This window comes from Epibacterium sp. MM17-32, assembly GCF_022348205.1.
Classification (GTDB): Bacteria; Pseudomonadota; Alphaproteobacteria; order Rhodobacterales; family Rhodobacteraceae; genus Epibacterium.
Window position 1 is genome coordinate 113,791 of sequence record NZ_JAKRFC010000004.1, and the last position, 55,251, is coordinate 169,041.

Consider the following 55,251-nt stretch of genomic DNA (forward strand, 5'->3'; position numbering starts at 1 on the left):
GGCTGGAAATGGTGCAGCTCGATCCGTTCAACTGGGCCGGGGTCGACACCACCCCCGATTGCATCGAGTCCGTCGAAGAGGTCAATCCGGTCACCACCTTCATCAACGGCGACTCCAACGACCTGATGTTCCTGCGCGCCTGCATGAGCTTCTCGCCGCTGTTTCCCTATTGGGGGCTGGGCGACAAGTTGCAGAAAGACGGTGACGGGCGCATCCGCCTCTATGCCGCCAGCGCCTTTGTACAGGAGCCAAAGTAGATCATGTTTCAGCGTATTCTCCCTGCCCTGCGCCGGTTCCGGCATCGCGAAGACGGTCTTGTCTCTGTCGAGGCGGCGCTGTCGCTGCCGCTGCTGCTGATCGTCTTTGCCGTCTCCTACACGCTGTTTGACCTGTTCCGGCAGGAGGCGGTGAACAGCAAGGCGACCTATACGATCGCCGACCTGATCTCGCGCGAGACGACGGCGCTGAACGACGACTATATCGACAGTATCTATGCGCTGTCGCAGGCGATGATCCGCTCCGACACCGAGATCTCGATGCGGGTGTCGGTGGTGCGCTGGGACGAGGACACCGATGCCTATTACGTCGACTGGTCGGTGGAACGCGGCGACGAGATGGACGTCTGGACCGACGACACCGTCAGCGGCATCGCCGACAAGCTGCCGATCATGCCGGACGAGGAACGGGTGATCGTGGTGGAAACCTGGAACGTGGTGGAGCCGGTCTTTGCGGTCAATATCGGCACGCAGAACATGTACAACCTCGTGTTCACCCGCCCGCGCTTTGCCTCTCAGGTGGCTTATGAGGGCTCGGTCATCAGCGATGGCCCGGCCCATGATGACGAAGTGGATGACGCGATCCTGTAATGCCGCCCCCGCAGCGGGATCGCCCCACATCACAGAGGTGCTGTCTGGACATGGCACATCGGACCGCCGCGCAGAATGCCGGCGGTCCATTTGGTTTGTGCCCCCAGACACGCGCTAGCTGTCGCCGTCGGGGGCAAGCGGGTCGATCACCAGATGCGGCTGCCCGTCCGAGGTCCGTTCGCGGCTGTGGCCGTCGGGGCCGATGACACCGCTGATGCGCCGGCGCAGGTTGGAAAACCGCGTCGAGGTGACAACATCCACGGGCTGATCCAGATCCAGTTCCAGCCGGACCCAGCCGGGCCGTCCCGCCGCCGGGGTGGCGCGGATGATCCGCGCGGTGAAGGGCTGCGACAGGTAACGGCCCGCCACCCGGGCGCCGGCGGCAAGGCGCTGCGCCCGCTGCCGGCCCAGCATCGCCGCGCAGGCGTTCCAGTCCCGAAAGCCAAGCGCATGCGCCACATGCTCCAGCGCCGCGCTGTGGGTCACCGGGGTGCCGGCGTCGGCCTGCTGGCGACGCCAGTCGCGGGCGCGGGCCTTCGCCTCGGCGAGGGAGGGGAGAGCGGGTTTCATGCGCGTCCCTCCATCCCGGCGCGGGGCGCGGTGGCGCCCCTGTGTGACCGGCGCCGCTGCCACAGCACCGCAAGGGTCAACAGCAGCAACAACGCCTCTGCCGCCGGGGCCGCCAGCCAGATGCCCCCCTCGCCGATCCGCGCCGCCAGCACAAAGGTCAGCGGGATCGAGAACAGATAGGGTTTGGACAGCCCCAGCAGCGCCGCCCGCACCGCATCCCCGATGGCCTGGAAATGCATCGCCACCATCATCAGCGGTCCCGCCAGCACGAACAATGCGCCCAGCACCGGCAGGATGCGCGCCACCTCGGCAATCACCCCCGGATCGGAGACGAACCAGCCCGCGATCCACCCGGCCCCGAGGCTGAGGGTCGCCTGCGTCACCGCGCAGTAGATCAGCGCGATCCAGATCGCGAGCCGGAGGCTCTGACGCACCCGCGGCCCGTCGCCGGCGCCAAAGAGATTGCCGGTGATGCTCTGCATCGCGTGCGACAGTCCCAAGAGCGGCAGGAAGGTGAAGGTCAGAAGCCGGGTGATCACCCCATAGGCCGCGACGGTCTGGGCATACTCCGGCGTGCGCAGCCATTGCAGCGCCACCATGATCGCCGCCGATCCCAGCGCGATGCCGATGAAGTTGAGGCTCTGCGGTGCGCCCAGCGCCAGCATCCGCCCCCAGCCCGCCAGCAGGCTCTGTTGCCACAGCACGGCCGGGCGCAGCACCGTCTCGCCGCGCAGCCGGAACCCGAGGATCAGCGCCAGCGCCAGGGCCTGCGCCAGGGCGGTGCCCAGCGCCGAGCCTGCCACGCCCATCCCCGCCTCGGCAATCAGCAGGTAGTTGAAGGCGATGTTGGAGAGCGAGACCACAAGGCTCATCAGCGCCATCAGCCCGGCGCGGCCCTCGTTGCGCAGCGCATCGGAGTTGACCGACAGCACAAACAGCAGCGGCGTACAGCCTACGGTGATGCGCAGGTAGGTGTGGCCCATGGCGGCCAGTGTGGCATCGCCCCCGGCAGCGGCCTGCGTCACCGCATCGCCCCAGAGCACAAAGGCCACCATCAGCGCCACCGCAACCGCCAGCGCCAACCCGTGCGCGCCGGCATAATCCGCCTGCGCCGCTGGTGTGTCGCCCGCCCCGAGGTGTCGGGCAAGGCGGCTCGACATGCCGCTGGCCACCAGCGTCGCCAGTGCCACCACCAGCATATAGGCGGGAAACATCAGGGTGACGGCGGCCAGCGCCTCCGGCCCGACGAAGTGGCCCAGAAACAGCGCATCGGCCACCGTGAGACACCCGTTCATCCCCATCACAAAGATGATGGGCAAGGCGGTCTTGGCATAGATCGGACCAAATCGTCCGGTCAGAAAGTGATTGGTAGGGGAAGATGTCATATCCCCGATCTCCTCTTGCAGGTATCGCGCAAGAACAGGATGGAGCCCGCATTCCCATCCGCGCGATATGCGTGGAGGATGATCGATAGACAGAGATGTCCGCAGAACTTCACCAAGGCCAAGGGCCCGCAGGCGGCGGGGGTCTGCGCCCCTGCCCCAGCGCTTAGCCCCTGCCCGGGCCTGCGTCAAGCCTGTCGTTTAGAGCGGTGCAGATGCGCGACACGCGCCAGAAGGGAGCTGACGGCGCCTGAACAGCGAATTTTCGAAATCTGCCAGAGTTCCGATTAGGCTGGGCGCATTCATTTCGGAGGAGGAAAAAGAATCATGGATGATTTTGAAGAAGTTCTTGTCGATTTTGACGACACCGGCGCCGAGCCTCTGTTTGAGGTTCCTGCGGAAAATGACGCCAAGGGCATTCAGTACAACGCTTATTGCCTACACCACAAACGATCCATCACGGGCTGGACCACGAGCAATTCGCAGATCCACTACGCAATCTACTATCATATGCGCAGCAATCCGGGCCACAGCATCCGGGTCTATCAACGCGTCACCTGAGCGAGACATGCAGAGGTCCGACGCCCCGGGGATGTGGCGCGTCGGGCCAATGCCTCAGCCCGCGTCGCGTTCGACCATCATGGCGGCGAGGATTTCGGTCATCGTCTTGGTCTGCGAGCCCGGCGTCACGCCGCCGATGCCGATGCGGCGGCCCATGCGCCACCAGAGGCCGGGATACCAGCAGCGCGTGCCCGGGGTCTTGCTGCGCATCAGAAAGCCGTTGGAGGGCTTGAAGGCAAAGAACCCGCGATCCAGCACTTCAAGATCGGCGATGCGGATGATCTCGGTCCCGTCGGAGCAGCGCAGCCCCTTGGCCGTCAGCTCGATATGATGGGCGGTGGCCTGCCACATGCGATGGCCCATCCAGAGCGCACCACCCGAGACCAGCAGCAGAAACCCCTGCCAGGCCAGCCCCGGCGCGCTGGCCATCGCCACATAGAGCGTCAGCAGCCCCAGCCCCACCAGCATGGAGACCCCCATCACCCGGCGTGCGGGCGAGGCCGCAACGGTGGCAAAGACCTCGTCAGTGTCATGCGGGCTGGTCATGGATCGCGTCTCCCTCAGATCGTCGTGGCAGGGGTAGCGAAAAACATCCGCCGCGAACAGCCCTATTGCGCGTCCCGACGGCGGGCGCTGACCTCATAGCCGCGCTCTTCGGGTTCGTCGTCGACCAGCGCGGTGGGAAAGCCGTCGGCCAGCACGCTGACACCCGCGACCTCCTCCAGCCGCTCGATGATCTGGTCGGACTGCGCCCGTTCGCCAAACCGCGCCTGCCCGTCCGCCATGATGCGGATGATCTCGGGCGACAGCTCCAGCGGCACGTTGTGACGATCCGCGATGTCCTGGAACAGGCCGATGTCCTTCATCACCAGATCCATGGTGAAATTCACGTCGCGCGCGCCGGAGAGGATCAGCTGGCTTTCGGTCTCATGCACAAAGCTGTTGCCGGAGGAGACCCGGATCGCCTCATAGGTGGTGGCCATGTCCATGCCGGCGGCCTTCATCGTCACCATCGCCTCGCAGAGCGTCAGCAGATTGGCGGTGGCCAGGTAGTTGGTCATCACCTTGAGGGTGCTGGCGGTGCCGAGGTCGCCGGTGTGCAGCACCCGCCGCCCGAGGATGGTCATCAAGGGCAGCACCCGGTCGAAGCCCGCGCGCGGACCACCCACAAAGATGGAGATATTGCCGGTGTCGGCCCGGTGGCAGCCGCCCGAGACCGGACATTCCATCGCCAGCCCGCCGCGGGTCTCCACCAGCTCGGCGAGCCGGGCCACCTCGGCGGCGTCGGTGGTGGACATCTCGATCCAGATCTTGCCGGCGCGCACCTCCGGCAGCATCTGGCGCAGCACCGCGTCGCAGGCGGCGGGCGACGGCAGACAGGTGATCACCACCTCGCAGGTCGCCATCAGATGCGCCGGGCTTTCGGCCAGCGTGGCGCCCCGGGCGACAAAATCGGCGCATTTCTCCGCGTCGAGATCATGCACCCGCAGGTCGATCCCGTTGCGCAGCAGGCTGCCTGCCAGCTTGCCCCCGACATTGCCCAGGCCGACAAATCCGACCTTCATTGCATCGCTCATGATCCGCGCTCCCTGCCGCCCTGTTTGCCCCAGCCTGACCCGCCGCACCGCCGCTGGCGCGTGTGAAAACGACATCGGCGCAGCGCCCGGTGCCGGGAATGGAGCAGACGCCCCTCCTCTGCACCCATGCACAGCCCCGGTGAGCCTGTGCAGATTTTACCGGGCACAAGATCCGCCTATCTTTGGCTCAGCAACCTCTCATCAGGAGAACCCCCATGTCCCTGCGTCCGATACTGGAAACACGCGCCGCCCAACCGACGATGGAGGGCGCCGGCGTGCATCTGCACCGCGCCTTCGGGTTTCAGGACCCCAGCGAGCTGGATCCCTTCCTGCTGTTTGACGATTTCCGCAACGACCACCCGGAGCTCTACCAACAAGGGTTTCCCTGGCACCCCCACCGCGGCATCGAGACCATCACCTATGTGCTGGAAGGCTCTGTCGAGCATGGTGACAGCCTCGGCAACACCGGCACCCTGGGTGCGGGCGATGTGCAGTGGATGACCGCCGGATCCGGCATCTTGCATCAGGAGATGCCCAGCGGCAACCAGAAGGGCCAGATGCACGGGTTCCAACTCTGGGGCAACCTGCCCGGCAGCCAGAAGATGTGCGCGCCGCGCTATCAGGACGTGCAGGGCAAGGACATCCCCGAGGTAATCGATGACGACGGCACCCGTGTGAAGGTGATCGTGGGCGAATTCTGGGGCAAGCGCGGCCCGGTCGACGGTATTGCAGCCGATCCGCAATATCTCGATGTCTATGTGCCTGCGGGCGTGAAGAAAACGTTCAAGATCGACACCTACCGCCGCGCCTTCGCCTATGTCTTTGATGGTCAGGCGGCCTTTGCCGATGCCTCGCGTCCCACCGGCGTGCTGCTGGAAAAGGAGGTCGCGGGACAGGAGGTCAACATCCGCGACATGTCCGGCGACCGCACGCTGGTGCGCTTTGGCACCGGCGACGAGATCACCGTGCAGGCCGGCCCCAAGGGCGTGCGCTTCCTGCTGATCTCCGGCGCGCCGATCGAGGAGCCCGTGGCCTGGCACGGCCCCATCGTGATGAACACCCAGGCCGAGCTGCAAAAAGCCTTTGCCGAGCTGCGCAACGGGACTTTTATTAGGCCCGCTCACTGAACGGGAAAACCGGTGCCCACTTTTCCCTGCGAGCGGCGTCGGCCCGCCCCCTGATCGGGAAACCGGTATCCACTTTTCCCTGCGAGCGGCGTCGGCCCGCCCCCTTGATCGGGAAACCGGTATCGACTTTTCTCCGTGAGCGGCGCTCCCGCGCTGCTCACTCTTCATGTTGCAATGGCCCGCAACAGGCGCGGATCGGGTCAAGGGGGCCAACGGCCCCGCCCGGCACGGGCGGCGTGCCCTTGACGCGCCCAACCTCATCACACTTGAACGCGGCTCCTGAGGGCAGACCTGCCCCTCAGGACCGTCTCAGCAGCCTTGTTTTAAAACACCAGCGCCAAACACTCTGGCCTGCAAACAGCCATCACCTCGCCCCCAGCAGAATAAAAGCGCGCGGAAGCGCTCCGCTTGGCACCCTCAGCCGCGTTCCGCATCCCAGATATAGGTGACCTCACCTGCCTCGCTCGCCCCCTCCGGCACGAAGCCATGCTTTTGCAGAACCCGGGCAGAGGCGGCGTTGCCCGCCATTACACCACCGGACAGGACCACCGGCTGGCCACGATACAAGTCCTGAAGCGCGCGCAACATCTCGCTGGCATATCCCTTCCCCCAGGCCGCCCGGACAAAGAGATAGCCGAGATGGCGCAGGCGCTCTCCCGCAGCCCCATGCGACAGGATCAGCAGACCGATCGCCTCGCCGGACCGGGTTGCCAGCGCCACGACCTCTGCCTCCTGCTGCACCCCGTCCAGCAGCGCGCAGCGTGCGGCATCCGTCTCCAGTCCCTGAAAGCCGTCCGGCAGATAGGCAACCACCTCGGGTTCAAAAAGCGCTTCGCGATCCTGTGGCGACAGTCGCGCGACGGGAACCGCCCGCAACCGCTCCGACTGCAAATCCAACAGAGCCATGTGGCCTACACCCCCACCGATTTGCGCACCATGTCCCAGTAGAGCGTCTCCACCTCCACCAAAGACAGCCGCCCGCCGTCGCGATACCAGGTCAAAACCCCGTTCAGCATCGCAATCACCGCAAGGGCCGCGATCTTGGTGTCGGGCACCTGAAACAGCCCCTGCACGACACCGGCCTTCAGGATCCCCTCCAGCTGATCCTCATAGGCGCGGCGACGGTCTTCGATCCTGGCAAAGTTCTCTTCGGTCAGGTTGCGCAGCTCCATATAGGCGATAAAAACCGCATCCGGGCGTTCCAGGTTGTAACGGATGTGAAACCGAACAAAGCCCTCAAGCTGCCCCATCACATCGACCGGCACCTCTTCTGCCGCCCATGCGGACAGCAACCCCTCCATATGCGCCTGCATCAGGTCGAACAGCAGGCTCTGCTTGTCGGCGGTATAATTATAAAGCGCCCCGGCCTGCACCCCGACCGCGCCCGCGATCTGGCGCATGGAGACGGCGGCATAGCCGTGACGGGCAAACAGCTCCTGCGCTGCGGCGCGGATACGGGGGCCGGTGATATCGGAATGAGAACCTTGGGTACGTGCCATATGACCACATTAACTGAACATATGTTCAGATAAAAGCACCATGGCGCACGGCGCGGATTAACTTGTACCCGCAGGCGCATTTGTGCATCAAGGGCGAAATCCCGGACCGAACACGCGGTATTGCCATGCCTGCCAGACAGACCTCCCCGAAGCCTCTTGCGCCCCGACTGGCGCGCCTGACGGTGCTGTCGGCCTGTGCCCTCCTGAGCGTGACGGCCGCCTGTTCGCGCGTGCCGCAGCTGGAGGACCGCCTGCCCGCGGATCTGCGCAGCCAGCCCTACCCGCAGCTGCTGCCGCTGGATACCGAGCTGGCGCAGGAGCCGCTGCCCGAGGAGGAAAGCGCCGAACTCTCGGAGGCGCTGGATGCCCGCGCGGACCGGTTGCGCAGCCGGGCGGAGGCGCTGCGCCGCCGCCAGCCCTGATCCGCAGCTTCACCGTGTTGAACATTGCACCGCCGGGCCAGAGTCGCTAAGGCGACATCGAACCCATAGATCGTCAAGACAATAAGGACCTCCACTATGACTGAACCGCTTCGACTGGGGATTGCAGGTTTGGGCACGGTCGGCATTGGCGTGGTGAAGATCATTCGCCGCCATGCTGCCCTGTTGGAGGCACGAACTGGTCGTCCGGTGGTCATCACCGCCGTCTCCGCCCGCGACGCCACCAAGGATCGCGGCGTGTCGCTGAAGGACTACGCTTGGGAGACCGACCCGGTTGCACTGGCGCGCCGCGATGACGTGGATGTATTTGTCGAACTGATGGGCGGCCACGAGGGCCCCGCCAAGCTTGCGACCGAGGCCGCACTCGCCGCAGGCAAGGATGTGGTCACCGCCAACAAGGCGCTGCTGGCCATCCACGGTCAGGCGCTGGCCGAACAGGCCGAGGCCAATGGCCGCGTGATCCGCTTTGAGGCCGCCGTTGCGGGCGGCATCCCGGTGATCAAATCCCTGACCGAGGGGCTGGCGGGCAACGAGATCACCCGCGTCATGGGCGTCATGAACGGCACCTGCAACTACATCCTGACCCGGATGGAGACCGCCGGCCTGCCCTATGCGACCGTGTTCAAGGAGGCCGATGACCTGGGCTTTCTCGAAGCCGACCCGACGCTGGACGTGGGCGGTATCGACGCCGGTCACAAGCTGGCGCTTCTGGCCTCGATCGCATTCGGCACCAAACCCGCCTTTGACGATGTGAAGCTCGAAGGCATTCAGCGCATCGCCATCGAGGACATCCGCCACGCCGCCGACATGGGCTACCGGATCAAGCTTCTGGGTGTGGCGCAGCGCTCTGCCCGCGGGCTGGAGCAGCGCATGACCCCCTGTCTGGTGCCCGCGAATTCGCCGCTGGGGCAGCTGGAGGGCGGCACCAATATGGTGGTGATCGAGGGCGACGCCATCGACCAGGTGGTGCTGCGCGGCCCCGGTGCCGGTGAAGGCCCCACCGCCAGCGCGGTGATGGGCGATGTGCTGGACATCGCGCGCGGCTTGCGGATTGCCACCTTTGGTCAGCCCGCGGCCACCCTCTCCGAGGAACCCGCTGCCCAGACCGGCCTGCCGGCGCCCTACTACGTGCGCATGGCCTTGCAGGACAAACCCGGCGCGCTGGCCAAAGTGGCTTCGGCGCTCGGGGATGCCGGCGTGTCGATCCACCGGATGCGCCAGTATGACCATGCGACCACCGTCGCGCCGGTGCTGATCGTGACCCACAAATGCACCTCTGCAATGCTGGACCAGGCGCTGGAGGCACTGGCGACCACCGGTGTGGTCGAAGGCGCGCCCGTGGCGCTGCGCATCGAAGAACTGTGACATTGCGGCCCTAGGATGGGCGCATGCGGACCGGCGGCTGGCAACGCGCCGCCGATCCGCGCCAGAGAAACGCAAAAGACGTGTTGTTAGCGACACCAGCGCTGCCGCAGCCTTGCCCCTTTGGGGCCGGGCGGGCTATGCCGGGCTGGATCGCGCAAGTTTGAGATAGGAATATTGGGAATGACATCGACCACCGCCGACGCGCCGTTTCATGATCGCCTGCTGTCCCTGGGCCTGGCCCGGGTTGCGGAACAGGCCGCCCTGGCCTCTGCCCCGCTGATCGGGCGCGGCGACGAGAAGGCCGCCGACCAGGCCGCCGTGAACGCCATGCGCGAGCAGCTGAACCTTCTGGACATTGCCGGCGTGGTGGTGATCGGCGAAGGCGAGCGCGACGAGGCGCCGATGCTTTATATCGGCGAGGAAGTGGGCACCGGCAACGGCCCCGGCGTCGATATTGCGCTGGACCCGCTGGAAGGCACCACGCTGACCGCCAAGGACATGCCCAACGCGCTCACCGTGATCGCCATGGGGCCGCGTGGCTCCATGCTGCATGCGCCCGACACCTATATGGACAAGCTGGCGGTTGGGCCGGGCTACCCCGAGGGCGTGGTCTCGCTCGATATGTCGCCGCGCGAACGGGTCGAGGCGCTGGCCAAGGCCAAGGGCTGCGCGCCCTCGGACATCACCGTCTGCATTCTGGAACGCCCCCGCCACGAGGCGATGATCGCCGAGGTCCGCGAAACCGGCGCCTCGATCCGCCTGATCACCGATGGCGATGTCGCCGGCGTCATGCACTGCGCCGAGGCCGAGGTCACCGGTATCGACATGTATATGGGCCAGGGCGGCGCGCCCGAAGGTGTGCTGGCGGCGGCCGCGTTGAAATGCATGGGGGGCCAGATCTTTGGCCGTCTCTTGTTCCGCAACGACGATGAAAAAGCCCGCGCCGCCAAGGCCGGTATCACCGATCTGGACCGCATCTATGCCCGTGACGAGATGGTCACGCAGGACGTGATCTTTGCCGCCACCGGCGTCACCGGCGGCTCGCTGCTGCCGCGCATCAAGCGCCAGCCGGGCTGGGTCGAGACCACCACGCTGTTGATGCGCTCCAAGACCGGATCGGTGCGCCGCATGAGCTATCGCACGCCGCTGAGCGCGCATCAGTAATCCTGATCGGGCCGCGGCGCTTGCAGCTGCGGTCGGGATTTAGGTATTTGGGAAAAGATGAAAGGCCGGGTCCCGCGCGGGTCCGGCCTTTTCTGCAAAAAGATCGGGAGAGTGGATTTGAGTTTTCTGGGTGTTGAAACCTCTCTGACCGGGCGGTCCTGGATCGGTCCCGGTGTGGAGCAGGCCCGTGCTGGCGAACATCTGGCGCAGGAAACCGGCCTGCCCTCGGCGGTCTGTCAGGTGCTGGCACGGCGCGGTGTTCCCGCGCATGAGGCGACAGGGTTTCTCACGCCGCAACTCAAGGAGCTGCTGCCCGATCCGCGCCGGATGAAAGACATGGAGACCGCCGCTGCGCGGTTCCTGCAGGCAGTGGAGCGGCGCGAGCGGATTGCGATCTTTGCCGATTATGACGTGGATGGCGGATCTTCGGCGGCGTTGTTGCTGGTCTATCTGCGGCAGATGGGTCAGCAGGCGACGCTCTATATCCCCGACCGGATCGACGAGGGCTATGGCCCCAATGACGAGGCGATGGCGGCACTGGCGCGCGATCACGACCTGATTGTCTGTGTCGATTGCGGCACGCTCTCGCATGGGCCGATCGCGGCGGCCAAGGGCGCGGATGTGGTGGTGCTGGATCACCACCTCGGCGGCGAGACCCTGCCCGACTGCGTGGCGGTGGTGAACCCCAACCGGCAGGATGAAGACGGCGATCTGGGCTATTTCTGTGCTGCCGGTGTGGTGTTCCTGATGCTGGTGGAGGTGCGTCGTCAGGCCCGCGAAAAGGGGCTTGGCGCGGGGCCGGATCTGATGGCGATGCTGGACCTGGTGGCCTTGGCGACGGTGGCGGATGTGGCGCCGCTGATTGGGGCCAATCGGGCGCTGGTGCGGCAGGGCCTCAAGGTCATGGGGCGGCGTCAGCGCGCAGGATTGGTGGCGCTGGCGGATGTGAGCCGGATGGATTCGGCCCCTTCCACCTATCACCTCGGGTTTCTGCTGGGGCCGCGCGTCAATGCGGGCGGGCGCATCGGCAAGGCGGATCTGGGTGCGCGGCTGCTCTCGACGGATAATCCGCATGAGGCCGCAGCCCTTGCCGAGCGGCTGGATCAACTCAACACCGAGCGGCGCGACATTGAAAACGCCGTGCGCGCCGCCGCCCTGGAGCAGGCCGAGGAGCGCGGTTTTGACGCGCCGCTGGTCTGGGCGGCGGGCGAAGGCTGGCATCCGGGCGTGGTGGGCATCGTGGCCTCGCGCCTGAAAGAAGCCACCGGCCGCCCGGCGGTGGTGATTGGGCTTGATGGCGATGAGGGCAAAGGGTCGGGACGCTCGGTGTCCGGCATCGACCTTGGGGCCTCGATCCAGAAGGTCGCGCTGGAGGGGCTTTTGCTGAAAGGCGGCGGCCACAAGATGGCGGCGGGCCTCACGGTGGCGCGCGACCAGCTGGAGCCTGCGATGGCGCGGCTGGCGGAACTCTTGGACAAACAGGGCGCGGGCGATCTGGGCCCGGCGGATCTGAAACTGGATGGGATGCTGATGCCCGGCGCTGCCACGGTGGAGCTGATCGAGCAGATCGAACAGGCCGGACCGTTTGGGGCCGGAGCCCCTGCCCCGCGCTATGGCTTTCCCGATCTGGCGGTGCGCTTTGCCAAACGGGTGGGGGAATCGCACCTCAAGGTGAGTTTTACCGATGGCATGGGCGGCAACATTGACGCCATCGCCTTTGGCGCGTTCGACACCAACCTTGGCCCGCGCCTGCTGGAGCATGGCGGCGCGCGGTTTCATGTGGCCGGACGGCTGGAAGTGAACACCTGGGGCGGCCGCCAAAGCGCGCAATTGCGGCTGGAGGATGCGGCGGAGGCCTGAGCCGCGCCAGATCTGGCGGGGATTTTGCCTGTGGATAAGAATTTTGCGCCGCAGGCGATTTTTTCGCTTGCGGCACCGGGCGCAAAACCCTAAACAGCCGCTCACACCAAGAGTGCTCCGTTCGTCTATCGGTTAGGACGCCAGGTTTTCAACCTGGAAAGAGGGGTTCGATTCCCCTACGGAGTACCATTTTCTCCTTCCGTAGAAATTTGATACGCATCCCGTGTGGATGTCGCGATTGCGCTGCTCTGTGTCCAGATGCGGCGCCTAACACATTGATATAACTGCTATTATTCGGAAAATTCGGGCTGTCGCAAAAACTTTGCAGTTTGTGCATTTTTCCTCTTGCACGGCCCGGATGGCTTCAGTAAACACCCGCTCACACCAAGTGTGCTCCGTTCGTCTATCGGTTAGGACGCCAGGTTTTCAACCTGGAAAGAGGGGTTCGATTCCCCTACGGAGTACCATTTTTCATTTTGAAAACTGGCACGTTCCACCACTCACGCACGCTCTATTTGCATGCGCGGCGGGGGATTATCCTGTTGAGGAAATCGCCCGCCGCAAGCGTGTGAGCGCCTCTGCCTGCTCCTCAAGATCATTGAGACAGGCCCCCAGAACCACCCCATTATAAGCCCCGGCGCGACGGCTATAGGTCGAGAGCGATTCCACCCCCACCCCGCCCGCGCGGGCTGCTGCGGTGATCGCCTGATCGCACAGATCCGGGCGCAGATGCAGCACCACCTGCATGCCCGCGTGATGATCCTCCACGTGCCCCACATCGGCAAAATCCCGGCGCAAGCGGTCGATGAGCGTGCGGTGTCGTTCGGCGTAGGTGCGGCGCACGCGGCGCAGATGACGGTAGAACTCGCCGCGCTGCATGAACTCTGCCAGTGCTGCCTGTGGCATGGCGCTGGCCCGCGCGCCCTTGATGCGCATCGCCTGCGCAAGCCGGTCGATCAGCCCCTCGGGCGCCACGATGTAGCCCATCCGCAGGCTGTTGGAGAAGATCTTGGAAAAGCTGCCGATGTAGACGGTGCGCCCCTGCCCGTCGACGCCCGCCAGCGCCGGGATCGGTCGGCCTGCGTAGCGGAACTCCGAATCGTAATCGTCCTCGATGATCCAACCCTGCGACTGCGCCGCCCAGCGCACGAACTCTTGCCGTCGGCCCGCACTCATCGCGCCGCCCAACGGATATTGATGCGAGGGGGTGAGCACCACCACATCGGTCTCATCCCCAAACCTCGGCACCTCTGCTCCCTGCGCATCCAGCGCCAGATCGCGGGTGCGGCGGCCCTGTGCCTCGGCAAAGCGGCGGATCGGCGGGTAGCCCGGATCCTCGACACCGACGCGGCCCTCAGCCGAGGCCAGCGCATGCAGGCAAATGTCCAGCGCCTCGGTCGCGCCAGAGGTCACCAGCACCTGTTCGGGACGTGCCGCAATCCCGCGCCAGTCGCGCACATGGCTGGCGATGGCCTGCCGCAGCTCCGGGTGACCAAAGCGGCCACAGCCCGTCAGCATGTCCTCGGGCCGGGTCCGGCACAGGCGCGCGACGCATTTCGCCCAGGCACGATGCGGAAACAGCCGCATATCGGGCTGGCCCGCCTCCAGCAGCAGATCGCCGCGTTCGCTGAGTTTGGGCGCAGGGGCCGCCGACGCACCCGGTGACAGCTCCACCTCGCCCATGGCGCAGACCGTGTAGCCAGAACCGCGCCGCGACGCGAGATAGCCTTCTGCGACGAGCTGTTCATAGGCGGTGACCACCGTGGCCCGCGCCACCCCCAGATCCCCCGCAAGCGCGCGGGTGGCGGGCAGCCGGGCACCGGTCTCAAGCGCGCCTGAGCGGATGCGGCCCCGAAACGAGGCACAGATCTGCTCAAAGATCGGCACATCTGACGTGCGATCCGGCATAAAGGCGGGCGTGTCACCGGGCATGGAATTGGTCCGTTCAGAGTGATACAAAATCAAAGCTATGCCTGAGCCAATTTACACACAAGCAAAGACCGGACACATGGCCCGGCCTTTTGGTCGCGTTCGGCGGGATCTCTACTCGGCCGCGTGACGCCCGCCGTAGGCGCGCAGCTCCACGAAGGTCTCGTTATAGCAGGCGCCATCCCCGATATCCGTGCGCACCTCCACCGGGATCAGCGCATTGGCGGTGAGGCCCGTTTCAGAGCTGATGCGCCATGTACCCTTGGGCGCATAGACCACCCCCCGCTGCATCGCGTCCGAGAGTTTCAGACGGAAGGTCACGGCCCCACGGGCATTTGCGACCTCGACCGTATCACCCTCCTCAAGCCCGCGCGCGGCGGCATCCTCGGGGTGGACCTCGATGCTTTCGGGACCGGCAGAGAGCGGTGCGCTGCCGAAGGTCGCGTTGATGCGTTTATCGGAACTGGGCGTAATCAGCACCAGGGGCAGATCCTGCGGCACCGGATCAAAGCGCGGCACGCCAAAGCCGGTTTCCGCCTCCAGCGCGGCGCTGAAGAGTTCAATCCGGCCGGTTTCCGTGTCCGGCGTCACCGTATCGCACAGGATCAGCGCCGCACCGTCGCTGTTTTGCATTTCCAGCGCGCGGTCGGTGGGCATCTGGCTGGGTGGGCGGCCCTCAAACTGCGGATGGCTGGCGTCCATGGCGTCATCCATCAGTTGCACGTCCGAGGCCTGATGGGCAGCTTCGGTATAGCCAAAGCGCGCCGCCAAACGGCGGAAGATTTCCGTATTGGGCAGGCTCTCCCCCACCGGCGCGATCACCGGCTCGGCGCGTTGCACATAGTTCTGACCATAGGCGGCAAAGATCTCGTCATGTTCAAAATGGGTGGCCGCAGGCAGGATCACGTCGCAATAGGCCATGCTGTCGGTCATCACCACGTCGCAGCCGACGGTGAACATCTCCGGCTGGCTGAGCGCCGCAATCATGCGGGCCTGGTCCGGATGGGTGGCCACAGGGTTGTGGTTGTAGATCATCACCGCATTGATCGGCGTGGGCTGGTCCCGGTCCAGCATCAGCCGCGCCACGTCGAGGATGTTCACAACCCGTGTATCCGGGTCGATCAGGTGGTCGCCTTGCAGTCGCGCCCGGGTCTTGGGTGAGGCAAGGCCGGATTTGGCCACCACCCCGGCCCCCAGCCGCCCGTGCTGCCCCAGAAGCGCATTGAGCGCCATGGCCGCACGCAGGCCGGACCCGCCGGAGCGGCCACGCTCCATCCCGTTGCCGGTGGAGGTCGCGAGCCGCTCTGCCGCCTGCATCCAGTCGGCCAGTTGCAGGATGTCGCGCGCCTCAAGACCGCAGATTTCTGCTGCGTCTTCAATGGAGTATCTGCGCGCCTCGGCCATGTAGTCCTCTGCACCATGCACCCATTGCGCGATAAACTCCGCATCAAAGGCCCCGCGCCGCTCCAGTTCTGTGGCGAGCGCATGGGCCAGCACCACATCGGTGCCCGGTTTGACCTGAAGATAAAGGTCAGCCTGCTGCGCGATCTTGATGCGCTTGGGGTCGATCACCACCAACCGTGCGCCATTCGCCCGTGCCGCCTTCACCACACGGGTCAGATGCAGGTTGGAGACGGTGACATTGTTGCCCCAGACCACGATCAGATCGGCGTGCTGCGCCTGCTCGGGCGGCATGCCGGGCGCATTGCCATAAAGGCTCTCGTAGGCGAGGCTGCGCACCCCGCCGCAGAGCGGGCCCCGGTTCATCCGGGTGGCCCCAAGGCGGTAGAAGAACCGCCGATCCAGCGAGCCGCCGGCCAGTTCGCCATGCGGGCCGGCGTAGTTCAGCGGCAGGATGGATTGCGCGCCATGGGCGTCGATCGCCGCGCGAAAGCCCGCCACCACCAGATCCAGCGCCGCATCCCAGCTGATGCGCTCAAACTGATCCGACCCGCGCGGGCCAACCCGCCGCAACGGATGGGTCAGCCGCGCAGGGCCGTGGACAAAATCGGGATAGGCGCGCGTGACCTTGTTGCAGACCACACCGGCGGTAAACGGATTGGCGTCAGAGCCGCGCACCGAGGTGATCTGATCGCCCGTGACCTCAACGCTGAGGCTACACGTGTCGGGGCAATCCAACGGGCAGACGCTGGGCAGGATGCGCGGGGTGGCGGCGGAGGGGGAATGGCTGGACATGGCTGTGCTCCACGATGGCTGTGCCCCCGGGGTAGCGCAGCGCAGGCCCGGTCAAAAGCTCCAATAGAGGCCAATCCGGGCAGACCAATTTTCCCCAGCCCCGTTTTCAGAACGCCAGTGCACAGCAGCCCCCTCCGGCGGCCGTCCCCGGCGCGCGATCTCACAATAGCCCCCACCCGCAGCGTCATTGCGGACGGGCCAGAGACCTTGGCAGATTGGGATTGAACGGATCAGGCGGAGCGGCTGTCCGGCTCCACCATCTCCGTTTCCTGATGCGGGGTGTAGAACATGTGCTGCGCCTTGCCCGCCCGTTTGGCGGCATAGAGCGCCACATCGGACTGGTGCAGCAGCACGGCCGCATCTGGCTGCGCCATGGAGGTCGACAGGGTGGTGCCTGCCGAGGCCGAGATCTGGCAGCTCTCGGCACCGTATTGGATCGGCTCTTCGAGGCGGGTGATCAGGCGGCAGGCCAGATCGGACAGCCGCTTGCGATCCAGCAAGCCTTCGAAAATAATCACAAATTCATCGCCACCAACACGCACCACAGTGTCGGATTTGCGGGTGCACTCGACCATGATCGCCGCCACGCGCTGCAACACCGCATCGCCTGCCGCGTGGCCGTAGGTGTCGTTGACCTGCTTGAAGAAGTCGAGATCCACATGCATCAGCGCAAAATCGCGCCCGCCCAGGATCAGGCGGTTGAGCACATGATCCATGGCGCGGCGGTTCTTCAGCCCGGTCAGCGTGTCGGTAAAGGCCTGTTCCTCGGCCGCGATCTTGGCCCCTTGCAGGCGCAGGTTCAACTGGCGCGAGGCCTCCATCGCGGCGGATTTCGCCTCCACCAGATAGAGCATTTCGATGGTCAGGTCGGTGGGCGAGAAATCCTGGCTGGTCAGGTTGAAGTCACGCACCGCATCCAGCACCGAAATCCCGAACGACAGGTTGATAAAGGCCCCCTGCCCGTTTGGCAGCGGCACCAGCACGCCTTTCATTCGGGTGTGCGGCGCGGCGCGCAGCTGGAAATGCAGTTTGGTGCCCGCGGTTTCCATCAGATCCGAAATCGTCTTGATCCAGCGCGGGCGTTGCAGGTCCAGCACATCAAAGAAGGGCTTGCCGGTCCAGCTGTCCTCGCCCGAGAGCTTGTGCAGGGTCGGCCCGTGGCTGAGCACCTGACCCTCGGCGTCGATGATGACATGCATCGGGCACAGTTGGTTTGCAAACCCGGCGAGATCGTCAAAGCTCATCATAGTGTATGCGCTCCCAGATCAAAGGTCCGCCCCTCGGCAAATTCGCTCTCCACCAGGGTGATGGAGATCACATCCGCCCCGTCCTGGCTGCCGGATTGCTCCAGGAACACAAGGGCGCCGTAGTCATCGGCCATGGCGCGCAGCACGCCGGTCATCACCTGGGCATATCCGGGCACGCCGGGCTGACACAGCAGGTCGAATTGCCCCGGCGCCTGTTCGATCAGCTCCAGCCCCGGCAACCGCAGGTCCGACACCGCCAGCCGGGCGCGATCCGGCAGGTCATCCAGCGAGTGCAGGAAATCGACGTAGTTCACGCCGCCAAAGCGCAGCAGGCGGCGCAGGGCCTCGACCTGGGGGTTGGAGACCAGAAATGTCCCCACATCCTCCAGGATCTCGGGCAAGGGCCGTTCCAGATTCTGCTCCACGGCGCGCAGCATGCGCTCGGATTGCTCTTCCGAGTAGACAAGCATCGCTTCGAACTCGGTAAACCCAAGCCCGCTCGCGTCCATGATGTCCGTCCAGCGTCCTGTTCCATAGGTGCTGGAGACAAAGGCCTGGACAGCTCTGTTAATCAAACCGTGCATACGGTTGTTCCCTACTTCACCCTGACCCGATCCTAGGCGAGCATGCTTAAGAAAGGCCGAATAGCTAAAATTGAACCTGCATTTGAAACAGGGGAACCCCCCGGCATTGCCCCGCCCCTGCGCCGCCCCGCAGCGGTAATAGCCCGCTGGCCGGTGACCTGGCGCCACGGCTGTTGCATTCCCCTGCCTGCATGTTTTCCAGTTATGCCCTCTACAGCCTGCGTCGTAAATGATGCGTAAAGCTGCCGGGAGAGGTGCCCAAAAACTCGTATCCTGTCTTCGCGTTTGATCGTTACGCGGGCATCATAAGACAAGAAAACCGCCCGCTCCAACCGATTATTGGCTGGTGCGGGCGGCATTTTGCGGAAAACTGCCTGATTGACCGGAATCCGGACAGAACGTTAAAAATCCGTTGGCGCGCCGCCCTCGGCCTTGCGGCGCTCGACAAAGGCGGCGAGTTCCTCGCGGATGGCCGGATCCATCGGCGGCTCTTCGAATTCACCCAGAATCTGCTTGAACATCCCGTGGGCGCGTTCGGCGGTCCAGGTGGCGCCGGCAGCCTCCCAGGCCTCGTAGTTGCGCCAGTCGCTCAGGAACGGCTGGTAAAAGGCGGTGGCATAGCGGTCCTGGGTGTGCTGGATGCCGAAGAAATGGCCGTCGTTGCCGACCTCGCGGATCGCATCCAGCGCGATCTCGTCCGGGCCGGTGGCGTTGATCACCGGGTCCATGTAGCGCTGGATCATCTGCAGGACTTCGCAGTCCATGATGAACTTCTCCGGGCTGGCGATCAGCCCGCCCTCCAGCCAGCCCGCCGCGTGATAGACCATGTTGGTGCCCGACTGCACCGCCGCCCAGAGCGAATTGGAGGTCTCCCACATCGCCTGCCCGTCCGGCACATTGGCGGCACAGACCCCGGAGGAGCGCATCGGCAGGCCGTAAAAGCGTGCCATCTGGCCGGTCATCTGGGTGGAGCGCATGTATTCCGGGGTGCCAAAGGCCGGGGCGCCCGATTTCATGTCCACGTTGGAGGTAAAGGTGCCGATGGCGCAGGGCACGCCGGGGGCGACGTATTGGAACAGGGCGATCGCACAAAGCGATTCGGCCAGCGACTGCGCCACGGCGCCCGCCATGGTCACCGGCGCCATCGCGCCCGCCAGCGTGAAGGGCGACACGATCACCGGCTGGCCGCGCCGGATCAGCCGCAGCGAGCCGTCGATCATCGGCTCGTCATGTTTCAGCGGCGAGGTGGAGTTGATATTGGTATACATATGCGGCTTGGCGTCGAATTCCTCATGGCTGAGGCCGCCGGCGATGCGCACCATCTCCATCACATCCTCGACCCGCTCCTTGCCCAGCGAATAGGCATGCATCACCTTGTCAGTGAGGGTCAGCTTGTCATAGAGCACATCGAGGTGGCGCACCGAGGCATGCAGGTCCACCGGCTCCACCGGGTAGCCGCCGGCAAAGTGGATACAGTTGAAATACTGGGTCAGCTTCAACAGGTTGCGGCAGTGTTCGCGGGTGCCGGGGATTTTCTGGTTCAGCTCCATGTCCCAATAGTTGGGCGGCGAGGAGACATTGCCGAACAGCATCGTGGTGCCGCCGACATGGAGCGCTCGGTCGGGGTTGCGCGGCGTCAGGGTGAAGTCGCGCGGGGCCTTGGCCACCATCTCCATCACGAAGTCGCGGTCCATGCGGACCAGCTCGCCCTCGACCTTGACGCCGGCCTGCTTGAAGATCTCCAGCGCCTCGTCATTGAGGAACTGCACGCCGATTTCCTCGAGGATGCGCATGGCCCCATCATGGATGGCGGCGATGCCCTCTTCGGTCAGCGGCTCGATCGGACGGTCGATATTGGTCGGAGGGTTCCAGGGCATCTGCTCCAACGTGGCGGTGCCACGGCGTGCCGCCGCCCCCGCCCTGCCGCCACCGCGGCGTTTGCGTGCAACTGTCTCCGACATGATGCCCCCTGTGATGCCTGGTTTTCCGTTCCCTCTTACTGTGCCCCGGCGAGAACCAGACACACCTGTCCATTACCGACACGCGATGTCGCTTTCCCGCCTGTATATGCCGCGAAATTCAGGTCGCCGGGCGTCGTCAGGCGGGCTGGTCCCCTGCTGCCAGCCAGTCGGGGATATGGCCGATGTTCGGCAGCACCACATCCGCCAGGGGCGCGAGGTCCTCGGCACTGGCCATGCCGGTCAGCACCCCGATCGTGCGCATGCCGGCCGCGCGGCCCGCGATCAGGTCATGGCGGCTGTCGCCCACCATTGCGGTTTCCTCGGGGCGCACCCCCTGTGCGGCGCAGAAGGCCAGGAGCGGCTCCGGGTCGGGTTTGGCGCCATAGCCGCTGTCGGCACCGATCACCATGTGGAAGTGGTCGTAGACCCCGGACCGGGTCAGGTGGCGGCGTGCCGAATGCTCGCCGTCATTGGTCATCACCCCAAGCTTCAGCCCGCCTGTGCGCAGCGCCGCAAGATAGGGCGCCAGCGGCACCGCCTGCGCCAGCTCCGCCTCGGCGGCAGTGCGGATCAGGTAGTCGGCCAGCGTGACCCGGTCCATGTGGGGCACATGCGGCGCCAGCACCTCGGCCACCTCGTCATTGGTGCCGGCGATCACCAGGCTGTCGGGGCGAAACGCCGCCGTGGCAAGATCATAGCGCACCGCCGCGGCCATGGCGGACAGGCGCTGGTCGTCACCTGCGGCCAGATCGGTCAGCATGGCCTTGGCCCAGCCGTTCCAGGTCATGGCGAAGTCGAACAGCGTGCCGTCCTTGTCAAAGAGAAGCGCGGAGAGGGTCATGGGGCATCCTTGATCGGCCAATGTGATGCGCCTGCGCTTATCACGTCCAATGCACCTGTTCACCCCCGGGCAGCATCGCGCGTGCCTCGGTGAGGGCGGAATAGCCCACCTCCGCGCTGTCGCAGAAGGCCATCACCCAGGCGTCATCCATCAGCAGGAAATCGAGCACGGCACCGAAGAACGCCGGATCGTTGACCCGATCGCGCAGATCCGAGATCGACGCCCCGCTGGAGCCGAGGAACACCGGCAGCAGTTCATCGTTGCTGGCCAGCCAGCTCAGCGCTTTTAAGCCCAAAACCTCGGCGTGATCGGCGGAAATTGGCATATCGGCCTCCTTGTCGACACTTTTACGTCAATTTGCACTAACCCCGAAAGGGTTTGTTAACCAGTCTCATCAACACTCAAAATTAACTCATAGCCGAAAATGAAGGTGTTTCGCCGTGCAAGGCACGATCCTGGTCATAGATGGGGTTTCCACCAATCGCATCGTTCTGAAGGTGCAGCTGACGGCCGCCTGCTATCACGTATTGCAGGCGGACAGCCTGGCCAGCGCGCTGGCATTGGTGGCCGACAATCGCCCGGATCTGATCCTGACCGCGATGTCCCTGCCCGATGCCGATGCCGCCGGCATCAAGCGCGCGATGGCGCAGATCCCGCAGATGGCCAATGTGCCGGTCATCGCGCTGAGTGCGCAGAACGACCGGTCGACCCGGATCATGGCGCTCTCGGCCGGGATCGACGAGGTGCTGCCGCAGCCGGTGGACGACATGATCCTCCAGGCCCGCATCCGCAGCCTGTTGCGCATGCGGTTGCAGGACGAGGACCTGCATCTGCGCGAAGATGGCGTGCCGTCTTTCGTGATGCCGCTGAAAGAGGCAACCGGCACCGCCCCGCTGCCCCAGCCGACGGCCCGGGTCGCCCTGGTCTGCCATGATCTGGCGACGGCGCAGAAATGGCGCCACCGCCTGGCGGGCGAAGTCGACCACGACCTGCGGGCCTATACCGTCGACGCGATCCAGGATCTGATGCGCAACCCGGTGCCCGACGTGATCGTGATCGAGTTGAACGAGACCTGCGCCGGGCTGGCCCTGCGGCTGCTGGCGGATCTGCGGGCGCGGATCAGCACCCGCGACAGCGTGGTGATCGCGGTGCCCAACCCGGCCGATGCGATGATCGCGGCCGAGGCGCTTGATCGCGGTGCCCATGACGTCTTGCACTGCGGTTTTCAGGTCGACGAGCTGGCACTGCGGATCTCCAGCCAGCTGCAGCACAAGCACCGCGCCGAGGTGATCCGCGACAACCTGCGCAATGGTCTGCGCGCGGCGATGGAGGACCCGATGACCGGGCTCTATAACCGCCGCTATGCCAAACCCTTTCTGGAGCGGGTGGCCCAGGATGCACAGGACCGCGGCGAGAGTTTCGCGGTGATGATTGCCGACCTCGATCATTTCAAGCGGATCAACGACCAGCACGGTCACCCGGTCGGGGATGCGGTGCTGGTGGAGGCGGCCCGCCGCCTGAAGGCGGAGCTGCGCGGCGGCGACCTGCTGGCCCGGATCGGCGGCGAGGAGTTCCTGGTGGTGATGCCCGCCATTCACGCCGGTGACGCCGCCGCCATGGCCACCCGCCTGTGCAATGCCATCAACGCCAGCCCGTTTGCACTGCAGGGAGGCCCCCAGATCCCGGTCACCGTCAGCATTGGCGCAGTGGTCGGCGGCGGCGGGGGCGATGGCTGTCCGGACCTGGCGGTCGAGGAGCTCTTTGCGGCCGCCGACCGGGCGCTCTATGATGCCAAGAATGCGGGCCGCAACCGTACCGCGATCAAGGCGCCGCCGCGCACTGCCGCCGCCTGAGCCCGCAGGACCGCCCCCCCACCCCGCCGATCCGCCCGCCGCAACGGGCATCGGGGCGGAGACAGGACACACGGCGCCATATGCCGCGACCTGTTGGGGGGCGTGCATCGGATCCGTGCAGCGGGCCATATCCGCCGGTTGTCGAAACGCCGCCCGCCCGATAGCCTCGCGCCATGGCATTCACATTGGACACTCCAACCACGACCCAGGCCCGCCAGATTGCTGCAATCTGGGCGGCGGGGTGGCATGAGGCACATGGTGACATCGTTCCCGCGGAGCTGCGTGCCCTGCGCACGCCGCAGAGCTTTCACGACCGCAGCCTGAGCAACCTGGCGCTGACGCGGGTGGCCTGCGACGGCGCCGAGGTGCTTGGCTTCTGCATGGTCAAGGACGATGAAATCTACCAGATGTATGTCGCGCCCCAAGCGCGCGGTGCCGGCGTCGCCGCCGCCCTGATGCAGGACGGGGAAACCCGAATGCGCGAAGCCGGGCATCACCGGGCCTGGCTGGCCTGTGCCATTGGCAACACCCGCGCGGCCCGCTTTTACGAGAAATCGGGCTGGAGCCATGCCGGTCGGCAGGTGGTGGATCTGGAGACCGCTGAGGGCGCTTTTCCGCTGGAGATCTGGCGCTTTGAAAAACCGCTCGGCACCGGTGCCCCGCCGCTCGTCCCTGGTGCCTGATCGCCGATCCTGCCCCCCCCTGCGAGATGCGAGGCCGCCGGGCAGACGCCCGCTGAGATGAGGCGCATCCCCGTCACGGACCAGACGGCGCGCCCCTGACCGCCCCCGCATCGGGGCGCGCGGCGGTGCCTCAATCCGCGCGGGTGTCGCGCCCGGACGCAGCCCCGTCCTTGCCGCCCGGCTGGCGCGGTTTGCGGAACCGGGCGATGTGTTTTTCCACCCGATCGGCAAAGGCGGCGCGCTCTTGCGGGGTCATGGTCTCCAGCTCGGTGATCCAGGCCTCCTGCATGGCGCCGCGGAATTGCTGGATGGATTGCGCCTGTGCGTCGATCCGCGCCCGCAGCACCGCCACATCCAGCGGCTCCGCCCGGATCACGCCAAGCAGGTCGGTCAGTTCCGCGATGCGGCGTTCGACGATGTTGTCGAACGGCCCGTCCGCCAGCTGCCGCAGCGCCCGGCGCTGCTCCGGTTCAAAGCTGCGGTACATCACCGCGCCGATCGCCTCGGCGGCGGCGGGCGGCGGCGGCGCCTTGTGGCGGGGGCGACGGGGTCCGTCATCGCGCAGCGCTGCCCCGGCCACCAGCCCGACAACCGCCAGGTTGCCGGCGAGCGACAGGGCAAACACCGCCTTCAGCCAGCGCGGCATCCGGGACGAAGCTCTGGGGTCTGATGTCTGTGTCATTGCACATCCTCGGCCAGAACGCTGGCCAGATCGAAGGTTTCATAGGCCGCGTAATCGGCACTTACCGTAGCGGAGGCCGCGAGGCTGTCGAGCCCCGGCGCGCCCAACAGCGCCTCCGGCCCCGCCACGCCGATCCACAGCCCGGTACAGCTGGCCGCCACCAGGCCGCCCACCGCGGGCCATCCGCCGAGGGCGGCCAGAAGCAGGCCAAGCGGGCTCCGGTTGCGGTTGGCAGCGGCAGGTCCTGGCGGCGGCGTTGCCCGGAGCGCCTGTTCTGCCGCGGCGGCGGCGGTGATCGAGGACATCAGCCCGTCGGGCACCGCATCGGGACGTGTCGCACGCGCCTCTGCAAAGAGCGTTTCCAAGGTGTCGACGTCCTGCTGCTGGTTCTGGTGGTTCTCGCGATCAGCCATCTTGATACCCCAATTCCTCTCGACGACCGGCCAGAGCCTTGGCCAGTGTCCGTTTGCCGCGCGCGGTCAGGCTTTCCACGGCCTCCACGCTGATCTCCATGATCCCGGCGATCTCCGGGTTTGTCAGTTCCTCGATGTGGCGCAGCACCACCGCCTGTCGCTGCCGCTCCGGCAGGGTCATCAGCGCCGCCTGCAAGGCATCGTGGCGGGCGCTGTTCTGAAGCGTCTCCGCCGCGCCGGCAGCGGGGTCCGGCGGCTCGGGAATGGCATCGAGGTCCACATGACCGCCGCGCGCCTTGCGCTTGACGTCGATGCAGAGGTTCATCGTCACCCGGTAGAGCCAGGTCGATACCTGCGCCTCGCCCGGGCGCCAGTCCGGCGCGATCTTCCACAGGCGCAGCATCGCATCCTGGGTCACGTCCTCGGCCTCGGCGCGGCTGCCCAGTACCCGCGTTGCCACGCCCAGCACCCGGGGCGCATGGCGCCGGGTCAGTTCCGTGGCGGCGGCGGGATCGCCATTGGCATAGAGCACCAGCAAGGCGTCATCGCTGGCCGGCGCCTCTGCCGGCGCAGGCGCACGGGGGGCCGGTGCCGACGCAGCCCGTCCGAACCCCATCATGGATGCCCCCCCGGTATGGGGAGGCAGGTGTTTGACGGTCCGCATATGCAGTCTTGCGTCCGGATCCGACTTACTCCGCGTCTGCGCCGTGATCCCGTTTATCCGGGCCGCCACGGTGATGTTTCTTCTTCATCACGGCATTAAGGATCGCCTGCGCGGTATCGAACTCCGCCTTGGAGATCGTGCCGTTGCCGTCGGTGTCTGCCCGCTCCAGGATCCGTTGCGGCCCCCGGTGCTGCGGCATTTCCTCGGCGCTGAGCGCGCCATCGCCGTTTTCGTCGAACCGTTCGATCATAGCATCGGTGCGTTTGGCAATCCTTTCCTGCGCCCGGGTCGCCAATTCTTCGGCGCTGAGCAGCCCGTCCCCATCCGCATCGGCCGCCGCAAAGCGTTTCTGCCCCTGGGCGGCCAGTTCGGCCTGGCTCAGGGCGCCATCGCCATCGGCATCCAGCTGTTCAAAGGTCGGACGCTCGCGGGCGGGGCCAAAGCCGGGCTTGGCAACCGCAAGGGTCGCCGTGGCGGCGGTGGAGAGCGTCAGCAGAGTGGCAATCAGGATCTGTTTCTTCATCACATCGTTCCTTCTATCAGCCTCAGCAGCACCATGCTGCCCGATGTAGAAGTGAAACGGGCCACAGCCGTTTTCCGTCGCGGGGGGCGCATTTTTCTGTTGCGGCCGGTTTCGACGTGGCGTCACCTGCCCCCGCCGCGTCACCCGGTCACAGCGAAATACACCTGTGATTTGCATATTTGGTCCAATGTATTGAAACTGAGCATTGCCACAGAGGGAATTCTGCCCGGATTTCGATGCGGCTATTTAAGGTGACGGAGCTTCGAGATGACCCAGACGCACGGCCTCGCCCAGCAAGAGACGCTGACCGACGACCGCCCGACAAAACCCGCACTCTGGAACGGCTGGCGCCAGCGCTGCCCCAAATGCGGCGAGGGCAAGCTGTTGCACAGTTACCTGAAGGTGAATGACAGCTGCGCAAACTGCGGCGAAGAGTTTCACCACCATCGCGCCGACGACGGCCCCGCCTATCTGACCATTCTGGCTGTCGGCCACATCATGGCGCCCCTGATGCACTATATGGCGTTTGAATGGCGCCCCTCGCCCTGGGTGATGGCCTCGGTGTTCTCGGTCACCTGTATCGCCGCGTCGCTCTACCTGCTGCCGCGGCTGAAGGGTGTGGTGGTGGCCTATCAATGGGCAAAGCGCATGCACGGGTTCGACAAGGCCGCACGATCCGCCGGCTGATGCCGCATCGCTGACGCCCCCCCCCCCCGTGGCCCGCGGGCGTGCGCGCCCGGGGGCAAGACGGGACCCTCGGCGAGGGCATAGGCGCCTGCCCCGCCGCACGGCCGCTGCCCGCCCCGGGGCTGCGGGATCAGGTGCCGCCGACCCTGTTTCGCGGCGTCGTTTGATCAAAATCCGGCCCCCGCCCCTTTCCTTTCCCTGCCAAAGACAGGAAACTGCCGCCAGCCCCCGGCGGGCGCAGCATCGGCGCGACAGGACCCTTGGCCAGAATCGTTTGGGCCAGATTGCTTGGGCCGGTCGGGCCGGTGAGGACAGGAGGACCAAAGCCATGGCAGGCACCCCAGGCAATTCAGGCCGCGTGACCGGGCCGCACGGCGGCATGCCCGTGGACAAGGCCGCGATCCGCGACGCCGCCACAGTGATCGTGGTGCGCGACGGCGACAGCGACGATCCGCGGGTGCTGATGGGGCAGCGCGGGGCCAAGGCGGCCTTCATGCCCAACAAATTTGTCTTTCCCGGCGGGGCGATGGATCACGGCGACCGTCACATCCCGCTGGCGGCGGACATTCCGCCCCCCTGTCGGGAGCGGTTGCAAGCCGATGGCGGCGCCGAGGTCTGGCAGGCGCTCTGCGCGGCAGCGACGCGCGAATTGTGGGAGGAAACCGGGCTGATCCTGGGATGCCCCGGCACCTGGAGCGGAGAGGTGCCGCCCGACTGGCAGAGCTTTGCCGCCAGCGGCCATGTGCCGGATGCCTCCGCGCTCAGCTTCGTGTTCCGCGCCCTGACCCCGCCCGGCCGTCCGCGCCGCTTTGACGCGCGGTTCTTCCAGGTGGCCGCCGAAGCTCTGGTGGGGGACCTGGATGATTTTTCCCGCGCCTCGGACGAGCTGTCCCATCTCCAGTGGATTCCGCTCAGCCAGGTGCGGCGCTTTGATCTGCCGTTCATCACCGAAGTCGTGCTGGCGGAGGTCGCGGCCAACCTGCGCAGCGGCACCCGCCCCGAGACCACCCCTTATTTTCGCAACGACGACGAGGAAAGCCTGTTCCTGCAGTTGCACGGACGACCGATGGCGGGGCGGGATTGACCCAGCCGCGCGGGTCGCAACCACAGGCGTCCGGCGGCCTCGGCGGGCGGGGGGCGCTCCCGCGCCTTCGGCTGCACGCCCTTTGGGGCAAAGGGCGCACCGCCGGTCAGTCTTGGGCCGAGCAGCCAGCCCCTTTTGAAAAAAGGGGCTGGCTGCGGCACCGCGCGGGACGCGCGGTGCCGGGCCCAACGGGAGCACGGTGCCCCTTTGCAAAAAGGGGCGCAGATGCGACGGGCGGGAGCCCCCCGGGCGACACAGCGCCACGCGGATGCGGCCCGCCAGCGCCCGTTCAGATTGCCAGGATCAGGGCCAGGATCGACAAAACCAGCAGCCCCATGCCGAGGATCTCTCGCCGCGTCACCTCCTCGCGAAACACCAGCAGGGACGCCAGCAAAGACAACAGCAGCTCCACCTGCCCCAGCGCCTTGACATAGGCCGCGTTCTGCAACGTGAAGGCGAGAAACCAGCAGAAAGACCCGCCCATGCTGGTCAGCCCCACCCAGACCGCCACCCGACGTGCCGCCCAGACCCGTGCAATCTCGCCCGGGTCGCGCAGCGCCAGCCAGACCAGCATCATCACCGTCTGCAAGCAGACCACCACCGCCAGCGTCACCGCCGCGCGCAGGATCGCGTCCGGCTCCTGCAATTGTAGCGATGCACCCCGATAGCTGACCGCTGAAAATGCAAACAGCACCCCCGACCCCAGCCCCAGCACCGGGGCGCGGCCGCTCATCTGACGCCAGAGCCCCTTGGGGCCGTCCTTTGTCTTTGACAGGATCAGCACCGCGACCAGCCCGATCAGGATCGCCAGCCAACCCAATGCCGAGACCTCATCCCCCAGCACCACCAGCCCGACGATGGCGGTCTGGATCACTTCGGTTTTCTTGAAGGTGATGCCAACGGCAAAATTGCGTTGCTTGAACAGCGCCACCACGCAGACCGTCGCCAGGATCTGTGACAGCCCGCCGATGGTGGCAAAGCCCCAGAACCGCAGCGACAGCTCCGGCAGCTCCGCTTCCGTGCTGGCCACATAGGCCCAGAGCGCCAGCAGGATCACCGGCGCCGAATAGACAAACCGCGATAACGTCGCCCCCGCGGCGCTGAGGGTCACCGCGCTCAGCACCTTTTGCAGCATGAAGCGGATGGTCTGAAACGTGGCGGCGGCGAGGGTGACGGGGATCCAGAGCGGCATCGACGAACCTTGGTGGCAGACTATCACATGCCGCTCTTGTGCCCCCTTACTCCGGCGATTTCCAGAGCGGATGCGGCACCGGATCCTTGGCCCGCAGTGCAAACTGCCGGAACACGCTGGCATAGCTGGTCAACACATAGCCGTCATTCCGGGCCTGAAACCGGCTGCGATGACGCCGGTAGAGGGCCGGCAACCGGTGCCAGGCAACGCCGGGATAGAGATGGTGCACGATGTGGAGATTGTTGTTCAGGAACAGAAACCCCAGCACCAACCCCAACAGGCCGCGGCCTTCGACGATCGCGGTGCGGCCATGCATGTCCTCATGGGCGCGATGCTCCAGATAGGTGCGGATCTTCAGCAGCGCGAGGCCCATATAGGCCGCCCCCAGATAGGCCAGCACTGGCAGCGCCGACAGCGATACAACCCACAGGACCAAGGCAGCGCCCAGCGCATGCAGCGCCCAGTCGCGCAGGATGCCCGGTGTACCCCGGCGCATCAGCCGCCAGTCCGCTTGCATAAAGCTGATCTGCCCGATCACCGGCCCCAGCAGCATGCGCCCCAGCAGCGTGTTGTTGACCCGCAGCAGGCGCTGACGCCAGGCGGGCAGCTGCGCCCAGACCTCCGGGTCCTGGAAATTGCTCTCCGGATCGTCATAGGGATCGGTCAGATTCTCGTCCTGGTGATGCTGCAAATGGGTGTCACGAAAGCGGCCATAGGGCACCGCGAGGTTCAGCGGCAGGAACACCAGCGCTTCGTTCAGGCGGCGACTGCGGAAGGGATGACCATGCAGCACCTCGTGGCAGAGCGAGGAATGCAGCGCCACCGTGAGCCCCGCCAGCCCCACCGCCAACACGGTGGAAAGCTGCGCCAGACCAAACAGCGCCCCGGCCCAGACACAATAGCAGGCCACGATCAGCGCGAAGGTGCCCCATTCGGGATGCGCCGGCAGCGCGGCGCGCGCCGCAACATCCGCGGGATCGACCGCCTCGGCCGCCGCGTCCCCCGCCCCCTGTGCAAGCGGGTCGTTCAAAAGCGCGGCCAGTTGCTCTTCTTCGGTGAGGTCACGCATGGAGGTGGCCTCCGCTCTGATGGCCAAGCCGCCCCCAGGAAATGCGCGCCCAGACCCGCTCGTAGATCAGGTATGTGGCGAACCCCAGCGCTGTATTCACTGCGGCCATCATGCCGCCCGCGCTGACAGAGCCGGTGGCGAGAAATCCCACAAGCGTCATCGAGACCAGCCCGATCACATTCCATACGACAGCCTTCACGAGGGAGCGCCCACGCGTTTCCATATTGCCTCCTGATTTTTTGTGTGTGGTCACATTAGCAAGAGCCGAAGCTGTGCAGAATTCCGTATGTGATTAACAAAATCCATCAATGGTGATATAAGTCACCACATGAGGGAAAATATCGACAAACGCCTGCGCGCCACGCAGTTTCGGGACCGTCTCAATCGCGCCCTGCGCGACAGCGGCCTGAGCCAGAGCGCCCTGGCGCGGGAAACCGGTGTGGACCGGTCCACCATTTCACAGCTGTTGACCGACGAGGGCGCGCGCCTGCCCAACGCCCATGTGGTGGGTGCCTGTGCGGCGGTGCTCGGAGTTTCGGCGGATTGGCTCCTGAGCCTGTCGGACCGGCCGGAGAGCGCCGCCGAGCTGCTGGCCTCCTCGATCGCCATGACCGAAGCCCCCCGGGCGCTGGTGGACGAACGCATCTACGAGTGGCACCGGGAGGCGGCGGGCTACAAGATCCGCCACGTGCCCGCGACCCTGCCCGACATGCTGAAGACTCGCGCGGTGCTGGAATGGGAATACGCGCCGCATCTGGGGCGCACCGCCGATCAGGCCATCGGCGCCTCGCAGGACCGGTTGACCTGGATGCAGCAGGCGGGGTCGGATTACGAGATCGCCATGCCGATCTATGAGATCGACAGCTTTGCCAAGGGCGTGGGCTATTACGAGGGGCTGCCCGCAGAGATCCGGATCGAACAGCTGGAGCATCTGGAGCAGTTGACCACGCAGCTCTATCCCCGGCTGCGGATCTATCTCTATGATGCCAAGCGGCTCTATTCCTCGCCGCTGACCATATTCGGCCCGCTGTTGTGTGTGTTCTATGCCGGCAGCCACTATATGGCCTTTCGCGACCGAGAGCGGATCGAGACCTATACCGGCCATTTTGACCGGCTGGTGCGCGAGGCGGACATCACCGCCCGGCAGATGCCGCGCCGGGTGCGGGCGCTCAGGGCGCAGATCGGGGGGACGTCGTGACGCGGCGCACGGGGCGCCCTACTGCCGCCCCTCGCGCGCGCGTTTCAGCATCTTGCCGATGGTGAACGACGTGCGCGGCGCATAGACGTAGCGGGTGCGCTCCGTCGGGGTGGCGCGGCTGCGCATCCTTGCAAGGCCAAAGACGATCAGCCCCGCATGGCCCACGGCGATAAAGACAAACAGCGCCCCGGGGCCGAAGGCCTCGATCAGGGCCGAGGCCAGAAGCGGCGCGGCGATGGCGCCGCTGGCATAAAAGAACATCAAGGCCGCCGACAGCTCCACCCGTTCTTCGGAGGTGGCAAAGTCATTGGCGTGGGCGGCCGAGACCGAGAAGATCGGCACCGTGGTAAGCCCGAAAAAGGCCGCCGAGATCATGATCGCCAGGGTGCCGCCGCCGCTTGCCGGCAGGGTCACCGCGCAGGCCAGCATCGACACGCCCGAGAGCCAGATCAGCACCCAGCGGCGGTCGAATTTATCCGCAAGCCACCCCACCGGATATTGCGCCAGCGCGCCGCCCAGAACAAAGGCCGCGAGGAAAAAGGCGATCTGGTCGATCATCAGGCCGACCTCCTGGCCGTAGATCGGCCCCACCATCCGGAACGATGCGCCGCTGAGCGCCGAAACCAGGACACCGGCCACGCCAAGGGGCGAGCAGCGCCATGCCAGCCCGGGGCGCAGGCGCGGCGCAGAGGGCATCTTGGGCTGGCTGGCGCGGGTCATCATCAGCGGCAGCAACGTGGCACAGCACAGGATCGCCAACAGATTGTACGAGATGTAATTTGCGGGCGGCAGCACCGCGATCATCAGCTGCGCCGCCAGCGAGGCGCCGGTATCGGCAATCCGGTAGAGCCCCGAGGTCCGGCCCCGGTTTTCATTGGTGACCTTGGCGTTCAGCCAGGCCTCGATCACCGTGTAACAGCCCGCCACACAAAGGCCCGAGGCAATCCGCATCGCCGCCCAGGCATAGGGGTTGTCGGTGAGCGTATGCGCCAGCAGCCCCATTGCCCCAAGCGCCGTGCAGACCGCAAAGGCACGCGAATGCCCGACCCGCCCCATCAGCCGGGGCGTCCACCAGCAGCCGATGAAAAAGCCGAGGAAATGCGCCGAGCCCAAAAGACCGATCTGGCGGTTGTCGAACCCCATCGCCGCACCCGAGAGCGCATCCAGTGGCCCCACGCCCCCGGTAGAGAGCTGGAGCAGAATGACGGACAGAAAGAGGGCGGCAAAGGAGAGGATCGTGCGCATAACAGGCCCGACCATACGGATTCGTCCGGCCCGTGCAGTCGTGTTTTCGACGGGTGGGGTCGTTTTTCTGGCGCTGTGGCCAATCCGGCGCGGATGTGTCCCCTGCCCCGCGCGGCGCCAGCCGTCTCAGGCTACTTGGCACGGCGCCGGACGACACGGCGGGCATCGCACCTCCGCACCGCTGCGCATAAGACCGCGCGCCGGTCCGGCGGCGCGCGCCGCTGATGATGTCGCCGGAACTACCAGTGATAGGGCGACAGCGGACCTTGGGCGTCCATCCAGCCGTCCAGGCCCCCCTTGAGGCAATGCACATTCTGCAGCCCCATGGTCTCGGCCTGGTGCGTGCTCAGCGCCGAGCGCCAGCCGTTGTCGCAGTAGAAGATGAACATCTTGTCGCGGCCAAAGACCTCGCGCGCGAAGGGGCTGTCCTGGTCGAGCCAGAATTCCAGCAACCCGCGCGGGCAGGAATGCGCGCCGGGGATGACGCCGGTCTTTTCCAGCTCCCGATAGACGCGGAGATCGATGAATTCAGCGTCGCCCGCCTCTTGCAGCTGTTGGGCATCCGCGACCGGGACGAAGGAAATTTCGGCCTCTGCCTCTGCCACGAGATCCTGATGGGTCTTGGTGGAAATAAAAGTCATGCGTGCCTCCTTGGTCTGGAAGGGGATGCGAGAAGTATACCACGGCACACAACCTGAACGCGCAACAAAGCTACCAAATGGTTAATGTTTGGGCAGGTCGGGGGCATCTGCTTGCATCGCGTCCCCGGCGGGTTAGGGTCCGCGCGACACCGCATTGCAGGAGAACACGAGATGAAGATGAACCGGCTTGGCCGCACCGATATGATGGTCACGGATCTGTGCCTGGGCACCATGACCTATGGCACCCAGACCGATGAGGCGGATGCCCACGCGCAGATCGACATGGCGCTGGATGCGGGGATCAATTTCCTCGATACCGCAGAGATGTATCCGGTGAACCCGATCCGGCTGGAGACCCTGGGGCGCAGCGAGGAGATCATCGGCAGCTGGAATGAAAAGACCGGCCGGCGGGGAGAGTATATTCTTGCTACCAAACATTCCGGCGAGGGATCGGTCGCACGCGATGGCGCGCCGATCACGGCCCAGACCATCGGGGCAACGGTCGAGGCGTCTCTGAGGCGGCTGAAGACCGACTACATCGACCTCTATCAGTTCCACTGGCCCAACCGCGGCAGCTATATGTTCCGCAAGAACTGGACCTATGATCCGACCGCCTCAAGCTATGACCGCGCGCAGGTGATTGCGGATATGGAAGACTGTCTTGGCGCGCTGCAGGAGCAGGTCGACAAGGGCAACATCCGCGCCTTTGGCCTCTCGAACGAGAGCGCCTGGGGCACGGCACAATGGCTGCGTCTGGCCGAAGAGGGCAAAGGCCCGCGTGTGGCCTCGATCCAGAACGAATACTCCTTGCTGTGCCGTCTCTATGACACCGATCTGGCGGAACTGAGCCATTACGAGGATGTGGGGCTGTTGTCCTTCTCGCCCCTGGGGGCAGGCTATCTGACCGGCAAGTATCAGGGCGGTGCGGTGCCGGACGGGTCGCGCAAGTCGATCAACGCCACCATGGGCGGGCGTCAGTCGGATCGGGTGGAGGCTGCGGTGGCGGCCTATCTGGCGATTGCCGCCGATCACGGGCTTGATCCGGTGCATATGGCGCTGGCGTGGTGCCGGACACGGCCCTTTATGGCTTCCGCGATCTTTGGCGCGACGGATGTGGACCAGCTGGCGCATATCCTGGAGGGTGCGGATCTGGAGCTGGCGCCGGAGGTTCTGGCCGAGATCGACCATGCCCATCGCGCCCATCCGATGCCTTATTAGGCGACGGGAGGGGGCGCTGCCCCCTCTTGCCCCGAGGGGCAATTCACCCCCGAGATATTTATGAAAAGCTGAAGGGGCTAGTTGGTGCTGTGGCTGGCGTGGCTGTTGGCCTGCAGCGCCGGATAGCTTGCGAAGGCCGTCTCTGCCCCGCTCTGCCGGAGTTCACGCGCCGACAGGCCATGGGCGGTGCGGAAGGCGCGGGCGAAGGTGGATTGCGAGGTGAAGCCGGTGGCCACTGCAATCTCCATCAGGGGCAGGTTGGTGTCGGTGACCAGACGGCGAGCCTCGGCCAGGCGCAGTTGCAGGTAGTGGTCCTGCGGCGTCGTGTTCAGGCGCAGGCGGAATTGCTGTTGCAGGCTGCGCGGGCTGGTGCCCAGCACCTCGGCGATTTCCGCCAGGGGTTTGGGATCGTCCAGCGCCGCTTCCATGATCGCATTGGCCTTGGCGGTGAGGGCGTTGTGTTTGTGGTGCCCGAGACGGCTTTGTCCGCGCTGGGGCGCGGAGATGCCGTCGTAAAGGAACAGCCCGGCAACGCGTGAGGCAAAGCCGTGGCCGTGGCGCGCGCCGATGATGTGCAGCATCATCTCGATCGCGGGCGTCGCCCCGCCGGAGGTCATGCGGCCCTCGGAGACGGTGAAACGATCTGTGCGACAGTGAATATCGGGAAAGCGGGCGGAGAAGTTTTCCAAGTCTTCCCAGTGGGTGGTGGCGGCATGACCGTCCAGCAGCCCGGCTTCGGCCAGGAGCCAGGGCCCGCCGTCGATGCCCGCAAGGGTGGCGCCAGTGCCTGCAATGCGGCGCAGACCGGCCAGCAGGCTTGGGGTGGCGTGGCGGGCCAGTTGGAACCCGGCCACCACGATCAGCAGATCACAGCCATCCAGCCGCGCCAGCGGTGTGGTGGGCACGGTGAGGCCGGAGGTGAGCATCGGTGGCTCGGCAGTGGCGCTGATATAGTCCCAGTCAAAGGCCGCGCGTCCGGCCAGTCGGTTGGCGGCACGCATCGGGTCCACCGCTGCGGCAAAGGAGAGTGTGTTACACTCATCCATCACCAGAACGGCGGTCTTGAGGGGGCGGTTCTCCGGCTGGAGGATGTTTTTTGCGGATTTCATCAACTTCGATTCGCTTCGCGTAAACTCTTGCCGGCAAGGCTGAGCCAGAGTCAGGATCAGCGCAAATTGGAATCCGGGGAGAAGCCTGGGGATAACCCGTGGCACAACCCTGTACATCAGAGGGAAAATCAAAAATGCCGCTTTCCATGAACCGCGAGGTCTTTATCACCTGTGCCGTGACCGGCTCCGGAGGGACGCAGGATCGCAGCCCGCATGTGCCCCGCTCGCCCAAGGAAATCGCCGACAGCGCCATTGCTGCCGCCAAGGCAGGGGCGGCAATTGTACATTGTCATGTGCGCGATCCCGAAACCGGCGCGCCCTCGCGCGACCTTGGGCTCTATCGCGAAGTCACCGACCGTATCCGCGACAGCGACACCGATGTGGTGCTGAACCTGACCGCCGGCATGGGCGGCGACATCACCTTTGGCGGGGTGGAAAGCCCGCTGCCGGTGAATGCGGCGGGCACCGACATGATCGGCGCCAGCGAACGGGTGGCGCATGTGGCCGAATGTCTGCCGGAGATCTGCACGCTGGATTGCGGCACCATGAACTTTGCCGAGGCCGATTACGTGATGACCAATACGCCCGGCATGTTGCAGGCGATGGGCAAGATGATGACGGATCTGGGGGTGAAGCCGGAAATCGAGGCCTTTGACACCGGCCATCTGTGGTATGCCAAGCAGCTGGTGAAGGATGGCGTCCTTGAGGCGAACGCGCTGGTGCAGCTGTGCATGGGGGTGCCCTGGGGCGCGCCGAATGATCTCAATACCTTTATGGCGATGGTCAACAATGTGCCTGCCGACTGGAACTGGTCGGCGTTCTCGCTGGGCCGCGATCAGATGGCCTATGTGGCGGCCTCGGTGCTGGCGGGCGGCAATGTGCGTGTGGGGCTGGAGGACAACCTCTACCTCGACAAGGGCGTGCTGGCGGAGAACTGGCAGCTGGTGGAGCGTGCAGGCAGCATCATCTCCAACCTCGGTGCCCGGGTGATTTCCCCGGCCGAGGTGCGCACGCGGCTCGGGCTGACCAAGCAAGCGCCCGTCGCGAAATAATCGGAGGTCGAGGAAGGGGGAGCGCCGGTCTGGCCCGTCGAGGGCCAGGCCGGCGCGGATCCTGGCCGCAGGCCAGGACCCCCGCTCAACTGCACCCTTTTGTATTGAGGACAACGAGATGAAAACAGCAGCAATCATCGGCGGCGGTGTGATCGGCGGCGGCTGGGCGGCGCGCTTCCTTCTGAACGGGTGGGACGTGCGTGTCTTCGACCCCGACCCGGAGGCGGAGCGCAAGATCGCCGAGGTGATGGAGAACGCCCGCCGCGCCCTGCCGGGCTTGGGCAATGTCGCCCTGCCGCCCGAGGGCACGATGACCTTTCACGACACCATCGAGGCAGCCGTTGAGGGCGTCGACTGGGTGCAGGAAAGCGTGCCGGAGCGGCTGGATCTGAAGCAGAAGGTTTACGGCGAATTGCAGGCGCATGTGCCGCCCGGCGCGGTGATCGGCTCCTCGACCTCCGGCTACAAACCCTCGCAATTGCAGGAGGGGTTCACCAACGCCGCGCAGATCCTGGTCGCGCACCCGTTCAACCCGGTCTACCTGATGCCGCTGGTTGAGGTGGTCACCACCGAGGCGAACAGCCCGGAGATCATCGCCAAGGCCAAGGAGATCGTCAGCGGGATCGGCATGTATCCCTTGCACCTAAAGAAGGAAATCGACGCCCATGTGGCGGATCGCTTTCTCGAGGCGGTCTGGCGCGAGGCGCTCTGGCTGGTCAAGGACGGCATCGCCACCACCGAGGAGATCGACAACGCCATCCGCTATGGCTTTGGCATCCGCTGGGCGCAGATGGGCCTGTTCGAGACCTATCGCGTCGCGGGCGGCGAAGCCGGGATGAAGCATTTCATGGCCCAGTTCGGCCCGGCGCTCAGCTGGCCCTGGACCAAGCTGATGGATGTGCCGGACTACAATGACGCGCTGGTGGACCTGATCGCCGGTCAGTCCGACGCGCAGTCCGGCCATCACTCGATCCGCGAGCTGGAGCGCATCCGCGACGACAACCTCGTGGGCATGATGCGCGCGCTGGGCGCCAACGACTGGGGCGCGGGCGCGCTTCAGAACGCACATGATGCGGCGCGTATGCAGGAGGCGGGACTGGCGCGCAGCATGGATGACCTTGCCGATCTCGCGCAGCCGATCCTGACCCAAAATCGCACCGTGCCACTCGATTGGACCGACTACAACGGCCATATGACCGAGAGCCGCTATCTCGACGCTTTTGCGCAATCGACTGACCGGCTGATGGAGATCATCGGCTGTGACGCCGACTATATCGCCTCTGGCGGCAGCTATTTCACCGCCGAGACCCACATCCGCCATATCGACGAGGTGCACGCGGGTCACCCGATCCAGGTGAAGACCCGGGTCATCATGGGTGCGGGCAAGAAAATGCACCTCTGGCACGAGATGTATGAGGGCGACCGGTTGCTGGCGACGGGGGAGCATATGCTCTTGCATGTGGACCTGAAGACCCGTCGCTCCGCCCCGCCCGCGGCACAGATCGAGGCCAATCTGACGAAGATCGCCGCGGCACATGCCGCCCTGCCCGCGCCCGAGGGGCTGGGCCGCGCCATTGGTGCGCCTCGGTGAGCAAACCTGCCCGGGCGCGTCCGGCTTCGGACGCGCCCGGGCCACTCCCTGCGCCGACGCACCCAAGTGTGCCGTATGAGAGCGGCGTTTGTGAGGTTGCCTGAGGCGGGGGCCAACACCCGGACAGTCAGAGGCACCACGGGTATCAGGGCCCAGGCCGTCAATCTCCATGACATGGCGCGGGCGGACGCAACCGCAACACCTCGCATGTCTCCGCCGTCGACGCCAAAGCGGCGCAACGCGGTGTGCCGGCTGTGGATCAGATAGGAAGGGCCAGCCCGTGGCTGGCCCTTCCTGATGTCTCAGCGTATCCGTGCACAGGACCTCAGTGCTCAGTGCACCTCTGAGGCCTTCGCCGCATCGGTGGCCTCCGGATCGGACGCGACGTCGGCGGCGACTTCGGGGGCGATGTCAGTGCCGTCCAGCATGCCATTCACCACGCCGGACACGCCGTCCTCCATGGAAATGCCCAGCTCACGCCCCAGCGTTTTCAGCGCGGGCATCTGCACCGCCATGCCCATGATGGAATCCAGCGCCTGATTGACCACGGGTTTGTCGCCAGAGGTCCCGGCACCTGCGCCTGCGCTGCTGTAGGCCGCGCCGCCGCCCACGCCACCGACCTGATGGATCTTGATCGAGTCGATTTTCTCCGCCGGTTTCACCATCTCGGCAATGATCGAGGGCATCGCCTCGATGCGGGCGAGGTCAACCTTCATGCGCACCAGTTCCGGCGAGAGCGCATTGTCGGCCTCGACCAGCGCGCGTTTCCCTTCGGCCTCCGCCAGCATGTCGTTCTTCTTGGCCTCCGCGCGAATGTTGAGCGCATCGGCCTCGGCCTGGGCTTCCTCGCGGCGGGCTTCGGCGCGGTCGGCGGCGGCTTCTTTTTCGGCCTGAGCGGCCAGACGAATGCCGGTGGCCTGACGTTCCGCCTCGCGCGCGGCCTCGATCAGAACAATCTGCTTTTGACGCTCGGCCTCGGCCACCTGACGGGCGGTTGCCACGGCTTCGGTTGCTTTGGTGGCTTCGGCGCGGGCCAGATCCGCCGAGGCACGGGCGCGGCTTTCTTCCTCAGATTTCTGCGCGATGATGACCTGACGTTCCTGCTCGGCCACCTCAAGCTCGCGCTCCTTGGTGATCTCGGCCTCGCGGATCTTGCGCTCGCGCTCGATCTCGGCAGAGCGGATGGCTTCCTCTCGGGCGATGCGGGCGCGTTCGGTTTCACGCACCGAGTCCTCGGTCCGGGCGGCGATTTCCGCCTCCTGCGCCACGCGCATGGTTTCCACCTGCTGCATCTGTTCGATACGGGCCTGCTGTTCGTCCTGATCGATCAGCAGTTTCTGGCGTTCCCCTTCCATCGCGGCACGGCGCACGGCGACCTCCGCCTCCGCATCGATCTGGGCGCGTTCTTTTTTCGAGGTGGCGATCACCTCGGCCAGTTTGCGCATCCCCACCGCGTTGAAAGCGTTGTTTTCATCCAGCGCTTCAAACGGCGTCTGGTCGAGTGCCGTGAGCGAGACAGATTCCAGCGACAGACCGTTTTTCAACAGATCCTCGGAGACCGCATTCTGCACCTCCTGCACAAAGTCGGCGCGGTTTTCATGCAGCCCGTCCATGGTCATCTGTGCGGCCACCGCGCGCAGACCGTCGATGAGCTTGCCTTCGATCATCTCACGCAGCTGTTCCACATCAAAGGTCCGGTCGCCCAATGTCTGTGCGGCGCGCGAGATGCCTTCTTCGGTGGCCATCACCGAGACGTAGAATTCCACGCCCACATCGACCCGCATGCGGTCCTGAGTGATCAGCGCAGCCTCACCCGAACGCTGCACCTCCAGACGCAGGGTCTTCATGTTGACGGGGCTGATTTCATGCAGCAACGGGATCACAATGGTTCCGCCGTCCATGATGACCTTTTTGCCGCCAGAGCCGGTCTTCACCAGGCTCACCTCGCGGGTGGCGCGGCGGTAGAGTCGCCCCAGAACAAGCCCGATCAGGGCCACAAAAATCAATATGGTGATCACGCTCACCAGCAGGAATGAAAAGTCCATCCCAAACCTCCTTCAGGTCAAAGTTACGTTTAAATTCAAGGTGGGGCTGCCCCCGCGCGGCTCAGTCAGAGAGCGGCACGAGAACATATCGTTCGGCGCGGCGGTCACGGATCACCAGCACCTCGGTGCCTTGGGCAATCTGCTCCTGATCGCTCAGGGGTTCGGCGCGCAGGTAATGGGCGTTGCCAAAACGGTCCATGACGCGGACCTCGGCAGGGCGCCCGCGCGAGGCGGTGCCTTGGGTGATGGTGCCACGGCGGCGGCCGAGAGACCCTTCGGACAGGGCTTCGGTCTTGGTCTGCGGCAACAGCCGCGCAAAGACCGCGCCGAAGCCACGCGCAAACCACAGGGCCAGGATACCGGCGGGAATTGCGACCAGCCCAGCCGGGGCAAAGATCTGGAACAGATCCCGGAGGCTGAGTTGCAAGGCCATGCCCGACAGGCCAAAGGCCATCAACGCAGAGCCGAGCCAGATCAGAAAGGGCATGCGCCCGATGCCGAGCCAGCTGAGCACGCCGCCGCCGCCGGACACCTCTGGCGCGGTTGCGGGGGCTTCCGCCTCCAGCCCTTCCAGCCCGTCGATGTCGAGCCCATCCAGGTCAACGCCATCCAGCGCGTCCAGATCGACACCGCCAATATCGAGATCCGCGTCCAGTTCCACACCGCCGGGACCCTCCAGATCGGCGTCGCTGTCCCCGGCCAGAAGGCTGCCCCCGAGCAGCAATGCCAGAACTTCCATCCCCACCAAACCAAGCAAAAGCGCCAGCGCCATGGTGAAAGGGGCAAAGGCCCCATCGAGAAGAAGATCTGTCATCCGTATATAAAATCCAATTTGTATGCCATTGTATGCAATCTATATGTTCACGCACCCGTGAGGATTCAAGGGATTGGGGTTCAAAATCGCCCTCAACCTCCTGCAAGCGCCCTTGGGGGTCAAGGTGAAGAGCGCCGCCGGCGCAGCAGATTTGCCGCTTTCTTCGCATCGCCGGATCACATGGGGTTTTCGTACCTTCCCGCATGGGATAGACGAGCGGCCAGACAAGCGACGTGGATGGACGATATGGCCCGAATTCTCATCACCTCGGCACTGCCCTATATCAATGGGATCAAGCACCTCGGCAACCTCGTGGGAAGCCAGCTGCCTGCCGATCTCTATGCCCGCTACAACCGGGGGCGCGGTCATGAGGTGATGTTCCTCTGCGCCACCGACGAACACGGCACCCCCGCCGAACTGGCCGCAGCCAAGGCGGGCAAACCCGTGGCCGACTATTGCGCCGAGATGCACGAGGTTCAGGCCGACATCGCCAAGCGGTTTGGCCTGTCGTTTGACCATTATGGCCGCTCCTCCAGCCCGCAGAACCACGCGTTGACCCAGCATTTCGCGGGCAAGCTGGAAGAGGCCGGGCTGATCACCGAAGTGTCGGAAAAGCAGGTCTATTCCAACGCCGATGGTCGCTTCCTGCCCGACCGCTATATCGAGGGCACCTGCCCCAACTGCGGGTTCGAGAAGGCGCGCGGCGATCAGTGCGAGGAATGCACCAAGCAGCTCGATCCGACCGACCTCATCAACCCGCGCTCGGCGATTTCCGGGTCTACCGACCTTGAGGTGCGCGAGACCAAGCACCTGTTCCTGCGCCAATCCGCAATGCGCGACCAACTGGACCAGTGGATCGACTCCAAGACCGACTGGCCGGTGCTGACCACCTCGATCGCCAAGAAATGGCTGCATGACGGTGACGGTTTGCAGGACCGGGGCATCACCCGTGACCTCGACTGGGGCATCGCGGTCAAAAAAGGCACCGAGGACTGGCCCGGCATGGAAGGAAAGGTCTTCTACGTCTGGTTCGACGCGCCGATCGAATATATCGCCGCCGCCGGCGAATGGGCTGAGGCACACGGAAAATCGGATGCGGACTGGGAGCGCTGGTGGCGCACCGACAAGGGCGCGGATGATGTGAAATACGTCCAGTTCATGGGCAAGGACAACGTCCCCTTCCACACCCTGTCCTTCCCCGCGACCCTGCTGGGATCGGGCGAGCCGTGGAAGATGGTGGATCACCTCAAGTCGTTCAACTACCTGAACTATGATGGCGGTCAGTTCTCCACCTCGCAGGGGCGTGGTGTGTTCATGGATCAGGCGCTGGAGATCCTGCCGTCGGATTACTGGCGCTGGTGGCTGCTGTCCCATGCCCCCGAAAGCTCTGATGCGGAGTTCACATGGGAGAACTTCCAGCAATCGGTGAACAAGGATCTGGCGGATGTGCTTGGCAATTTTGTCTCGCGCATCACCAAGTTCTGCCGCTCGAAATTTGGCGAGCAGGTGCCCGAGGGGGGCGCATGGGGCGAGCAGGAACAGGCCCTCATTGAGGAGCTCTCCACCCGCATCGGCGCCTATGAGCGCCACATGGAAGCGATGGAAGTGCGCAAGTCAGCGCAAGAGCTGCGCGCGATCTGGGTTGCGGGCAATGAATACCTGCAATCTGCCGCGCCGTGGTCGGTGTTCAAGGAAGACCCCGAGCGCGCCGCTGGTCAGGTGCGTCTGGGTCTCAACCTGATCCGCCTCTATGCGGTGCTGTCAGCCCCCTTCATCCCCGATGCCTCTGATCGCCTGTTTGAGGCATTGGGCACCGAGGATCGCGACTGGCCCGAAGACGTCGCCGCAGCACTCGCCGCCCTGCCCGCAGGCCATGCCTTTACCGTGCCGGAGGTGCTCTTTGCCAAGATCACCGACGAGCAGCGCGAAGAATGGCAGGCGCGGTTTGCCGGCGGACGCGACGCCTAAGCCCCGGACATATTTGCAGAAAACAACGAAGAGGCCGCCCTGTTCCGGGCGGCTTTTTTGCATCTGCGCGCATCAGAGGGCGATCTGTTCGCCCTCGTTCAGCACCTGAAGCGACCAGCCGGGGGAGCGGGCTTGGTGCAGGTGCTGCATCACCTCTGGCCCTTCGCGATAGAGGGAATAGGTTGTGTGGTGCACCGGCAGAACGGAGCGCGCGCCCACCTGTGCGGCGAAATCCATCGCCTGCCCCCCATCCATGGAAATCTGCCCCAGCGCGCCCTCACCGCCGACCGCACCGATATGCGGAATGAACAGATCCGGGGTGTCTTGCTGGGCCAGCGCTTGCGCCACCGGCGCGGCATGGAACGTATCGCCCGCCCAATACAGACGCTGCACCTGCGCGCCACGGCGGGCCTCGATCATATAGCCGTTGCCAAGGCCCAGCACCGCCGAGATTTGCGGGGTGAGCGAATGCACCGCAGGCAAGGCGGTGACCCGGACCTCACCACTGGGGCCGTTGAACACACGCGTCGCCCCGTGCCGCACGGCCTGTGCGCCATAGCCCTGCTGCCGCAGATGCTCCGTGTCGTGCTCCGGTGCCAGCAAGGGCAGGCTGCGGTCCAGCCAGGCTTGGGCCTTCTGGTCGAAATGATCCTCGTGCAGATGGCTCAAGAGCACCAGATCCGGGCTGCTGTGCGTCAGCCCCGGAAAAGGCGTCAGCCGGGCGTGGGTCTTGATGTTCGGGCCTTTGGCAAGGTCGAACATCTCATTGGGATCGCCCATCACAAAGGCCTCCTCCCCCTCGCCAAGGCAGGGATCGGTGAGAATGCGCAGGCCTGCGGCTTCGATCTCCATCATCGCGCCCCCCAGCCAACGCACCGACAGGGGGGCCGTCGCACTGCGCACGGTGGCGGGCAACAGGCTCGCGGCGGCACCCGCAACACCGGATTTTAGAAAGCTACGTCTGTTCATCTGCTTCTCCACTTCTGATGAAGCGGATGTAGCCCCTCGCATCGGGCGAAATAATCGCCATAATATTGCAGACACTAAACGAGATAATCGCGCAATGAACGATCTGCAAAACATCGAAACCTTCGCCGAAGTGGCGGGCCAGTTGAGCTTTGCGGGCGCGGCGCGGCGTCTGGGTCTGCCGCCCTCGACCGTGACCAGCCGGGTGCGGGCGCTGGAACAGAGCCTCGGCGTGCGCCTCCTGGATCGCACCACCCGCAGCACCGCCCTCACCGCCGAGGGCGCGGTGTTTCTGGAGCGCTGCCAACGGGCCTTGGCCGAGATTGAGGCGGCGCGCAGCCTTGTCTCGGCCGATGTCAGCGCCAGCGGACCGGTGCGGCTGTCGGTGCCGACCGCCCTGCCGATGGACCGGCTGGCCCGTCTCACCCGGGACTTTCTGGCGCGCCACCCCAAGATCCACATCGACATCACCGTGGAGGATCGCGCCACGGATTTTGTCCGCGACGGGATCGATGTCGCTCTGCGTGGCCATCGCCCCGGCGGCGCGGATCTGATTGCGCGGCTCCTGTCGCAGATGCCGGTGCAGCTGGTGGCCCCACCGGGCCGACTGCGGGATGAGAGCCTGCCGATCCTCGGTCCCCTCACCCGGCACCTGAACAGCAGCCCGCTGCCCGGACAGGCCCAGTGCGAATCCTTTGCACTGGCGCGGGAGTTGACGCTGGCCGGGGCCGCCCGTGCCTGCCTGCCGCTGTCGCTTTGTGAAAAGGATGCCGCGACGGGCGCGGTGGAGATCGCCGCCCCGCCTCCCGGCGTCGAATCGCAGCTTGGCCTTTACCTCGTCTATCAGGATCGCCGCCACCAACCTCAGCGCGTGCGCCTGTTCATAGAGGCGCTTGTGGCCGAATTTTCCGCCACGGGCGGCCCGCCCTAGGGCTGCGCCGCCGCGCCGCAGCCGGTGCGATAGCGGCCCACGCCCTGGTGTTGTCCGCCCCTGTCGCCGCCGCCACCTTTGGATAAGTCAAAGAAAACAGGCCGGATATGAAACCATTTGACATATCCGACCAAATAAATCAGGAATAGGGCAATCCAGCCAACCTGTGCATCACACGGGCCAGCCGACAACCTGAACCTTGCGTCCCGCACATGTTGAACCCCTCTGGCCAAACACCCACGCACAGTGACCGCGACGCAGATCCGCTGCCGGTGTCGGATCTGTGGCACAACGTCCTGTCGGGAGAGATGCCGCAGCAGAGCTTTTGCTTTGAGTGGCTGTTCGACAAGGTGGAGCAGAAACAGAGGTCTCCCCGATGAGCAACCTGAAACCGATTTCCCAAGAAGACATTGCCGCAGCCGCACAACCGGAAACCTACCCGACCTACCACGCCGAGGATCTGACCCGCGGCGGTGTGCAGGCCCGCATTCTTCTCAATGGTCAGATCTATTCGCTGCGCATCACCCGCGCAGGCAAGCTGATCCTGACCAAGTAATTCACCCCACGCGCAACAGCGCCACAAATACCAAAGTTCCAGCGAGGATATACTTCATGAAAACGCCGCTTCTCACCGGTGCCGCCATTGCGGCTTTGACCGTAGGCACATCGGCCGCTTTCGCCGCGTCCAAGGCCGATGTTCTGACCAATTACGCAAACATCGCCGAGGCAAAATACGAAGACAGCCTGATCACCGCAAAGGCGCTTCAGGCTGCTGTTGATGCGCTGATCGCGGACCCTTCGGCTGAAAACCTTGAGGCCGCGAAACACGCCTGGCTGGCGGCGCGCGTCCCGTATCAGCAGACCGAAGTCTACCGTTTCGGCAATGCCATTGTCGACGACTGGGAAGGCAAAGTGAACGCATGGCCGCTGGATGAAGGCCTGATCGACTATGTGGACGCCTCTTATGGTGGCCCGACCGATGAAAATGCCGCCGCAGCGCTGAACGTGGTTGCCAACCCGGAGTTCACCCTTTCGGGCGAGACAATCGACGCCTCCGACATCACGCCCGAGCTGCTGGCCGAGACCCTGCATGAGGCCGACGGTGTCGAAGCCAATGTGGCCACCGGCTATCACGCCATCGAATTCCTGCTTTGGGGTCAGGATCTGAACGGCACCGAGCATGGCGCGGGCGAGCGCGCATGGACGGACTATGCGGCTGGCGATGACTGCACCAACGGCAATTGTGACCGCCGTGGCGCCTACCTGAAAGCGGCGACCGATCTGCTGGTGTCCGATCTTGAGTGGATCACCGCGCAATGGGCCGAGGGCGGCGAAGCGCGCGAAACCGTGCTTTCAGACGAGGACGCGGGCATCACCACGATCCTGACCGGCATGGGCTCGCTGTCCTATGGCGAACAAGCGGGCGAGCGGATGCGTCTTGGCCTGATGCTGAACGACCCCGAAGAAGAGCACGATTGCTTCTCCGACAACACCCACAACAGCCACTACTACGATGGTCTGGGCATCCAGAACGTCTACCTGGGCGAATATGTGCGGGTGAACGGCGATCTGGTGTCCGGCCCGGCACTGGCCGATCTCGTCGAAGCCGCGGATTCTGAACTGAACGCGGAACTGACCGGCAAACTCTCCACCACCATGATGAAGCTGGGCCGCATCAAGACGGCGGCCGAGGCAGGCTTCTCCTATGACCAGATGCTGGCGCAGGGCAGCGAAGCCGGCGAGGCGTTGGTCATGGGCGGCGTCGAGGCGCTGGTGGATCAGACCCGGTCGATCGAACGCGCGGTTGCCGCGCTGGAACTGGACACCGTCGCCATCGAGGGCTCCGACTCGCTCGATAACCCGTCGGCGGTATTCCAGTAATTCAGATCAGGTCCCCGATCTGACAGGAGTCGCGCCCCCGTGCGCGGCTCCTTCTTTTTTGCGTGCCAGTCGTCACGATGTGAGGCACTCACGATTTCCTGAGCAAATCTGTCTTATTTACCCTTGAAAACTTATTCTTTTGCTCAGATATTGAGGCGAGCAAGTAGCCTATAGAATCTCTTGGGATAAAAGCCCCGTCATGATCATCTGCCACTGCACTGCGATCTCGGATCACGACATCCATTCGGCCATCGACTGGATGCGCGCCTCTGACCCGCAAACCATTATAACTCCTGGGAAAATCTATCGCGCCCTCGGCAAGAAGGCGGATTGTGGCGGTTGCATGACGCTCTTTCTGGACACCATGCGCGCCAACGCTAAGGTTAGTGTACCTGCACATCTGCAGAACCTACGTACAGCCATTTCTCCGGAGAGCAATTATGAAGGGCGACCCCAAAGTCATCGACTATCTCAACAAGGCGCTTAGGAGCGAGTTGACCGCTGTCAGCCAGTATTGGCTGCATTATCGCCTGCAGGACGACTGGGGCCTTGGTCACATGGCCAAGAAAAGCCGCGAGGAAAGCATCGAAGAGATGCATCACGCGGACAAGCTGATTGATCGGATTATCTTCCTTGAGGGGCATCCCAATCTGCAAACGCTGGATCCCCTGCGCATCGGCCAGTCCCCCAAGGAAACGCTGGAGTGCGATTTGGCCGCGGAACAAGAGGCCCGCGACCTCTACAAGGAAGCCGCCGAGTACTGTAGGACCAATGGTGATTTCGTCACTGAGGAGCTGTTCAAGGCGCTTCTGGCCGACGAAGAGGGCCATATCGATTTCCTGGAGACCCAGCTTGAACTGCACGACCGCGTTGGCGCCGAAAACTACGCGCATCTCAACGCCTCCAAGATGGACAACGCCGAGTAAGTCGGCCTGTTTCCTGGGTGCGGCCTTCGCTCTGGTGCTGGCCGCACCGCTGCATGCAACCGACCGCGCCGCCGCGCCGCCCCCGGATGGCCTAGCGGAGCCGCATCTTTCCGTTCTGCCACGCACCAAGGACGAAACCAGCCGCATTGCGCGCGTCACTGCCCCTGCGGATGACTTCACCGCGCCCGAGCCGTTCGAGGACCTCCCCGCCGGGGCCGCCACCCTGCCCTATCGCAATGACCGCGAGGCCTTTAGCACACCGCCGGTGAACCTGACCTTTGAACAGGGGCTGGAGTTTCGGCTGGGCGAGGCCTTGTTTGACAAACTCTGGGTGTTCTCGCCGTCCTCGACCCGCGCTTCTGATGGGCTGGGTCCGGTCTACAACGCACGTGCCTGCCAACGCTGCCACATCCGCGACGGGCGGGGGCATCTGCCCGAGGGGCCCGATTATCGCTCTGCCTCGACCTTTCTACGCGTCTCCATTCCCGGCCCGGTACCCCCCGCATTGCGCGCCATTCCCGACTATATCGGCATGTCGCCAGAGCCGACCTATGGCTGGCAATTGCAGGATTTCTCCAGCCCCGGTGTCAATCCCGAATACCGCCTGTCGGTGACCTACACCGAGGAAGAGATCACCCTGAATGGCGGCGAGGTGGTCAGCCTGCGCAAGCCCACGTTTGAAGCCACCGCGCTGAAATACGGCCCCCTGCATGCCAAGGCGATGCTCTCGCCGCGCGTGGCTCCACCGATGATCGGCCTGGGCCTGTTAGAGGCGATCCCGACGGCTGATATCCTCGCCCTCGCCGATCCCGACGATCAGAACGGCGATGGTATATCGGGGCGGCCAAATCTCGTCTGGTCCAAGGAATTTGGTCAAGTGATGCTGGGGCGCTTTGGCCTCAAGGCGGGCACCGCCACCATCCACGAACAATCCGCAGCGGCGTTTTCCGGCGATATCGGCATCTCGACACCGCTGTTTCCGCAGCCCTATGGCGATTGCACGGCCTTGCAGGACGCCTGCCGCAGCGCGCCGCACGGCGACGGCGACGTGCGCGTCACCGAAATTGACCAGCCCAATATGGATCTGGTCACCTTCTACAGCCGCAATGTCTCGGTGCCAGCCCGCCGCGATCTGGACGCGCCCGAAGTGCTGCGCGGCAAATCCGTGTTCTATGACAGCGGCTGCGCCAGCTGCCACCAGCCCAAATTTGTCACCCACCGCCTGCTTGATCGCCCCGAGCAGAGCTTTCAGCTCATTTGGCCCTATTCCGATCTGCTGTTGCACGACATGGGCGAGGGCCTTGCAGACAACCGACCCGAAGCGCGCGCGACCGGGCGCGAATGGCGCACCGCACCGCTTTGGGGGATTGGCTTGACGCAGCAGGTCTCAACCCGCGCCACCTTCCTGCATGATGGCCGCGCCCGCACTTTGCTGGAAGCCATCCTCTGGCATGGTGGAGAAGCTCAAGCCGCCCGCGACACTGTTGTCGCCTTGCCCCCTGATGATCGCGCCGCCCTTATCACCTTTCTGGAGTCTCTTTGATGTCTGTCTTGTCTCGACTGGCGTCCACCGCCTGCGCCCTTGTTGCTCTCACCGGACTGGCGCGCGCCGATGCGCTCACGGATGCGGTCGTCGACCAGCATATCCTGCCCACCTACGCGCGTCTGGCCACCGAGACTGCCGAATTTGCGACCCTTACACAGAACGACTGCGCCCCCACATCAGAGACCGTGCGTACCGCTTGGGGGGAGGCCTTTGACGCGTGGGTTGCGGCCAGCCACCTGCGTTTTGGCCCCTCCGAGGCCGACAACCGCGCCTTTGCCATCGCCTTCTGGCCCGACAGCCGTTCCAAGACCCCAAAGGCCCTGCGCGGCCTGCTGTTGGACAGCGACCCGGTGGTCAACACGCCCGAGGATTTCGCAACAGCATCGGTCGCGGTACGCGGGTTTTATGCGCTGGAGTACCTCTTTTATGACCCCGCCTATGCGGATCTGACCTCCCCGGACTATGCCTGCGCGTTTGTCAAAGCGGTCGCACAGGATCTGTCACGAAACAGCACTGCGATTTTGACCGATTGGCAAGAGGACTACGCCGACAAGCTGCGCCACCCCGATGAGCGCTACCGCAGCGATGAGGAAGCGCATCAGGAACTGTTCAAGGCCTTCACCACCGGGCTGGAGATCCTCGCCGATATGCGCCTTGGCCGCCCGCTTGGCACATTTGACACCCCGCGCCCCAATCGCGCCGAGGCCCGCCGCTCCGGCCGTTCCTTGCGCCATGTGCAGATCCAGCTGGATAGCCTGCGTCAACTGGCACTACTCCTGTCCGAAGGCGATCAGGAACTCTCGCAACATCTGACCCAGCTGTTCGACAAGGCCGACCGCCACGCCGCGAACCTTGCCGATGACCCCAGCTTTGCCGGGGTGAGTGATCCACAAAAACGTTTTCTGTTGGAAACGCTGCAACAGGATGTGCGTGAGATCAAAGACATCGCCGCACTGAACCTTGGCCCCAAGCTGGGGGTGGAGGCCGGGTTCAACGCGCTGGATGGCGACTGAGCCAAACGATCTGTTCCGATCCAAGACAGGAGTTCACAAATGCCCTCTCGACGCGGCTTCATTGCAGGCCTGATGGCCAGCGGCATGGCCCCTTCCGCCACTTGGGCTGACGCGGGCGCACCCGCCTATCTCTCTGCGGGCAAGGACGAGTTGGGGCTGTTTGTGGTCGCGGGCCTGTCTGCGGCGGGCGAGGTGCTGTTTCGCCATTCCCTGCCGGATCGGGGCCATGCCGCCAGCGCCCACCCCACCCGGCCCGAAGCGGTGGCCTTTGCCCGCCGTCCCGGTCGGTTTGCCGATGTGGTCGACTGCCGCAGCGGCGCGCAACTGGCGCGGCTGGAGCCACCGGAGGGGCATCACTTCTACGGTCATGGCGTGTTCTCCCCCGAGGGCGAGGTGATGTATACGACCGAGAATGCCTTCGAGAGCGGCGAAGGCATGATTGGCGTCTGGAACGCCCGCGATTATCGCCGCATCGGCCAGTTTCCCTCCGGCGGCATCGGCCCGCATGAGATGCTCTTGCGCCGCGACGCCCCCGGTCTGGTGGTCGCCAATGGCGGCATCGAGACCCACCCGGATACTGGCCGCGCCAAGCTCAACATCCCCTTTATGCGCCCGAACCTCAGCTATCTGAGCCTGTCGGGTGAGATACAGGAGCAGATGGAACTGCCTTCGGATCTGCATAAAAACTCCATCCGCCATATCGCCGTGCGCAGCGATGGCACCGTGGGGTTTGCCATGCAATGGCAGGGCGATCTGGGCGCGGACGTGCCCATCGTGGGCTTGCACCGCCCCGGCGACGCGCCGCGCCTGATGGCGGCGGACGACCCGTGCCTGCGCAACCTCAATGGCTATGGCGGCTCCATTGCGTTTTCTGGCGATGAGACGCAGATCGCCGTGACCTCGCCCCGCGGTGGCGTGGTGCAGGTGATGGACTGCGCCAGCGGTGCTTTGCTGGCCGAACATGCGCTCCTGGATGTCTGCGGCCTTGCGACCCTACGCGAAGGTTTTCTCGCCAGCACCGGAACAGGTGCCGTGGCGCGGATCGGCACAGAAGTGGAGCACCTCGCCACAGCGCCGCTGGCCTGGGACAATCACCTCATTTCACTGCTCTGAGCCTCTCTGTCCGGCCACAAGGCCAAAAGCGCCGCCAGTTTCGGCCCAATCCCCTCCGCACCCGCGCGAGGGGTTTTCTTTTTCGCGTACAATCCCATCAAAACGAAAACTTCACATGACAAAACAAGCGATGTGACCTATATGAATCCGTAAAAAGGAAAGCTCATGGACGCAAGCGACCGCCAAAACGAAATCCTCTCTCTGCTCACGCAGCAGGATCGTGTCGAGGTTGAAGACCTCGCGCGCCGCTTTGGCGTCTCTTTGCAGACCGTGCGCACCGACCTGCGCGATCTGTCTGCCCGTGGCCAGCTGAGCCGCGTCCATGGCGGCGCCGTGCGCATCAGCTCCGCCGCCAATCGCGGCTATGCCGAGCGCCGCAGCCTCAATGCCAGCGGCAAACGCGCGATGGCCGCACTGGCCTCCGATGTGATCCCTGAAAACTGTTCCATCGCGCTCAATATCGGCACCTCCACCGAACAGGTGGCGCGCGCGCTCTCCGGTCACAAGGGCCTGACGGTCCTCTCCAACAATATCAACATTATCAATATGATGATGGGTATGGAGGCGCGTGACCTGATCCTTGTGGGGGGCACCATCCGCCAAAGCGACGGTGCCATTGTCGGCGAAGAGGCGGTGGAATTCATCAACCGCTACAAGGTCGACTACGCCGTCATCGGCGCCTCCGCCATGGACGCAGACGGCGCGATCCTCGATCACGACGCCCGCGAAGTCTCCGTCGCCCGCGCCATCCTCAGTAATGCCCGCACGCGCATCCTGATGTGTGACGGCAGCAAATTCGACCGCTCCGCCCCCGTGCGCATCTGCGCCCTCGCGGAGCTGGATTTTGTCATCACAGACCGCCCTGTTCCGGCAGAGTTTGCCGAGGCCGCAGCCGCGTCCGGCACACGAATCCTGATCGCAGACGGCGGCCCCGAAACCGAAAGCAGCGAAAATGACTGATACGCCCAAGACCTCCGACATCACCGACCTGTTCATCATCGGCGGCGGCATCAACGGCTGCGGCATCGCACGCGACGCCGCCGGTCGCGGCCTCTCCGTGACATTGGCCGAAATGAACGACCTCGCCTCCGCCACCTCCTCGGCCTCGACCAAACTGTTTCACGGCGGCCTGCGCTATCTGGAATATTTCGAATTCCGTCTGGTGCGCGAGGCCCTGATCGAACGCGAGGTGCTGCTGCGCGCCATGCCGCATATCTCATGGCCGATGCGCTTCGTGCTGCCCTTCCACAAGGACATGCGGTTCGACAACACCACGCCGACCTCCAAACTGCTGACCACCGTCATGCCATGGATGAAAGGCCGCCGCCCGGCATGGCTGATCCGGCTGGGTCTTTTCATGTACGACACGCTTGGAAAACGCGGCATCCTGCCCGGCACCTCAACCGTGGACCTGACCACGGATGAGGCAGGCAAGCCCTTGAACTCCAAATTCAAAAAGGCGTTTGAATATTCCGACTGCTGGGTCGAGGACGCCCGCCTGGTGGTGCTCAACGCCCGCGACGCCGAGGCCCGTGGAGCCGAGATCATGACCCGCACCGAGGTCGTGAATGCCACCCGCCACGCGGATCACTGGGAAATCCACCTGAAGGATCTCGCAACCGGCGCAGAAACCACCCGCCGCGCAAAAATGCTGGTGAACGCAGGTGGGCCATGGGTGGCCGATGTGCTGCGCCAGAAGCTCGGCCAAAACAGCCGCGAAAACGTGCGCCTCGTGCGCGGCAGCCATATCGTGGTGCCTAAACTCTACGACCACGGGCGCTGCTACTTCTTCCAAGGGCAGGACGGGCGCATCATCTTTGCCATTCCCTATGAGGAGGATTTCACCCTCATCGGCACCACCGACGCCGATCACCCCGATCCCGAGACCAAACCCATCTGCACCGAGGAAGAGCAGGACTATCTGGTCAAATTCGCGTCGAACTATTTTGACACACCCGTGACCCGCGACCAGATCGTCTGGACCTATTCCGGCGTGCGGCCGCTCTATGATGACGGCGCAAGCTCCGCCTCCGCCGCGACACGCGAATATGTGCTGACGCTCGACAAGACACAGGCCCCGCTGCTCAATGTCTTTGGCGGCAAGATCACCACCTACCGCAAACTGGCCGAGGCGGCGCTGGATAAAATCAACGAGGTCTTCCCCAGCCTGCCTTCGGAGTGGACCGCAGGTGTGCCCCTGCCCGGCGGCGACTTCCCGGTCGAAGATGTCACCCGCTTGCGCGAAAAACTGGCGCGCGCGTATCCCTTCCTGTCGGCCTACGCCACCCGCCGCCTGATCCGCGCCTATGGAACCGAGGCCTGGGCTGTTCTGGGCGACGCCAAGGCGCAGAGCGATCTGGGCGAGAGCTTCGGCGCGACCATCACGGCCCGCGAACTCGACTGGGCAATTGCCCGCGAATGGGTGCGCACGGGCGAGGATTTCCTGTGGCGACGCACAAAACTCGGCCTGCGTCTGGACCCTGATGCGCGCACTGCGGTCGACACATACATCAAATCCCGCGTCATCGACTAACAAGACAGAACGACAAAAGAGAGGGGCACAGCGCCCCTCCCTCTTCTAACTCAAAATATCCCGGAGCGCGAGGCAGCGCCTCGCATACCCGCTCACGACACACGCTGAGGTTTCAGAACTCCACGCCCTTCTGAGCCTTGATACCAGCCCGGAACGGGTGCTTCACCTGCGCCATCTCGGTCACCAGATCGGCGATCTCGATCAGCTCTTCTTTGGCGCTGCGCCCGGTCAGCACCACATGGGTCATCGGCGGTTTATGCTCGACGAGGAACTCCAGAACCTCCTGCAAATCCAGATACTCATAGCGCAGCGCGATGTTGATCTCATCGAGCAGCACCATGGTGTTCTTCTCATCAAGGATCATCTCCTTGGCCTTTTCCCAGCCCGCGCGGGCTGCTGCAATATCGCGGGCCTTATCCTGCGTTTCCCAGGTAAACCCCTCGCCCATCGCGTAGAACTGGCACAGATCCGAGAAATTCTCCTCGATCAAAGTGCGCTCGCCGGTCTGCCACGCGCCCTTGATGAACTGCACCACCGCCGAGGGCATGCCATGGGCGATGCAGCGCATGATCATACCGAATCCCGAGGACGACTTGCCCTTGCCGGGGCCGGTGTGAACGATGATCAGACCCTTTTCGCCATCCTTGGTTTTCATCATCCGATCACGGGCGGCCTTTTTCTTTGCCATCTTAGAGGCATGGCGTGCCGCTTCTTCGTCCGAGATGTCGGTTTCGCTACTTGCGCTGGTCTGATCGCTCACGGGGTCGCTCCTGCTGTTTGGCCCCATGTCTTGACAAAGAGTGCCCCCATGGCGCAAGGGATTTTCGTTGGTTCCCGAAGGTGACACCCTTCGGGCGAAGAGGGAATGTGACAAGGCACGCCGCAGCGCGCCCCAAGCACAGCCGCCCCCGCGACCGTGACCGGAGAGGTCTCCCGACGCCACTGGCGCCCCCCAAGGGGTGGCACCGGGAAGGCGGGACGACCGTCAGCGCCCGACCCGGGTCTGGCATCCGCAAGCCGGGAGACCTGCCAGCGCGTGTGAAACCGGCGGACGGGGTGTGCCGCGACCGGTTGAGGGCCTGCCACACGTGGCATGCGCCCCCATCTGGCCTGCCCCGCCTCGCCGCTGAGGAGGAGAAAAGGCCGCATGGGAGAGACCCCCAGCCAGAGCCCGGAGCCGGTTGTCCTGACCGTCTGCACCACCTGTCGCCAGACCGGCAGCGATCCCGAAGCCATGCGTCCCGGCCGCATCCTTGCCGACCGTCTTGCGGGCAGCGCGCTGCCCGACGGCGTCACCGTGCGCGGGGTCGAGTGCCTCTCGGCCTGCTCGCGGTCCTGCACGCTACATCTCTCCGGTGGCCCTGCGCGCTGGAGCTATATCTACGGCGATCTCGACCCGGATGCCCATCTTGAGGACATCCTCGCCGGTGCGGCCGCCTATG

The 55,251-nt window shown here is 64.8% G+C and carries 55 protein-coding genes, 2 tRNA genes and 1 riboswitch (2 of these 58 cut by a window edge); of the genes, 30 read left to right on the forward strand and 27 right to left on the reverse strand.

Features of this window, described 5'->3' with window-relative positions:
- Positions 1-257, forward strand: the 3' portion of a protein-coding gene (locus MHM88_RS08455) for a TadE/TadG family type IV pilus assembly protein (protein WP_239362893.1). It extends 298 nt beyond the left edge of the window; the window shows 257 of its 555 coding nt (coding positions 299-555); its start codon lies off the left edge, out of view; it ends in the stop codon at positions 255-257.
- A gap of 3 nt (positions 258-260) precedes the next feature.
- The gene (locus MHM88_RS08460; RefSeq protein ID WP_239323024.1) at positions 261-866 is read left to right on the forward strand and encodes a TadE/TadG family type IV pilus assembly protein; all 606 of its coding nucleotides are present in this window, start codon (positions 261-263) and stop codon (positions 864-866) included.
- 114 nt (positions 867-980) lie between these two features.
- On the opposite strand, the gene MHM88_RS08465 is transcribed toward MHM88_RS08460, so the two are convergent.
- Both MHM88_RS08465 and MHM88_RS08470 read right to left on the reverse strand, forming a co-directional pair.
- Entirely contained in the window at positions 981-1,436 is a 456-nt protein-coding gene (locus MHM88_RS08465; protein ID WP_239362894.1) for a glyoxalase superfamily protein, read from the reverse strand.
- Positions 1,433-2,821: an MATE family efflux transporter gene (locus MHM88_RS08470; protein ID WP_239362895.1), complete on the reverse strand. Its 1,389-nt coding sequence runs from the start codon at positions 2,819-2,821 to the stop codon at positions 1,433-1,435. Before MHM88_RS08470 ends, MHM88_RS08465 begins: the two co-directional genes overlap by 4 nt.
- A gap of 324 nt (positions 2,822-3,145) precedes the next feature.
- Between MHM88_RS08470 and MHM88_RS08475 the strand changes: the two genes are divergently transcribed.
- Entirely contained in the window at positions 3,146-3,379 is a 234-nt protein-coding gene (locus tag MHM88_RS08475) for a hypothetical protein (protein WP_239323021.1), read from the forward strand.
- Positions 3,380-3,433: 54 nt separating this feature from the next.
- On the opposite strand, the gene MHM88_RS08480 is transcribed toward MHM88_RS08475, so the two are convergent.
- Positions 3,434-3,925 (reverse strand): hypothetical protein, encoded by a 492-nt coding sequence (locus MHM88_RS08480; RefSeq protein WP_239323020.1) that lies wholly within the window; start codon positions 3,923-3,925, stop codon positions 3,434-3,436.
- 62 nt (positions 3,926-3,987) lie between these two features.
- Positions 3,988-4,944, reverse strand: coding sequence for an NAD(P)-dependent oxidoreductase (locus MHM88_RS08485; protein WP_239363656.1), 957 nt, complete (start codon positions 4,942-4,944; stop codon positions 3,988-3,990).
- A gap of 227 nt (positions 4,945-5,171) precedes the next feature.
- Between MHM88_RS08485 and MHM88_RS08490 the strand changes: the two genes are divergently transcribed.
- Positions 5,172-6,083 carry a pirin family protein gene (locus MHM88_RS08490; protein ID WP_239362902.1) on the forward strand — a complete coding sequence of 304 codons (912 nt, stop codon included), beginning with the start codon at positions 5,172-5,174 and terminating at the stop codon, positions 6,081-6,083.
- 417 nt (positions 6,084-6,500) lie between these two features.
- Here the strand turns inward: MHM88_RS08490 and MHM88_RS08495 are convergent, their stop codons facing one another.
- The gene (locus MHM88_RS08495) at positions 6,501-6,989 is read right to left on the reverse strand and encodes a GNAT family N-acetyltransferase (protein WP_239362924.1); all 489 of its coding nucleotides are present in this window, start codon (positions 6,987-6,989) and stop codon (positions 6,501-6,503) included.
- Between the two features lie 5 nt (positions 6,990-6,994).
- Positions 6,995-7,582, reverse strand: a complete 588-nt coding sequence (locus MHM88_RS08500) for a TetR/AcrR family transcriptional regulator (RefSeq protein ID WP_239362926.1) — start codon at positions 7,580-7,582, stop codon at positions 6,995-6,997.
- 125 nt (positions 7,583-7,707) lie between these two features.
- Between MHM88_RS08500 and MHM88_RS08505 the strand changes: the two genes are divergently transcribed.
- The 6 genes from MHM88_RS08505 (at position 7,708) to MHM88_RS08530 (ending at position 12,878) form a co-directional block, all read left to right on the forward strand.
- Positions 7,708-8,004, forward strand: coding sequence for a hypothetical protein (locus tag MHM88_RS08505; protein WP_239362928.1), 297 nt, complete (start codon positions 7,708-7,710; stop codon positions 8,002-8,004).
- Between the two features lie 96 nt (positions 8,005-8,100).
- A complete protein-coding gene (locus tag MHM88_RS08510; RefSeq protein WP_239362930.1) occupies positions 8,101-9,387 on the forward strand; it encodes a homoserine dehydrogenase in 1,287 nt (428 codons plus the stop codon).
- A gap of 180 nt (positions 9,388-9,567) precedes the next feature.
- Positions 9,568-10,551: a class II fructose-bisphosphatase gene (gene glpX, locus MHM88_RS08515; RefSeq protein WP_239362950.1), complete on the forward strand. Its 984-nt coding sequence runs from the start codon at positions 9,568-9,570 to the stop codon at positions 10,549-10,551.
- Positions 10,552-10,668: 117 nt separating this feature from the next.
- The gene (recJ, locus tag MHM88_RS08520) at positions 10,669-12,411 is read left to right on the forward strand and encodes a single-stranded-DNA-specific exonuclease RecJ (RefSeq protein ID WP_239363659.1); all 1,743 of its coding nucleotides are present in this window, start codon (positions 10,669-10,671) and stop codon (positions 12,409-12,411) included.
- A 114-nt stretch (positions 12,412-12,525) separates the two neighbouring features.
- Positions 12,526-12,600: transfer RNA gene (locus MHM88_RS08525), tRNA-Glu, on the forward strand.
- 203 nt (positions 12,601-12,803) lie between these two features.
- Positions 12,804-12,878 (forward strand) — tRNA-Glu (locus tag MHM88_RS08530).
- 67 nt (positions 12,879-12,945) lie between these two features.
- Here the strand turns inward: MHM88_RS08530 and MHM88_RS08535 are convergent.
- The 7 genes from MHM88_RS08535 to MHM88_RS08565 all read right to left on the reverse strand — a co-directional run bounded on the left by MHM88_RS08535 (position 12,946) and on the right by MHM88_RS08565 (position 21,494).
- Positions 12,946-14,343 (reverse strand): PLP-dependent aminotransferase family protein, encoded by a 1,398-nt coding sequence (locus MHM88_RS08535; protein WP_239362953.1) that lies wholly within the window; start codon positions 14,341-14,343, stop codon positions 12,946-12,948.
- Positions 14,344-14,454: 111 nt separating this feature from the next.
- On the reverse strand, positions 14,455-16,536 hold the full coding sequence (locus MHM88_RS08540; protein WP_239362972.1) for a molybdopterin-dependent oxidoreductase: 2,082 nt from the start codon (positions 16,534-16,536) through the stop codon (positions 14,455-14,457).
- A gap of 230 nt (positions 16,537-16,766) precedes the next feature.
- Positions 16,767-17,783: a GGDEF domain-containing protein gene (locus tag MHM88_RS08545; protein WP_239323011.1), complete on the reverse strand. Its 1,017-nt coding sequence runs from the start codon at positions 17,781-17,783 to the stop codon at positions 16,767-16,769.
- A complete protein-coding gene (locus MHM88_RS08550; protein WP_239323010.1) occupies positions 17,780-18,367 on the reverse strand; it encodes a heme NO-binding domain-containing protein in 588 nt (195 codons plus the stop codon). Before MHM88_RS08550 ends, MHM88_RS08545 begins: the two co-directional genes overlap by 4 nt.
- A 401-nt stretch (positions 18,368-18,768) precedes the next feature.
- A complete protein-coding gene (locus MHM88_RS08555) occupies positions 18,769-20,328 on the reverse strand; it encodes a trimethylamine methyltransferase family protein (protein WP_239362974.1) in 1,560 nt (519 codons plus the stop codon).
- Between the two features lie 136 nt (positions 20,329-20,464).
- Positions 20,465-21,169, reverse strand: coding sequence for an HAD family hydrolase (locus tag MHM88_RS08560; RefSeq protein WP_239362986.1), 705 nt, complete (start codon positions 21,167-21,169; stop codon positions 20,465-20,467).
- Between the two features lie 40 nt (positions 21,170-21,209).
- Complete coding sequence (locus MHM88_RS08565) at positions 21,210-21,494, reverse strand: DUF3572 domain-containing protein (RefSeq protein ID WP_239362988.1); 285 nt, start codon at positions 21,492-21,494, stop codon at positions 21,210-21,212.
- A gap of 115 nt (positions 21,495-21,609) precedes the next feature.
- Here MHM88_RS08565 and MHM88_RS08570 point away from each other — a divergent pair, with 115 nt between their 5' ends.
- The gene (locus MHM88_RS08570) at positions 21,610-23,022 is read left to right on the forward strand and encodes a diguanylate cyclase (RefSeq protein WP_239363000.1); all 1,413 of its coding nucleotides are present in this window, start codon (positions 21,610-21,612) and stop codon (positions 23,020-23,022) included.
- 173 nt (positions 23,023-23,195) lie between these two features.
- Positions 23,196-23,705 carry an N-acetyltransferase gene (locus MHM88_RS08575; RefSeq protein ID WP_239363002.1) on the forward strand — a complete coding sequence of 170 codons (510 nt, stop codon included), beginning with the start codon at positions 23,196-23,198 and terminating at the stop codon, positions 23,703-23,705.
- 130 nt (positions 23,706-23,835) lie between these two features.
- Here the strand turns inward: MHM88_RS08575 and MHM88_RS08580 are convergent, their stop codons facing one another.
- The 4 genes from MHM88_RS08580 to MHM88_RS08595 all read right to left on the reverse strand — a co-directional run bounded on the left by MHM88_RS08580 (position 23,836) and on the right by MHM88_RS08595 (position 25,987).
- The gene (locus tag MHM88_RS08580) at positions 23,836-24,387 is read right to left on the reverse strand and encodes a periplasmic heavy metal sensor (RefSeq protein ID WP_239323004.1); all 552 of its coding nucleotides are present in this window, start codon (positions 24,385-24,387) and stop codon (positions 23,836-23,838) included.
- Positions 24,384-24,800 (reverse strand): hypothetical protein, encoded by a 417-nt coding sequence (locus tag MHM88_RS08585; protein ID WP_239363004.1) that lies wholly within the window; start codon positions 24,798-24,800, stop codon positions 24,384-24,386. The genes MHM88_RS08580 and MHM88_RS08585 overlap by 4 nt, the downstream gene beginning before the upstream one ends.
- Positions 24,793-25,416, reverse strand: a complete 624-nt coding sequence (locus tag MHM88_RS08590) for an RNA polymerase sigma factor (protein WP_239363663.1) — start codon at positions 25,414-25,416, stop codon at positions 24,793-24,795. The genes MHM88_RS08585 and MHM88_RS08590 overlap by 8 nt, the downstream gene beginning before the upstream one ends.
- A gap of 73 nt (positions 25,417-25,489) precedes the next feature.
- A complete protein-coding gene (locus tag MHM88_RS08595) occupies positions 25,490-25,987 on the reverse strand; it encodes an EF-hand domain-containing protein (protein WP_239363006.1) in 498 nt (165 codons plus the stop codon).
- A gap of 267 nt (positions 25,988-26,254) precedes the next feature.
- Here MHM88_RS08595 and MHM88_RS08600 point away from each other — a divergent pair, with 267 nt between their 5' ends.
- Both MHM88_RS08600 and MHM88_RS08605 read left to right on the forward strand, forming a co-directional pair.
- Positions 26,255-26,674 carry a DUF983 domain-containing protein gene (locus MHM88_RS08600; RefSeq protein ID WP_239323001.1) on the forward strand — a complete coding sequence of 140 codons (420 nt, stop codon included), beginning with the start codon at positions 26,255-26,257 and terminating at the stop codon, positions 26,672-26,674.
- A gap of 328 nt (positions 26,675-27,002) precedes the next feature.
- Positions 27,003-27,758 carry a DNA mismatch repair protein MutT gene (locus MHM88_RS08605; RefSeq protein ID WP_370687473.1) on the forward strand — a complete coding sequence of 252 codons (756 nt, stop codon included), beginning with the start codon at positions 27,003-27,005 and terminating at the stop codon, positions 27,756-27,758.
- 289 nt (positions 27,759-28,047) lie between these two features.
- Here MHM88_RS08605 and MHM88_RS08610 read toward each other — a convergent pair whose 3' ends face one another.
- From MHM88_RS08610 to MHM88_RS08620, 3 genes are read right to left on the reverse strand one after another with little or no spacing between them, the layout of a single operon-like run.
- Positions 28,048-28,950 (reverse strand): DMT family transporter, encoded by a 903-nt coding sequence (locus MHM88_RS08610; protein WP_239363008.1) that lies wholly within the window; start codon positions 28,948-28,950, stop codon positions 28,048-28,050.
- A gap of 46 nt (positions 28,951-28,996) precedes the next feature.
- Positions 28,997-30,019, reverse strand: a complete 1,023-nt coding sequence (locus MHM88_RS08615) for a fatty acid desaturase (protein ID WP_239363011.1) — start codon at positions 30,017-30,019, stop codon at positions 28,997-28,999.
- On the reverse strand, positions 30,012-30,242 hold the full coding sequence (locus tag MHM88_RS08620; RefSeq protein ID WP_239363013.1) for a DUF2061 domain-containing protein: 231 nt from the start codon (positions 30,240-30,242) through the stop codon (positions 30,012-30,014). Before MHM88_RS08620 ends, MHM88_RS08615 begins: the two co-directional genes overlap by 8 nt.
- A gap of 105 nt (positions 30,243-30,347) precedes the next feature.
- Between MHM88_RS08620 and MHM88_RS08625 the strand changes: the two genes are divergently transcribed.
- A complete protein-coding gene (locus MHM88_RS08625; RefSeq protein WP_239363015.1) occupies positions 30,348-31,217 on the forward strand; it encodes a helix-turn-helix domain-containing protein in 870 nt (289 codons plus the stop codon).
- A gap of 18 nt (positions 31,218-31,235) precedes the next feature.
- On the opposite strand, the gene MHM88_RS08630 is transcribed toward MHM88_RS08625, so the two are convergent.
- Positions 31,236-32,462 carry an MFS transporter gene (locus MHM88_RS08630; RefSeq protein ID WP_239323118.1) on the reverse strand — a complete coding sequence of 409 codons (1,227 nt, stop codon included), beginning with the start codon at positions 32,460-32,462 and terminating at the stop codon, positions 31,236-31,238.
- A 239-nt stretch (positions 32,463-32,701) separates the two neighbouring features.
- Positions 32,702-33,103 (reverse strand): rhodanese-like domain-containing protein, encoded by a 402-nt coding sequence (locus tag MHM88_RS08635; protein ID WP_239322996.1) that lies wholly within the window; start codon positions 33,101-33,103, stop codon positions 32,702-32,704.
- Positions 33,104-33,274: 171 nt separating this feature from the next.
- Between MHM88_RS08635 and MHM88_RS08640 the strand changes: the two genes are divergently transcribed.
- Positions 33,275-34,321 carry an aldo/keto reductase gene (locus MHM88_RS08640; RefSeq protein ID WP_239363027.1) on the forward strand — a complete coding sequence of 349 codons (1,047 nt, stop codon included), beginning with the start codon at positions 33,275-33,277 and terminating at the stop codon, positions 34,319-34,321.
- A 77-nt stretch (positions 34,322-34,398) separates the two neighbouring features.
- Here the strand turns inward: MHM88_RS08640 and MHM88_RS08645 are convergent, their stop codons facing one another.
- Positions 34,399-35,430 carry a GlxA family transcriptional regulator gene (locus MHM88_RS08645; RefSeq protein ID WP_239363029.1) on the reverse strand — a complete coding sequence of 344 codons (1,032 nt, stop codon included), beginning with the start codon at positions 35,428-35,430 and terminating at the stop codon, positions 34,399-34,401.
- Between the two features lie 134 nt (positions 35,431-35,564).
- Between MHM88_RS08645 and MHM88_RS08650 the strand changes: the two genes are divergently transcribed.
- Together MHM88_RS08650 and MHM88_RS08655 are read left to right on the forward strand one after the other, a co-directional pair.
- The gene (locus MHM88_RS08650) at positions 35,565-36,482 is read left to right on the forward strand and encodes a 3-keto-5-aminohexanoate cleavage protein (protein WP_239363032.1); all 918 of its coding nucleotides are present in this window, start codon (positions 35,565-35,567) and stop codon (positions 36,480-36,482) included.
- Between the two features lie 118 nt (positions 36,483-36,600).
- Entirely contained in the window at positions 36,601-38,073 is a 1,473-nt protein-coding gene (locus MHM88_RS08655) for a carnitine 3-dehydrogenase (protein ID WP_239363035.1), read from the forward strand.
- Positions 38,074-38,405: 332 nt separating this feature from the next.
- Here MHM88_RS08655 and MHM88_RS08660 read toward each other — a convergent pair whose 3' ends face one another.
- Positions 38,406-40,118 carry a flotillin family protein gene (locus tag MHM88_RS08660; RefSeq protein WP_239363037.1) on the reverse strand — a complete coding sequence of 571 codons (1,713 nt, stop codon included), beginning with the start codon at positions 40,116-40,118 and terminating at the stop codon, positions 38,406-38,408.
- Between the two features lie 61 nt (positions 40,119-40,179).
- Positions 40,180-40,932, reverse strand: a complete 753-nt coding sequence (locus MHM88_RS08665) for an OB-fold-containig protein (protein WP_239363039.1) — start codon at positions 40,930-40,932, stop codon at positions 40,180-40,182.
- Between the two features lie 246 nt (positions 40,933-41,178).
- Here MHM88_RS08665 and metG point away from each other — a divergent pair, with 246 nt between their 5' ends.
- On the forward strand, positions 41,179-42,900 hold the full coding sequence (gene metG, locus MHM88_RS08670) for a methionine--tRNA ligase (protein WP_239363051.1): 1,722 nt from the start codon (positions 41,179-41,181) through the stop codon (positions 42,898-42,900).
- A gap of 72 nt (positions 42,901-42,972) precedes the next feature.
- On the opposite strand, the gene MHM88_RS08675 is transcribed toward metG, so the two are convergent.
- The gene (locus tag MHM88_RS08675; protein ID WP_239363053.1) at positions 42,973-43,869 is read right to left on the reverse strand and encodes an MBL fold metallo-hydrolase; all 897 of its coding nucleotides are present in this window, start codon (positions 43,867-43,869) and stop codon (positions 42,973-42,975) included.
- Positions 43,870-43,963: 94 nt separating this feature from the next.
- Between MHM88_RS08675 and MHM88_RS08680 the strand changes: the two genes are divergently transcribed.
- The 10 genes from MHM88_RS08680 (at position 43,964) to glpD (ending at position 53,809) form a co-directional block, all read left to right on the forward strand.
- A complete protein-coding gene (locus tag MHM88_RS08680) occupies positions 43,964-44,797 on the forward strand; it encodes a LysR family transcriptional regulator (protein WP_239363055.1) in 834 nt (277 codons plus the stop codon).
- Between the two features lie 376 nt (positions 44,798-45,173).
- Positions 45,174-45,353, forward strand: coding sequence for a hemin uptake protein HemP (gene hemP / locus MHM88_RS08685; RefSeq protein ID WP_005628449.1), 180 nt, complete (start codon positions 45,174-45,176; stop codon positions 45,351-45,353).
- A 56-nt stretch (positions 45,354-45,409) separates the two neighbouring features.
- Positions 45,410-46,678 carry an imelysin family protein gene (locus MHM88_RS08690; protein ID WP_239363059.1) on the forward strand — a complete coding sequence of 423 codons (1,269 nt, stop codon included), beginning with the start codon at positions 45,410-45,412 and terminating at the stop codon, positions 46,676-46,678.
- A gap of 199 nt (positions 46,679-46,877) precedes the next feature.
- A complete protein-coding gene (locus MHM88_RS08695; RefSeq protein ID WP_239322984.1) occupies positions 46,878-47,165 on the forward strand; it encodes a bacterioferritin-associated ferredoxin in 288 nt (95 codons plus the stop codon).
- Positions 47,119-47,604 carry a bacterioferritin gene (gene bfr / locus MHM88_RS08700; RefSeq protein WP_239363070.1) on the forward strand — a complete coding sequence of 162 codons (486 nt, stop codon included), beginning with the start codon at positions 47,119-47,121 and terminating at the stop codon, positions 47,602-47,604. The genes MHM88_RS08695 and bfr overlap by 47 nt, the downstream gene beginning before the upstream one ends.
- A gap of 34 nt (positions 47,605-47,638) precedes the next feature.
- Positions 47,639-49,147: a di-heme oxidoredictase family protein gene (locus MHM88_RS08705; RefSeq protein WP_239363072.1), complete on the forward strand. Its 1,509-nt coding sequence runs from the start codon at positions 47,639-47,641 to the stop codon at positions 49,145-49,147.
- The gene (locus tag MHM88_RS08710) at positions 49,147-50,163 is read left to right on the forward strand and encodes an imelysin family protein (RefSeq protein ID WP_239363074.1); all 1,017 of its coding nucleotides are present in this window, start codon (positions 49,147-49,149) and stop codon (positions 50,161-50,163) included. The genes MHM88_RS08705 and MHM88_RS08710 overlap by 1 nt, the downstream gene beginning before the upstream one ends.
- A 39-nt stretch (positions 50,164-50,202) precedes the next feature.
- Entirely contained in the window at positions 50,203-51,276 is a 1,074-nt protein-coding gene (locus tag MHM88_RS08715) for a DUF1513 domain-containing protein (RefSeq protein WP_239363086.1), read from the forward strand.
- A gap of 165 nt (positions 51,277-51,441) precedes the next feature.
- Positions 51,442-52,236, forward strand: coding sequence for a DeoR/GlpR family DNA-binding transcription regulator (locus MHM88_RS08720; protein ID WP_239363088.1), 795 nt, complete (start codon positions 51,442-51,444; stop codon positions 52,234-52,236).
- Positions 52,229-53,809, forward strand: a complete 1,581-nt coding sequence (gene glpD / locus MHM88_RS08725) for a glycerol-3-phosphate dehydrogenase (protein ID WP_239363090.1) — start codon at positions 52,229-52,231, stop codon at positions 53,807-53,809. The genes MHM88_RS08720 and glpD overlap by 8 nt, the downstream gene beginning before the upstream one ends.
- A 112-nt stretch (positions 53,810-53,921) precedes the next feature.
- On the opposite strand, the gene cobO is transcribed toward glpD, so the two are convergent.
- Positions 53,922-54,596 (reverse strand): cob(I)yrinic acid a,c-diamide adenosyltransferase, encoded by a 675-nt coding sequence (cobO, locus tag MHM88_RS08730; RefSeq protein ID WP_239363092.1) that lies wholly within the window; start codon positions 54,594-54,596, stop codon positions 53,922-53,924.
- A gap of 24 nt (positions 54,597-54,620) precedes the next feature.
- Positions 54,621-54,858: riboswitch (cobalamin riboswitch) on the forward strand.
- Between the two features lie 98 nt (positions 54,859-54,956).
- Here cobO and MHM88_RS08735 point away from each other — a divergent pair.
- Positions 54,957-55,251, forward strand: partial view of a DUF1636 domain-containing protein gene (locus tag MHM88_RS08735; RefSeq protein WP_239363094.1) — the 5' portion only. 185 nt of this gene lie beyond the right edge of the window; 295 of the gene's 480 nt are visible here — the first part of the coding sequence; the start codon lies at positions 54,957-54,959; its stop codon lies off the right edge, out of view.

Excerpts from the sequence above, each read along its gene's own strand:
- MHM88_RS08460 (WP_239323024.1), top strand. The coding sequence starts at position 261 with ATGTTTCAGCGTATTCTCCCTGCCCTGCGCCGGTTCCGGCATCGCGAA.
- MHM88_RS08465 (WP_239362894.1), bottom strand. The coding sequence starts at position 1,436 with ATGAAACCCGCTCTCCCCTCCCTCGCCGAGGCGAAGGCCCGCGCCCGC.
- MHM88_RS08470 (WP_239362895.1), bottom strand. The coding sequence starts at position 2,821 with ATGACATCTTCCCCTACCAATCACTTTCTGACCGGACGATTTGGTCCG.
- MHM88_RS08475 (WP_239323021.1), top strand. The coding sequence starts at position 3,146 with ATGGATGATTTTGAAGAAGTTCTTGTCGATTTTGACGACACCGGCGCC.
- MHM88_RS08480 (WP_239323020.1), bottom strand. The coding sequence starts at position 3,925 with ATGACCAGCCCGCATGACACTGACGAGGTCTTTGCCACCGTTGCGGCC.
- MHM88_RS08485 (WP_239363656.1), bottom strand. The coding sequence starts at position 4,944 with ATGAAGGTCGGATTTGTCGGCCTGGGCAATGTCGGGGGCAAGCTGGCA.
- MHM88_RS08490 (WP_239362902.1), top strand. The coding sequence starts at position 5,172 with ATGTCCCTGCGTCCGATACTGGAAACACGCGCCGCCCAACCGACGATG.
- MHM88_RS08495 (WP_239362924.1), bottom strand. The coding sequence starts at position 6,989 with ATGGCTCTGTTGGATTTGCAGTCGGAGCGGTTGCGGGCGGTTCCCGTC.
- MHM88_RS08500 (WP_239362926.1), bottom strand. The coding sequence starts at position 7,582 with ATGGCACGTACCCAAGGTTCTCATTCCGATATCACCGGCCCCCGTATC.
- MHM88_RS08505 (WP_239362928.1), top strand. The coding sequence starts at position 7,708 with ATGCCTGCCAGACAGACCTCCCCGAAGCCTCTTGCGCCCCGACTGGCG.
- MHM88_RS08510 (WP_239362930.1), top strand. The coding sequence starts at position 8,101 with ATGACTGAACCGCTTCGACTGGGGATTGCAGGTTTGGGCACGGTCGGC.
- glpX (WP_239362950.1), top strand. The coding sequence starts at position 9,568 with ATGACATCGACCACCGCCGACGCGCCGTTTCATGATCGCCTGCTGTCC.
- MHM88_RS08535 (WP_239362953.1), bottom strand. The coding sequence starts at position 14,343 with ATGCCCGGTGACACGCCCGCCTTTATGCCGGATCGCACGTCAGATGTG.
- MHM88_RS08540 (WP_239362972.1), bottom strand. The coding sequence starts at position 16,536 with ATGTCCAGCCATTCCCCCTCCGCCGCCACCCCGCGCATCCTGCCCAGC.
- MHM88_RS08545 (WP_239323011.1), bottom strand. The coding sequence starts at position 17,783 with ATGATGAGCTTTGACGATCTCGCCGGGTTTGCAAACCAACTGTGCCCG.
- MHM88_RS08550 (WP_239323010.1), bottom strand. The coding sequence starts at position 18,367 with ATGCACGGTTTGATTAACAGAGCTGTCCAGGCCTTTGTCTCCAGCACC.
- MHM88_RS08555 (WP_239362974.1), bottom strand. The coding sequence starts at position 20,328 with ATGTCGGAGACAGTTGCACGCAAACGCCGCGGTGGCGGCAGGGCGGGG.
- MHM88_RS08560 (WP_239362986.1), bottom strand. The coding sequence starts at position 21,169 with ATGACCCTCTCCGCGCTTCTCTTTGACAAGGACGGCACGCTGTTCGAC.
- MHM88_RS08565 (WP_239362988.1), bottom strand. The coding sequence starts at position 21,494 with ATGCCAATTTCCGCCGATCACGCCGAGGTTTTGGGCTTAAAAGCGCTG.
- MHM88_RS08575 (WP_239363002.1), top strand. The coding sequence starts at position 23,196 with ATGGCATTCACATTGGACACTCCAACCACGACCCAGGCCCGCCAGATT.
- MHM88_RS08580 (WP_239323004.1), bottom strand. The coding sequence starts at position 24,387 with ATGACACAGACATCAGACCCCAGAGCTTCGTCCCGGATGCCGCGCTGG.
- MHM88_RS08585 (WP_239363004.1), bottom strand. The coding sequence starts at position 24,800 with ATGGCTGATCGCGAGAACCACCAGAACCAGCAGCAGGACGTCGACACC.
- MHM88_RS08590 (WP_239363663.1), bottom strand. The coding sequence starts at position 25,416 with ATGGGGTTCGGACGGGCTGCGTCGGCACCGGCCCCCCGTGCGCCTGCG.
- MHM88_RS08595 (WP_239363006.1), bottom strand. The coding sequence starts at position 25,987 with ATGAAGAAACAGATCCTGATTGCCACTCTGCTGACGCTCTCCACCGCC.
- MHM88_RS08600 (WP_239323001.1), top strand. The coding sequence starts at position 26,255 with ATGACCCAGACGCACGGCCTCGCCCAGCAAGAGACGCTGACCGACGAC.
- MHM88_RS08605 (WP_370687473.1), top strand. The coding sequence starts at position 27,003 with ATGGCAGGCACCCCAGGCAATTCAGGCCGCGTGACCGGGCCGCACGGC.
- MHM88_RS08610 (WP_239363008.1), bottom strand. The coding sequence starts at position 28,950 with ATGCCGCTCTGGATCCCCGTCACCCTCGCCGCCGCCACGTTTCAGACC.
- MHM88_RS08615 (WP_239363011.1), bottom strand. The coding sequence starts at position 30,019 with ATGCGTGACCTCACCGAAGAAGAGCAACTGGCCGCGCTTTTGAACGAC.
- MHM88_RS08620 (WP_239363013.1), bottom strand. The coding sequence starts at position 30,242 with ATGGAAACGCGTGGGCGCTCCCTCGTGAAGGCTGTCGTATGGAATGTG.
- MHM88_RS08625 (WP_239363015.1), top strand. The coding sequence starts at position 30,348 with ATGAGGGAAAATATCGACAAACGCCTGCGCGCCACGCAGTTTCGGGAC.
- MHM88_RS08630 (WP_239323118.1), bottom strand. The coding sequence starts at position 32,462 with ATGCGCACGATCCTCTCCTTTGCCGCCCTCTTTCTGTCCGTCATTCTG.
- MHM88_RS08635 (WP_239322996.1), bottom strand. The coding sequence starts at position 33,103 with ATGACTTTTATTTCCACCAAGACCCATCAGGATCTCGTGGCAGAGGCA.
- MHM88_RS08640 (WP_239363027.1), top strand. The coding sequence starts at position 33,275 with ATGAAGATGAACCGGCTTGGCCGCACCGATATGATGGTCACGGATCTG.
- MHM88_RS08645 (WP_239363029.1), bottom strand. The coding sequence starts at position 35,430 with ATGAAATCCGCAAAAAACATCCTCCAGCCGGAGAACCGCCCCCTCAAG.
- MHM88_RS08650 (WP_239363032.1), top strand. The coding sequence starts at position 35,565 with ATGCCGCTTTCCATGAACCGCGAGGTCTTTATCACCTGTGCCGTGACC.
- MHM88_RS08655 (WP_239363035.1), top strand. The coding sequence starts at position 36,601 with ATGAAAACAGCAGCAATCATCGGCGGCGGTGTGATCGGCGGCGGCTGG.
- MHM88_RS08660 (WP_239363037.1), bottom strand. The coding sequence starts at position 40,118 with ATGGACTTTTCATTCCTGCTGGTGAGCGTGATCACCATATTGATTTTT.
- MHM88_RS08665 (WP_239363039.1), bottom strand. The coding sequence starts at position 40,932 with ATGACAGATCTTCTTCTCGATGGGGCCTTTGCCCCTTTCACCATGGCG.
- metG (WP_239363051.1), top strand. The coding sequence starts at position 41,179 with ATGGCCCGAATTCTCATCACCTCGGCACTGCCCTATATCAATGGGATC.
- MHM88_RS08675 (WP_239363053.1), bottom strand. The coding sequence starts at position 43,869 with ATGAACAGACGTAGCTTTCTAAAATCCGGTGTTGCGGGTGCCGCCGCG.
- MHM88_RS08680 (WP_239363055.1), top strand. The coding sequence starts at position 43,964 with ATGAACGATCTGCAAAACATCGAAACCTTCGCCGAAGTGGCGGGCCAG.
- hemP (WP_005628449.1), top strand. The coding sequence starts at position 45,174 with ATGAGCAACCTGAAACCGATTTCCCAAGAAGACATTGCCGCAGCCGCA.
- MHM88_RS08690 (WP_239363059.1), top strand. The coding sequence starts at position 45,410 with ATGAAAACGCCGCTTCTCACCGGTGCCGCCATTGCGGCTTTGACCGTA.
- MHM88_RS08695 (WP_239322984.1), top strand. The coding sequence starts at position 46,878 with ATGATCATCTGCCACTGCACTGCGATCTCGGATCACGACATCCATTCG.
- bfr (WP_239363070.1), top strand. The coding sequence starts at position 47,119 with ATGAAGGGCGACCCCAAAGTCATCGACTATCTCAACAAGGCGCTTAGG.
- MHM88_RS08710 (WP_239363074.1), top strand. The coding sequence starts at position 49,147 with ATGTCTGTCTTGTCTCGACTGGCGTCCACCGCCTGCGCCCTTGTTGCT.
- MHM88_RS08715 (WP_239363086.1), top strand. The coding sequence starts at position 50,203 with ATGCCCTCTCGACGCGGCTTCATTGCAGGCCTGATGGCCAGCGGCATG.
- MHM88_RS08720 (WP_239363088.1), top strand. The coding sequence starts at position 51,442 with ATGGACGCAAGCGACCGCCAAAACGAAATCCTCTCTCTGCTCACGCAG.
- glpD (WP_239363090.1), top strand. The coding sequence starts at position 52,229 with ATGACTGATACGCCCAAGACCTCCGACATCACCGACCTGTTCATCATC.
- cobO (WP_239363092.1), bottom strand. The coding sequence starts at position 54,596 with ATGGGGCCAAACAGCAGGAGCGACCCCGTGAGCGATCAGACCAGCGCA.